This window comes from Mesorhizobium bavaricum (assembly GCF_056781655.1).
Genome location: NZ_CM165566.1, coordinates 5,035,073 through 5,090,856, shown reverse-complemented (window position 1 = coordinate 5,090,856; position 55,784 = coordinate 5,035,073). Strand labels below are relative to the sequence as shown.

Below are 55,784 nucleotides of genomic sequence, written 5' to 3'. Positions count from 1 at the left end.
TGCGCCAGGCCGACGCGAGGTCGCCCGGGCCGACATGGCGCTGCATCGGCGTGCGATGGATGCCGAGCGCCAGCATATCCTTCATCTGCTCGAACAGGCGTTCCTCGAACTCGCCGCCGGTCGTCGAATCGCAGACGATGCCGACGGAATGCCCGGCGGCGACCTGCGCCTCGGTCAGGTCGCGCACATGCCGGAAAATTCCTCCGACGGGTGAGCGAAAGCAGTGGACGATCCTGAGGTTGTCCGCCACGTGGTTCGTCAGAACAGGCGTTCGCGGACGTAGACGGTATCGCCGGGCAGCAGCGGGTCGGACGTGACCACGCGGCCGGTCATCACCTTGCCGTTGATGTCGCGGGTGATGTCGACGCTTTCCTGGTTGGCGCGCGGCGTGAAACCGCCGGCAATGGCGATCGCCTTCTGCACCGTCAGGCCGGGGACATAGGAATACTGACCGGCGGCGCCCACTTCGCCCATGACGAAGATCGGCCGGTAGCGGTCGATCTCGACCGAAACGTCGGGATCGCGCAGATAGCCTTGCCGCAATTTGTCGGCGATCTCCTTTTCCATCTGTTGCGCAGTGTGGCCACGCGCCGGAATGGCGCCGACGAGCGGGAAGGAGAGGTAGCCGGATTGGTCGACGCTGTAGGTGTTGGTCAGCCCATCCTGCTCGAACACTGTGACGCGGACGCGGTCGCCGGCGCCAAGACGATAGGGCTGATCGAGCACCTCGTGGAAAGCGGCTGGTGTCGGCCGGTAGCTGGAGCAGCCGGCGAGCATCGATACGGCAAGCAGCGCGCGAAACAGGGAAGCAGTGCTTTTCATGACCGGACAGGTACCTTCGACTGGTCGCTGCAGCGTCGCAGCAAACTCTAGGATCGAGGTCGTTATCATCCTGTTAGGGTTAATGGCCGGTAAAGGGAGCGGCCGGCGCATGGCGCATCGGCAAGAGTTTTACGATTTTTGGCGGTTTTGTTTGTCACTCGCCAGTAAACCCTAACGCGAACTTGCCGCCATCTTAACGGCTGAGTTACCATAGTTGTTTACGGTGTGTCCTGACCCAGTATCGGAGTAGGGATGCATGTCCGTTCAGTCCGCGGCCGCAGATGTCGACGTCGATCTCAGGCAGCTCTTCGCCAGCCTGGCGAGGAACTGGCTGCGTATCGTTATCGTGGCGCTGGCGGTGACCGGCGCGGCTTTCGCATTCGCCTCGCTAGCCACGCGTCACTACAAGGCCCAGACGCAGGTGGAGATTGCTCCGCGTGAATCGGTTTATACGCGGCCGGCAAGCAACAACGACACGGACAAGCCGATTCTCGATGAACAGGGCGTTGCCACTCAGGTCCAGATAATTTCCTCCAACGAAATCCTCAAGCAGGTCGCGCAAAAGCTCAATCTGGAAAAGCTGCCCGAGTTCGACGAGGCGCTCGACATGTCGCCGTTGAGCCGTGCTCTGGTCCTCGTCGGCTTGAAGAGCGACCCGATGGAAATTCCGACGGAAGAACGCGTCCTCAAGAAAATGCATGAGAAGCTCAACGTCTATGGTGTCGAGAAGACCCGCATCATTGCCATCGAGTTCTCATCGGAAGATCCCAAGCTCGCTGCCGCCGTACCAGACGCCATTGCTGCCGCCTATATCGCGGGGCAAGGGGCTGCCAAGCTCGAATCGAACAATGCCGCCGCTGACTTTCTTGCACCGGAGATCGCCGCCCTGCAGCAGCAGGTGAAGGATGCCGAGGCCAAGGTTGCCACCTACCGCGCGCAATCCGACCTTCTGATGGGCGGCAACAATTCGGTGCTAGCCACGCAGCAGCTTTCCGAACTGTCGAGCGAGCTGATGCGTGTGCGCGCCAACCGCGCCTCGGCGGAAGCGACGGCCGACAGCGTGCGCAAGGCGCTGCAGGGCGGCGGTTCGCTCGATGCCGTGCCTGAGGTCTTGTCTTCCGATCTGATCCAGCGCCTGCGCGAGCGGCAGGTTGAGCTCAGGGCCAACATTGCCGATCTCTCCACCACCTTGCTCGACAATCACCCGCGCATCCGGGCGTTGAAGTCTCAGCTTGTCGACCTCGACGGCCAGATCCGCAACGAGGCGCAAAAACTCATGAAGGGTCTGATGACCCAGGCGCAGACCGCGCAGGCTCGTGAGAACCAACTCGTCGCCGACGTCAACACACTGAAGGCCGCATCGGCGCGCGCCGGCGAACAGCAGGTCGAACTTGATGCCTTGCAGCGCGATGCGACCGCCAAGCGCCAGCAGCTCGAATCGTACCAGGCCAACTACCTCAGCGCGGCGTCGCGCAAGGACCGCAACTATCTGCCCGTCGATGCCCGGGTGGTGTCGCTGGCCCAGGTTCCGTCCGAGCCGTATTTCCCGAAGGTTATGCCAATCGTCGGTGCGGCTTTCGTCGCATCGTTGCTGGTCATGGCCATCGTGACGCTTCTGCGGGAGCTGTTTTCCGGCCGGGCGATGCGGCCGGCGACCGGTTCCCCCTTCGAGCGCATCGATGAGGTTGCGATGCCGGTTGTCCGCCAGGAGGCCACCGTCCTCCAGACCCCCGTCATTCGCCAGGACCCCGTTGCTCGCCAGGAGATGGGAGAACGTTCGGCAGAGGCAGAGGCGGATCCCTACGCAGCTTCGATGCCCTATAAGGCCGAGGTGCCTGACAGGGTCGTGATGCCCGATGCGGCGACAGCGCAGGAGACCGCTGTCGAGGCCGAGCCGGCTCGTTCCACCCTGGGCGAGATTGACGTTGAGAAGGCCGCCGAAAAGCTGATCGCCAGCGGTGCGGCGCGCGCCATATTCGTCTCGCCGGAGGGCGACGAGGCTGCCGCATCGGCGGTCCTGGTGGCACGCGAGGTCGCCGACGCCGGCCTGCGCGTCCTGTTGCTGGACCTTACCGCTTCGGGGGCCGCCTCGCGGCCGATGCTGGATAGCGGCCTTTTCCCCGGCATCACCAACCTGCTCGCTTCGGAAGCGCAGTTCAGCGACGTCATCCACGCCGATCTCTACTCGGACTGTCACGTCATTCCCGTCGGCACCGCCGATCCGGTCCGCGCCATGCGCGCCGCCGACCGGCTGCCGATCATTATGCAGTCGCTGACCACAGCCTATGATCTGGTCGTGGTCGAGTGCGGGCCGGCCGACGCGCAAGGCATCGGCCGTCTGGCCGGTGACGCCACCGAGGTGTTCCTGTCCATGCTGGAGCCGGATGATGAGGTGACCCAGGCCGCGGTCAAGCTCATCGAAAGCGGCTATCCCGACCTGACGCTGGTGACGCCGCTCGGCCACGAACCGCCCGGCAATCCGGTGCCGGGACGGCGCTCGGCGGCCTGAAAGAGCCGTAAACCTGCGGCGCAAGCCTCCCGGAAACTCCGCCTGGTTCTACCCTAATTCCAGGGTCGTCACGCCGAATAGCCGCTGCAGGCCAAGGCCCGGGGGCGGGCCCTTGTACATGCGGGTGGTGCTGAAGGTCGGCGCAAAGCCGGCCGCCTCGAGCGCCGCAATGAAGCCGGTATTCTCGGCGGGAACGTCGATGTGCAGCTCGCCGCCCTCGCAGGCACCCGCCAGTCCGTTCAGCAGCTGCAGCGCCGCGTCGGTGCTGTCGGCAAACAACGGGCCGATCTTGAAACCTGAACGGCACGGCCGAGCCACGGCATAGCCGGTGGTGCCGCGCGAGCTGATCGCCGCCAGCCCGTGATGCGGTGCCTGCAGCCATCGCTGCAGGAAGGCTCGTCGGGGTGCCGGAAAACAATACGCGTCATAAGCGATGATGTCGGGAACGAGCTGGGTCGTCACCGTCCGCAATCCGTCGACCCTGACCGCCGGGCCTGCCGCGCGGCCGCTGTAGCGGATGGTCTCGTAGGCCGGCCTGAAGCCCTTGCGCCGGTAATTGGCCTGCTGTTCGGCGACGCCGTCGAGGCCGATGGTCCTGCCCGCAAGCCTGTTCATGCCGGCGGTCCACACCGCCTTGCCGTAGCCTTTGCCGCGCTTGTCCGGCCGGCAGATGTAGAGGCCGATGAAGCCGAATTCGCGTCCATAGGCCACTGCCGAGATTGCCGCGACCATTTCGTTGCCGACAAAGGCACCGATGAAGCCCGAGGGGTCCGCAGCCTGGAACATCGCTGCGTCTTCGAGGCCGGGGTTCCAGCCTTCCCCCGCCGCCCAGTCAATGAGAACCGCCAGCTCGTGCAGCGACAGTGTGCGGATGGTTGGCTTCATTCCTCTCACTCCGCGGCGACGGCTCCGGGTGAGAAGGATTTCAGCATACCATGATAGGGCTTGGCCAGCGGGCTGGCATAGGCACCGCGCTTCGACGTCGAAAGGCCGAGCGCTATCAGCGCTTCCGCCTGTTTCAGCGCCGCGCCGACGCCGTCGATGACCGGCAGATCGAACTCCGCCTGCAGCCGGTGCGCAAGATCGGCCATGCCGGCGCAGCCGAGCACGATGGCCTCGGCGCGGTCTTCGTTGATCGCCCTGGCGATTTCGTCGCGCAGTTTACCGACTGCGCCGGATGCCGGGTCTTCAAGCGCAAGCACCGGAATGTCGGCGGCGCGCACGCGCGCCCGTTCCGCCATGCCGTAGCGCTGCACAAGCCCCTCCACCGGCACGCGCGAGCGCTCGGTGGTGGTCACCACGGTGAAGCGCTGCGCGATGAAGGACGCAATGGTGAGTGCCGCCTCGCAAATGCCGATGACCGGAATGGCGGCCATGGCACGCGCGGCGTCGAGGCCGGTATCGTCGAAGCAGGCGATGATCGCCGCCTGCGCGCCGCGGCGCTCGCCCGTAGCGATTTCCATCAGCAGGCCGGGCACGGCGAGCGCCTCGTCATAATAGCCTTCGATCGAAGCCGGTCCCATGGACGAGGTGACGGCAACGACCTCCGTCCAGGGGCCGGCGACGGCACGCGCCGCGGCACCTATGGTTACGGTCATGCTCGCAGTCGTGTTGGGGTTCACCACAAGAATCTGCACGTTCAAGCTCTCGCCCGGCGGCGGCCGACATAGAGGATGGCACCGAGTGTCGCCAGGATCACCAGGAAGGAGAATACCGTGGTCACCGTGCCCAGCGCGTAGAGGACCGGCGTCGTGACGTTGGTGGTCATGCCGTAGATCTCCAGCGGCAGCGTGTTGAACGTGCCTGACGTCATCAGCGTGCGGGCAAACTCGTCGTAGGACAGCGTGAAGCCGAACAGGCCGACGCCGATCAGGCTCGGCGCGATCATCGGCAGCACGACATGGGCGAAGGTCTGCCAGGACGAGGCGCCAAGATCGCGCGCGGCTTCTTCATAGGCAGGCGAGAAACGGTTGAAGACGGCGAACATGATCAGCACGCCGAAGGGCAGCGTCCAGGTCAGATGGGCGCCGAAAGCCGACGTGTACCAGGCCGGGCGAAAGCCGACCTGCTGGAAGACGACGCCGATGCCCAGTGAAATGATGATCGAGGGCACGACCAGGCTGGCGACCGCCAGGTAGAACAGCGCGGTGGCACCGCGGAACTTACGACGGAAAGCAAGGCCGGCGAGCAGCGACACCGCGACGGTGACGATCATCACCATGACGCCCAGCACCAGCGAGCGCTTGAAGCTGCCGCCGAAATCGCCAACCGCCTGGCGCTCGAACAAATTGGCGAACCAGTGCAGCGAAACGCCGTTGAGCGGGAAGGTGAGGCCACCGGTTTCGCCCTGGAAGGACAGGATCAGGATCGCCGACAGCGGACCGTAGAGGAACAGCACGAACAGCGTGAAGAAGGCCGCCAGCACGTAGAATTCGAGGGTGCGTTTTTCGTGGCTCACGTCACAGCTCTTTCCTGATGTCGACGATGCGCAGGATGCCGGCAACCATCAACAGCACCAGCACCAGAAGCACCACCGCATTGGCGGCGGCGGCCGGATACTGCAGCAGCGACATCTGGTTCTTCATCATCAGCGCCACCGACGCGCTCTGCCCCCCCGACATCACCTGGACCGTCGAGAAGTCGGCCATCACCAGGGTGACGACGAAGATGGTGCCGATCGCCATGCCGGGCTTGGCCAGCGGAATGATGACGTTCCACAGCACCTGCCAGCCGGACGCGCCGGCATCGCGCGCGGCCTCGACCAGCGATTTGTCGATGCGCATCAGCGTGTTGAAGATCGGCGTCACCATGAACAGCGTGTAGAGATGCACCATGGCCAGCACGACCGCGAATTCGGAATAGAGCAGCCATTCGATCGGCTTCGGCACCAGGCCCAGCTGCACCAGCGTCGAGTTGATCAGGCCGTTGCGGCCGAGCACGGGGATCCACGAGATCATGCGGATGATGTTGGAGGTCAGGAACGGCACGGTGCAGACCAGGAACAGCACCATCTGCATGGCCGTGGTGCGGATGTGGAAGGCGAGGAAATAGGCGACCCAGAAGCCGATGAACAAGGTCAGCGCCCAGACGATAACTGCGAATTTGATGGTGTTGAGATAGGTCTTCCAGGTGACCCAGGAGCCCAGCACGTCGGAATAATTGGTGGTCAGAAAATCCGGATACATGGCCGCGAAGTCGTAGTCCCAGAAGGAGACGACGACGATCATGGCAATGGGCAGAAGCAGGAACGCTCCAAGGATCAGCGCCAGCGGCGCCGATTGGAGGTAGGGCGTGACCGCGCCGAGGGAGAGCCGGCGGCGTCTCGCCGGTCTGGCGGCGGACATTGCGGGGCGTTCGAGAGCAACTGTCATCGCTACGCCCGGTGCAGGTTCGCGAAGCGGCGGAGCGGCCTTGCCTTCTCCCCTTGTGGGAGAAGGTGGATTGGCGCCAAGCGCCAAGATGGATGAGGGGTGCTGGAAGACATGGGGCTTGATAACTCCGCATCGTCTTGGTGCCGTTGGTGGTGACGTGTCGCCAAGCTGGAACACCCCTCATCCGACCTCGCTTCGCGAGGCCACCTTCGCCCACAAGGGGAGAAGGAGGGGCGCTGCCTCACGTTACGCCGCGATGAACTCGTTCCAGCGCTTCACCATGTAGCGGTCCTCGTCCATCACCGAGTTCCAGCAGGCTACATGGCCCATGCGCTCCTCGAACGAACCGCCATCGCGCAGCGCGCCGGCCTTTTCCATGACGGTGCCATCGGGCGCCTTGATGTCGCCCTTGGCCGGCTTGCCTTCGATCCAGTAGCCCCACTCGTCCTCGGTCATGAACTTCTTGGCCGAGACCATGTTGGCCGAGTAGTAGCCCTGGCGGTTGAGATAGCCGCCGACCCAGCCCGACGTGTACCAGTTGATGTATTCATAGGCCGCGTCGAGCTCGGCGCCCTTGAGATGGGCCGCGAGGCCGAGGCCGCCGCCCCACGAGCGGTAGCCTTCCTTGAGCGGCTGGAATCGGCAGGCGATGCCCTTGGAGCGCACGGCTGCCACGGCTGGCGACCACATCGACTGGATGATCACTTCGCCCGACGCCATCAGGTTGACGCTCTCGTCGAAGGATTTCCAGAAGGCGCGGAACTGACCGCCCTGCTTGGCCTTGATCAGGAAGTCGATCGTCTTGTCGATCTCCTCCTTGGTCATGTTGCCCTTGTCGGCATATTTGATGTTGCCCATGGCTTCCATGATCATCGCCGCATCCATGATGCCGATGGACGGGATGTTGAGGATCGCGGTCTTGCCCTTGAAGGCCGGGTCCATGATGTCGGCCCAGGTGGTGATGTCGCGGCCGACGAGGTCGGGGCGGATGCCCAACGTGTCGGCGTTGTAGATGGTCGGTACCATGGTGAACCAGTTGGTCGGCGCCTTGGCGAAGGTCTTTGAGTCCTGCGCTTCGACGTAGCCGACCGTGTGCGGAGCGGTGCCCTGGGCAATGACGCTGTCGGGGGTCAGCTTGCCGGTTTTGAACAGCGGCACCAGCTCATCGTAATATTTCAGCTTGCTGACATCCATCGGCTGCAGCACGCCGCTTGGGAAGACCTTCTTGCAGATCCAGTATTCGATGTCGGCGATGTCATAGCTGTCGGGCTGGGTCACGGCGCGCTGGGCGGCGGCGTCGGAATCGGTCGCTGTCATCTCCAGCGTGATGCCGAGGTCGGCCTTGCACTTGTCGGCGATGGCATTGAGGTTCGACACGCCGGTGCCGAACTGGCGCAGCGTGATGTTGGACTGCGCCCAGATGGTCGGGAAACCTGTTATGGCGCCCGAGCCGGCGGCAAGGCCGACGGCGGCCGCGCCCGTCTTGAGCAGCGAGCGGCGCGAAATGCCGGTCTTGGTTTCTATGGTGTTTGTCATGTTTTTTCCCCTGTTTTGGTTTGCTTCGTTGACGTCATGAGTGAAGGCGGCCGAGAGCGATCGCGTCCTCGGAATCCCAGGCGAGCGGCACGGCGTCGCCGATGGCGACGGGTTTGGCGAAGAAGTCGGAATCGTCGATGATGACAGTGAAATCGTCGATGCCGCCGCCGGTGACGGAGAGCTTCACCGTGGCGCCGCGATATTCGATGTTGGAGACGATGCCGGTGAAGCCGAGGCCGGGCGAGGGCGCGGCGCCGATGCGCACGTGGTCGGTGCGGATGGCGATGTCGATCGGCTGTCCCACCTCGTGTGGTTTTCCGCTGGCCGCCAGCGAGCCGCCGCCATTGACGTCGAAGACGACCATGCCATCCCGGCTGCCGGTGACGCGGCCGGAGATGACGTTATGGTCGCCCATGAAGCGTGCGACGAAAGCGGTGGCCGGCCGCTCGAACACGTCGCGCGGCCGGGCCGCCTGTTCGATGCGGCCGTCATTCATCACCACGATGAGGTCGGCAAGCGCCATCGCCTCCTCTTGGCTGTGGGTGACGTGGACGAAGGTGATGCCAAGCGACGTCTGCAGCTTCTTCAGTTCGGCGCGCATACGGATCTTCAGGAATGGATCGAGCGCCGACAGCGGCTCGTCGAGCAGCAGCGCCTCCGGGTCCGTGATCAGTGCGCGCGCCAGCGCCACGCGCTGCTGCTGGCCGCCGGAAAGCTGTGCCGGCCGCCGCGTCGCATAGGTCTCCATCTGCATCAGCTTGAGCATATCCAGCGCCTTGGCGCGGCGCTGTTGCTTGTCGACGCCCTTCATCTTGAGGCTGAAGGCGACATTGTCGATGAGGTCGAGATGCGGGAACAGCGCATAGGATTGGAACATCATCGCCGTGCCGCGTTTGGCCGGCGGCAGGTCGGTGACGACGGTGTTGCCGAGGCGCACGTCACCCGACGAGATGCTCTCATGGCCGGCGATCATGCGCAGCGTCGAAGTCTTGCCGCAGCCGGAAGGGCCAAGCAGGCAGCAATAGGTGCCGGCCGGAATCTTCAGGCTGATGTCCTCGACGGCGGTCGTCGTTCCATAGACTTTCGAAACGGACACAATGTCGATTTCGGTAGCTTTGGACATCAGGCTTCCCCGTTTGGTCGCATTAACCAATGCATCATGCATGCCAATCGCCGCGCGCACGTCCAAGCGATTGAATTGTCGGGAAAATCAGGTTTCTTGTCTGCTGCCCGCTGAACGAGCTTGTTTGTGCATTGCACAAATTATGGGCGATTGTCGGCGATGTGCACAAAAATCGTATGCAATCTTTTTTGACTTCGTGTTCACTTTGCCTCTCGTGCACGGATGACGAGTCGCGTTAGAAGGAGACAGGAAGACTTCCGCCATGAACATTGCCGACCAGATCTACTCCGCCACCGACAGCGCCACGCAGGATCGCGCCCAGGCGATCCGCGACCAGTTGCGCGACGCTATCGTCGACCGTCGGTTGGCGCCGGGCACCAAGCTGTCGGAGGGCGAGGTCGGTACCCTGTTCGACGTCTCCCGCACCGTGGCGCGCGCGGCGCTGCAGATGCTGTCCTTCGAGGGCCTGGTGCGCACGGAGCGCAACCGTGGCGCCTTCGTCGCCAATCCTTCGCCCGAGGAAGCGCGCCAGGTGTTCGCCTCGCGCCGGCTGATCGAACCGGGCATAGCCATCGCCGCCTGCGGGCGCGTCACCGCTGCCGACATCGCTGCCTTCAGGGTGCAACTCGACGAGGAGGGCCGCTTCATCGCCGAGCGCGGGCCCAATGCACGGCGCTCCGAGATCAAGGCGTCAGGCGATTTCCATCTGCTGCTGGCCTCGGTCGCCGGCAATGCCATCCTGCAGCGCTTCATGGAAGAACTTGTGGCGCGCTCTTCGCTGGTCATCGCGCTTTACGGCCGATCTGGCGTGTCGGCCTGCGGGCATAGCGAGCATACGGGGATTGTCGGCGCGTTGGAGAGCGGCGATTCCGGGTTGGCGAGCCGGCTGATGCTGCACCACATCGACCACATCGAGGCTGATCTGGATCTGCGCGTCAGGGCCGGCCCGGCGCTCCGGGAAGCGCTCAATTTCTGAAAGCTAACTAGCTCTCATCCTCCGCGCCCGAGGCTGCTGGCGCTGCCTGCCCTACGGCCTTGCGGCGCAGCATCTTCGTCAGCTTCCAGATCGTCGGGCTGTTCTTGATGAAGGCCTTGATCCCAGCGCCTTGCCGAAGCGTCAGCGCCAGCACGCGGCCCTTCAGCGTCAAGGGGATCAGCACCTCGAACTGCTGGGTTTCGATATCGCACCATAGCCGCTTGTAAGGCTCGTCGCCGACGGAGAAGTCGTAGACCTGGATGCCGGTCTCGCAGGCTTCCTGGATGTTGTCGAAGAACAGGAAGTCGCCGGGGCTGGTATGGCCGAGATCGTCCTCGGCGATGGCGCCGAACTCACAGATCAGGCGCTTGCCCGAGCGGCTTGACCCGGTGATGGCGCGGAGCTTGCCGGCCACTTCGAGCCCATGCAGCACGAAGGAGGGCTTGTCCTCGGCAAGCGCGTCCGTGAACAGCGCGCGGAAGAAGGCCCGCACCTGCTCGTCGCCGAAGACGTTGGCGATGCCCATCTTGCGAAAACGGAGTTCCTTCATCTCGAAAAAGGCATCGAGCAGCCTGTCCACCTCGTCCGCCGTGCGCGCTTCGATGCGGCTATGGCTGCCGACGGCATCGAACTTGCGCATCTGCGAGCGGTGCTTCTTGCGCTTTCGTTTGCCGCTGGCGCGGGAAAGCAGCGCGTCGAAGCCGCCGGCGAGGTCAACGGCCAGCGACAAATTGGGACTGGCAAAGTGGTCAAGCAAGGCGAAGGGATTGGCGACGCCATCGAGATCGGGCAGCAACCGCTCCAGCGCGATGAGATCGATGTCCGGACGTGCCTTGGCAATAGCCGCCAGCATCGACCGGATGGACGCAACATCCGCCTTGGCCAGCCAGTTCGGATCGGCGGCGACGAAGTTGCCATTGGCGTGGTGGCCACCCATGAAACGGGCGACACGGAACGGACCTTTCGCCGTGACCTCCAGGGCCAGCGCAAAAACCGGCCTGCCTTCCACGTTGAGCGTCGCGACAAGCAGATTTGGTTGGATCTGACCGGCCCAGTTCAGAATCCAGACAGCACTCTGGGCCGGCGCGAACAGGGCCGAGCGGCAGAACTCGCCGTAGGCTGACAGTCCTTCCGCGGATACCACCGAAATCGACAGGCCGGCCTGATGCCGTGGCAAGGCGCGCGACGACTCGGTCGCCGCAAGCCGATTGCCGTCAAATGACGCTGTTGCGTCAACCATACCTCAATCCTTAGGACGTATTGATCGCAATTTGGGGGTTCGCGTAGGCGCATTCCGTGCTTGGTTCAGCCTAGGCGCAAAAGGTGAATGAATGATCGACGGGGGCGAGGCAATCCGGAAACTGGCGCTGAACGTCGCCCGTTATACCGGTCTTGCACCGTTGGCCAAGCCGTTCATCGGCGGCATTGGCGCCATATTGATGCTGCACCGCGTTACCGCGACGCCGGAAAAGCCCGACAGCGTCAACCGGCATCTGAACATCGCGCCCGGCTTTCTCGACGCCGTGATCGCAGACATGAAGGCGAGCGGCTATGCTTTTGTCTCCATGGACGAAGCCGTCGAGCGCATCAAGGCAGGCGGCAAGGGCGGTGAGTTCGCCACCATCACGGCCGACGACGCCTATCGTGACAACATGACCGAGGCGCTGCCGGTGCTGGAGAAGCACGGCGCGCCGATCACCATCTATGTCGCGCCCGGGCTGATCAACGGCACCGCCGACCTGTGGTGGGATGTGGTCGAGGATGTTGTCAGCGCACGCGACAGCCTCACCCTGACGCGCCCGAATGGTCTGCTGACGATCGATTGCTCGACCCCTGCGAAGAAATTGCAGGCCAACGCACGCCTGCACGCCTATCTCACCTCCGAAGTCCGCGAGGAGGAGCTGCAGGCCGTGCTGCGCGACCTGGCTGGCTCGAATGGCGTCGACGCCGACGGCCCGCGCCTGCGGACCTTGATGAGCTGGAACGAAATCCGCAGCATCGCCGCGCATCCGTTGGTGACGATCGGCGCCCACACGATCAATCACAGCAATCTGAAGCGGCTCTCCGAAACCGATGCGCGACACGAGATCGGTGCCGTGAGCGACATGTTGCAGGCCGAACTGGGCGAAAAGCCCAGCCATTTCGCCTACCCCTATGGCTATGCCAGCGCGGTGGGCTGCCGGGAAGTGGGCTTTGTCCGCGACGCCGGCTACACCTCCGCCGTGACCACGCGCCACGGCGTGCTGCGCGCCGAACATGCCGGGTTCCTGCATGCCTTGCCGCGCATTTCAGTCAACGGCCGCTACCAGAGCCTCGCCCACATCCGCACCATGCTGTCGGGCGTGACCACGCCGCTCGCCAACGCCGGCAAGATGGTCGTCACCATCTGACGGCAGCAGGCCGGGTTCCGCTTCAGCGCTTCGCCGGTGGCTCCAGCATCAGCCACTTGATGATGCCCATCGCCGGCAGCACCCAGAGCAGGCCGCTGAACAGGAAGAACAGGAAATGCACCCACGGGCCCGACTCCGACAGCCGGGCGACCGCGAAGATCGATGCGAGCAGCGCATAGACGATGACCAGCGCCACCAGCAGAAACGCTCCGATCAGCTTTTTCAGGCGCAAGGGCATGGTTGGCCTCCTGGTCTAGGCTGTCGGGAATTCGGTCCCGGCAAGCTCAGGGTGTTGGCTTCGCATAGGCCTTGACGCGACCCTGTGCAACCGGTGAGACGCGGCGCGACGGCGTGCCGCGCCGCCTGGTCTTGCCAGCACGGGTGCGATGGTCCACCAATCCGCCAAACCAACCTGCCGGGACAAGACCATGGCTGCCATATCAGCTGCCGCGCCATTCGTGGCTCGCGACCGCGACCTGCACAACCGGGCACTGCTGCGCGGCTGGCTCTATGTCGTGGTTCTGGTGCTGTTTGCGCTGGTGCTGGTCGGCGGCGCCACCAGGCTCACCGGTTCCGGCCTGTCGATCACCGAGTGGAAGCCGATCCACGGCGTGATACCGCCGCTGAACGACGCCGAGTGGCAAGAGGAATTCCAGCTCTATCAGCAGATCCCGCAATATGCCGAACTCAACAAAGGCATGAGCATCGAGGCGTTCAAGTCGATCTTCTGGTGGGAATGGGCGCACCGCATTCTGGCGCGCAGCGTCGGCCTGGTCTTTGCCTTGCCGCTGCTGTTCTTCTGGGCGACGCGCCGCATCGAGCGCGGCCTGGGGCCGAAACTCGCCGGCATCCTTTTGCTTGGCGGCCTGCAGGGCGCCATCGGCTGGTGGATGGTGGCCTCGGGCCTGGTGGACCGGGTCTCGGTCAGCCAGTACCGGCTGGCGACCCATCTGACGCTGGCCGCGCTGATCTTTACCGCGACCATGATCGTGGCGCGGGGGCTGGCGCCGCATTCCGAACCCGCCGCCGATCGGTCGACGCAAAGGCTGGCCGGCTTCATCGTGCTTTTGGCGCTGATCCAGATCTATCTCGGCGGGCTGGTCGCAGGGCTCGACGCGGGCCTGAGCTACAACACCTGGCCGCTGATGGACGGCAAGATCGTCCCGGGTGATTTGCTGATCCTCGAGCCGGCGTGGCGCAATTTCTTCGAAAGCCCCAAGACGGTGCAGTTCGTGCACCGGCTCGGCGCCTACACGCTGTTCATCGTGGCCTTGTGGCACATGATCGCCACGCGCCGGCGGCTGCCGGGCTCAACGCATGCCCGCCGCGCGACGCTGCTGTTCCTGGCTGTGCTGGTGCAGGCCTCGATCGGCATCGGCACGCTGCTGATGCACGTGCCGCTGCATATGGCGCTGACCCATCAGGGGTTTGCGCTCATTGTGCTGGGCTTTGCCGCCGCGCATTGGCGCGGTACCAAGGGTGCCTATCCCTTGCCGACGGAAATAGCTCTTAGAAGCTGAGTTCAGCCAGCTACATCCAGAATTCGTTTGAAGATGTCGTCTTCTCGCCGTCGAACTCCGCCTGGCGCAAAGCTGCGGCGGATGGCGTTGATTGGCTCTGAGCGGCCTTGGCAGCCTTGTCGGCGTCGGCGGCCCTGAGTGCGTCAAGCTTGGCCTGGGCCACGGCGATGTCCTGCTGCACCTGGGCGGCCTGGACCTGATCCTTGATCGCCTTGGCCTGGTCTTCCAGATCCTGGATCTGCTTTTCGAGCGCGGCCTCCTGGGCCGCATTGCTCGATGAACTGGAAGAGGAATACTGGGTTGCCTGGGAGGAACCTGAAATCGCGCTGACCATGACAAATCCCTGATGGAGCCACGCCCACGTCAGTAGGCCATCATGGTGAACAAGCCGTTACCGCCGCCGGTCGAGTGGTCGGATCAGAAGCTTGCCCGCACCGCCTGGATCGCCGCCGCGATCGACAACTCGCGGTTCTCCTCGACCAGATTGTCGTCCTCGTGATGCCAGGACGCCGACAGGCAACCATAGGCGATGGCATGATCAAGGATCGCGGGCGGTGTCTGGGCCAATGTTCCGGCAAAGACTTCTGCCATATACGCGATGCGCTCAGGATCCAGGCAAAGCCCGTCCCGGTCGAGCGGGTTGTAGAACATGTTCGCGGCGTCGAAGCCGGGATCGCCGATTACGCCCTTCGGATCGATCGCCAGCCAGCCGCGCGGCCCATGCAGGACGTTGTCGTGGTGCAGGTCGCCATGCAGGGGCCTGATATCGTGCGGATTGGCCAGCAGCCGATCGGCGATGATGGCGGCCTTGACGTAGATGGTGCCATTGCCGGCGTCGCGGTCGGTTGCGGCTTTCCTGAACAGGCTTGAAAAACGCTCCCTGAGCGGCTGAAGCTCGGGCGGGAAGGGGTGCTTGGATGGCGAAAACAGTTTCGCCAAGAGATCCGCCGCGATTGCGGTCGCGGCGTTGTCGCCCTGTTCGTCGAGAACCTGCCGAAGCAGGGTTTCACCGGCATATTCGAGCAGCATGCTATGACCGTCGCGGCCGAGCAGGCGCACCGAGCCTTCACCGCGCCGCCAGGCGAGATAGTGCTCGCCGCGCAATTCATCAGCGACATCATCGAATGGCTTGAGCGCCTTGACGATTGCCGGCGAACCGTCCTCGCGCCGCACCTTCCAGATTCGGCTCGAAAAGGTCTCGACGATGAGTTCAGGCGCGCTGACCCTCCAGCGCGCCGGAAATGCTGGCGCGTCCATCAGAGGCCGAGCATCAGGTCCATGTTTTGGACGGCGGCACCCGAGGCGCCCTTGCCGAGATTGTCGTAGACCGCCAGCAGCAGAGCCTGCGCGCGTTTGTCGTTGGCAAAGACGTAGACCTTCATCCGGTTGGTGCCGTTGTAGATCTCCGGATCGATGTCCGGCACGCGCTCCAGATGCGCATAGGGTGCCACCTCGACCACACCGCCCTTGATGGCGGCGAAATGGTCGGCAATGGCCGCATGAAGCTCCGCACCCGTCGGTATATGGGCGAGACCACCGAGCTGCAGCGGCACCACGGTGATCATGCCTTGCGCGAAATTGCCGACCGCCGGCTGCATGATCGGATCATGCGATAGCCTGGCATAGGCCTTCAACTCCGGCACGTGCTTGTGCTGCAAGGTGAGGCCATAGGGCAGGAACTCCAAGGCGTCCTCGCCCTTGGCGACATAGTCCTCGATCATCGGCCGTCCACCGCCCGAATAGCCGGAAATGCCGTTGACCGTGATCGGGAAATCCGCCGGCAGCAGGCCGGCGGTGACCAGCGGCCGCAGCGTTGCGATCGGTCCCTGCGGCCAACAGCCGGGGTTGGCGACGCGCCTGGCCGAGGCGATCGTCTTTGCCTGTCCCTTGTCCATCTCGGCGAAGCCGTACGCCCAGCCTTCGGCGACGCGATGCGCGGTCGAGGCATCGATGACCTTGGTGGTGTCGTTGGCGATCAGCGAGACACTTTCCTTCGCCGCATCGTCGGGCAGGCACAGTATCGCGACATCGGCGGCATTGAGAAACTCCGCCCGCGCCGCCGTTTCCTTGCGGCGCTCGGTTGGAATGGAGATGATCTCCAGATCGCCGCGCTCGGCAAGCAGCGCCCGGATCTGCAAACCAGTGGTGCCGTGCTCGCCGTCGATGAAGATTTTCGGTTTCATTGCCTGATCAAATTCCCTGATATTTCAAGACTATATGCCCTGACCGTGATTCACCGCGGCACCGTTGTGGTTGCCGTTGTTCAGCTCTTCAAGCCGGGCCTTTCGTTCGGCCAGCAGGCCGAGATACTGCATGGCCACCATCGAGCCGGCGATCGCCGTTATATCGGCGTGATCATAGGCCGGCGCAACCTCGACGACATCGGCGCCGACAATATCGATCTGGTTGAGCTGGCGCAGGGTCGACAGGATTTTTGCCGAGGACGGTCCGCCGGCAACCGGCGTGCCGGTGCCCGGCGCATAGGCCGGATCGAGGCAGTCGATGTCGAAGGTGAGATAGGTCTTCCTGCCGCCGGTGCGGTCGACGATGGCATAGGCGATGTCGGACGCGCGCATCTCCTCGATCTCATGGCCGTAGAGGATCTTGATGCCGAACGTGTCGGGCGCATGGGTGCGGATGCCGATCTGGATGGACCGGTCGGGATCGATGACGCCTTCATTGACGGCGCGGCCGACGAAGGAACCATGATCGATGCGCTTGCCGTCATCAGGCCAGGTGTCCTGATGGGCATCGAACTGCACCAGAGCGAGCGGTCCGTGGATGGCGGCATGCGCCTTGAGCAGCGGCCAGGTGACGAAATGGTCGCCGCCAAGCGACAAAAGGAAGGCGCCGGATTTCAGGATTTTCGCCGCTTCGCGCTCGATGGTGCCGGGCGTTTTCTGGTGGTTGCCTGAGTCGAGCAGGCAGTCACCATAGTCGACCACCGCGAGATGCTCGAACAGATCGCGTGAAAACGGGTATTGCGGGTCGTTGTCGAGGATCGCCGAGGCGCGGCGGATCGCCTGCGGTCCGAATCGGGCGCCGGGCCGGTTGGTGACAGCGGCATCGAAGGGAATGCCCCACACCACCGCGTCCGCGCCCTTCTCACGTCCTTCGTGTATTTGCGCCGCATGAACGACAGCGCGCCGGAATAGGTCGGCTCGAGGGCCGCGCCCGTTTTGGAGCGGGCGGTGAAGGCATGGTCGATGTTGTTGGTCGCCATTACGGATCCTCGGTTTCATCGGGGTGCCACAACTACAGAACCGGCACGCAACATGCCAGTCACAGCTTGGGGAGACGAAATGGCGCCCCTCAAGTGCCATGGCAAAACAGGATTTGTATCATCATGACGCAGACCGCGTTCCTTAATCCTCCCCGCCCCGTTGTGTCGACCCACATAGGCACGATCGCCGGCGAACGCTTCCTGGTTCTCGATTCGTGGCGCGGCATCTGCGCGCTGCTGGTGGCGCTGTTTCACTTCCCGACCGGTTCGACGATTTCGCAAAGCGCCTTCATCGGTTCGTCCTACCTTTTCGTCGACTTCTTCTTCGTTCTTTCCGGTTTCGTCATCGCCAGCAGCTACGGCAACCGGCTGAGCCAGCCGGAAGAGGTGGCGCGCTTCGCCCTAGTCCGTTTCGGCCGCATCTACCCGCTGCACCTGCTCATGCTTGCCGCCTTTGTCGGCTTCGAGCTGTTGCGGCTGGTGCTGCCGCAACTGCATGGCACCGGGGCCGCTCCCTTCACCGGCGGTTTCGACCCTAGGAGTCTGCTTGCGAACCTTCTCTTGCTGCAAGGCGTCGGCTTCGAGGATCAATTGACCTGGAACGCGCCGAGCTGGAGCATTTCGGCCGAGTTCTTCGCCTACCTCCTGTTTGCGGGCGTGGTGTTCGTCGCCGGCGCGCGCGCCTGGGTATGGTTCGTCGGCGCTGCCGTCACCGCGCCGCTGTTCCTGCTCGGCTTCTCGACCCATCATATGGATGTGTCCTTCGATTTCGGCTTCATCCGCTGCCTGTACGGCTTCTCGCTCGGTGCCTTGCTGGCCTGGTTTCAGCATGATTCCATTGCAGGGGCGCGACAGGCGCTGGCCAAGGGCAGCCCGCACAGGGCCTGGACCCTTGCCGAAATCGTCATGGTGGCCGTCATCGTGCTTTTTGTCTCGCTGGCGGGCGACAATGATTTCGGCATCGCGGCACCCCTGGTGTTCGCGCTGGCGCTGTTTCTCTTCGCCCATGAAGGCGGCTGGATCAGCGCCTTGCTGAGGACGCCGTTCATGCTGACGCTCGGCGCGCTGTCCTATTCCATCTACATGGTCCACATCTTCGTCCAGGCGCGCATGATCAACGTCGCCGGGCTCGTCGAGCGCAAGCTTGGCCTGGGCCTGATCGACGACTTGGTGCTGCGCGGCCAGCCCGCAACGGGCTTTGGTTCCGGTTGGACAGGGGCCGTGGCGATCGTCGTCATGCTTGTCGCCACCATTGCAGCCTCCTGGATCACCTGGCGCTTCGTCGAAATGCCGGCCATGGCGTGGTTCCGCCGGCTCTCGAAACGCATCTGAACCCGAGCTGTTGGGGGAAGCCGCTAGCCGGCTTCGTTCACCGGCCTGTCACGGGCATCGCCTATCCGGGTTTGATCCGGCAAGGAGCGATTCTCGATGCGGACCATCTGGCTAAGCCTTCTGCTTTCCGCGGCACTTGCGGCCGCCTCTGGCCAGGCCCTGGCCGGCGAGACCCGCGCCAGGCAGATTCTCGACCGCTTCGAGCACGCCAACCAGTGGCGCGACCACGTCATGGTGGCCGCGCATCGCGCCGGCAGCATGCAGGCCGGCAAGACGCTCTATCCCGAGAATTCGATCGCGGCCGTGGAAGGCTCGATCGCCATGGGCGCCGAAATCGTCGAGGTCGACATCAGGCGCGCGAAGGATGGTGAGTTCGTCGTCATGCACGACAGCTGGCTCGACCGCACCACGACCTGCAAGGGTGAGGTGATCAAGTACACATTGGCCGAACTTAGGACCTGCCGGCTGGTGGTCGAAGGCACCGGTGCGGTATCGGGTGAAACGGTTTCGACGCTGCGCGAGATGTTGCTGGCAACCCGGGACAGGATCCTCATCAACCTCGACAACAAGCTCGATGTCGGCGACCTCTCTGGCATGATCGCGGTGGCTCGCGAACTCGGCATGGCAGAACAGGTCATCGTCAAGGAGAACCTGTGGAACTCCACCCGGATTGCCACGGTGAAGGCCGCCATGGATGCCATCGGCGGCGGCTTCCAGTTCATGCCGATCATTGCAGACGACGCGGTGCATGATGCCGGTTTCGTCGAGACAGTCGACCACGTCTTCTCGCCGCGCGCGACCGAGTTGATCAACTGGCGGGCCGGCGCCGAGACGTTGACCGAGACCGGCGGACCGCTGTTCAGCACGCGCATGCGCGCGGCTGCCGTGCGTGGCAACTGGCACATCTGGGCCGACACATACGCCATCGTCAACAAGCCGGGCGGCTTCCTGGCCGGCGGCCGCGGCGACGAACTGGCGGTGCGGGCCAGCCTGCCGCGCGAAGCCTGGGGCTTCTGGGCCGATCGCGGCGCCACCATCATCCAGACCGACGAGCCGAAAGCGGCCATCGATTGGCTGGCGGCCAACGGCTACCGCGTGCCTTATGCCGAGCCGCGCATCGAACCTGCCGCGACCGCCAGCATCAATTGACCTGCCGCGACTGAGGTTTCGGCACATTGTCGCGGGCCAGTGTCTGCTGACGGAACGGTGTCAGTGAAAAGCCGTTATCCATGGGCATGTCCGACACCATGCTCTTCAAGCGCCCCGCCCATCTCGCCTATGCCGCCACCGTCGCCGCCACCAGTCTCGGCTTCGTGGTGGTGCAGCTGGATGTCTCCATCGTCAATGTTGCGCTTAACAGGATCGGTTCGGCACTCTCGATGGGCATAGGCGGCCTGCAATGGGTCGTCGACGCCTATACGCTCGCGTTCGCTTCGCTGCTGCTGGCCGGCGGCGCGCTTGGCGACAGGATCGGCACCCGCCGCGTTTTCGTTGGTGGCATGGCGCTGTTCAGCATTGCGTCGCTGGCCTGTGGCCTGGCACAGAGTGCATGGATGCTGATCGCGGCGCGCGCCGTGCAAGGCGCCGGCGCTGCCTTGTTGATGCCGTGTTCGCTGGCGCTCCTCAATCGCGCCTACGCTTCCGACAAGGCACGCCGGGCGCGCGCCGTTGGCCTGTGGACAGCGGCGGGCGGCATCGCCCTGTCGGCTGGACCGGTGCTCGGCGGCTTCATGGTCGCGTCGCTTGGCTGGCAGAGCATTTTCCTGGTCAACCTGCCCATCGGCGCGCTCGCCATCTGGATGGCTTACCGGGTTCTCCAGGAAACGCCGCTCAAGGCCGAGAGGCCGCCGATCGACTGGGCCGGGCAGGGACTTGTCGTGCTGACGCTGTTTGCGCTGACCGGCGCCTTCATCGAAGCCGGCTCCTCGGGTTGGACTTCGGTGCCGGTGATTGGCGGACTGCTGCTGGCGGCCATTGCCGGAAGCGTCTTCCTGCTGGTCGAGAGCAGGACAAAGGCCCCGATGTTTCCCCTCGGCCTGTTTGCCAGCCGCGTGCCGGCGGTGACGAGCCTCGTCGGGCTCGCGGTGAACCTGACGCTTTACGGCACGATCTTCATGCTCAGCCTCTATTTCCAAAAGGAAAGGCATTTTTCGCCCGAGATGACCGGGCTCGCCTTCCTGCCGTTCATGGCCGCCGTCACCGTGTCGAACATCGCCGCCGGGCGCATTGCCGCAAACTATGGCCCACGATTGCCGATGGCGATCGGCCTGGCCATCGGCGCGGCCGGTTTCGGCCTGATGGCGTCGATCCAGGCAGACACATCGTATCTGTCGCTGCTGTGGCGCCTGCTGTTCCTGCCGGTGGGGATTGGTCTTGCCGTTCCCGCCATGACCACGGCGTTGCTGTCCGCGGTGCCGACAGAGATTTCGGGGACTGCGTCCGGAGTGCTCAACACCGTGCGCCAGTCGGGTGGCGCGATCGGCGTGGCGCTGTTTGGCTCCGCGTTGGCGCTGGGCACCATCGAGGGAATGCGGCTGGCATTCCTGGCCTCGGCGCTTGCGGTGGCCGGCTCGGCGCTCTGCGCGTTCCTTTTTATCCGCGATGCGGACCATGCCGCCGGATGAGAATGCTCAATGAAAAGGCCGCGCGCAGCCGGCCTTTTCAAGATCGTCAGTTGGACACTGCTATCGCAGCGCCACTGGTCAGGCCGCGGCGACGCTCGCCATACCATCCAATTCCCTGAGCACATCGTCCGAAAGGGCGAGTTCGGCAGCACTGAGGTTCTCCCGCAGATGCGCGACCGATGATGTGCCGGGGATCAGCAGGATGTTGGGTCCGCGACGCAGCAGCCAGGCGAGCGCGACCTGCATTGGGGTGGCGCCGAGGCGCTGCGCTACATCGGACAGCGTCGAAGACTGTAGCGGGTTGAAGCCGCCGAGCGGGAAGAACGGCACATAGGCGATGCCGTCACGGGCAAGGTCGTCGATCAGGGCGTCGTCGCCGCGATGCGCCAGATTGTACTGGTTCTGCACACAGACGATTTCGGCAATCCGGCGTCCTTCCTTGATCTGCGTCGATGTCACGTTGCTCAGTCCGATGTGCCTGACCAGGCCCTGCCGTTGCAGTTCGGCCAGCACGGTCAGCGGCGCTTCGATCGATCCTTCGGCGGGACCATGTGTATCGAACATGATCCGAAGGTTGACCACGTCGAGCACATCGAGCCCGAGATTGCGCAGATTGTCGTGCACCGCCTGGGTCAGCGCTTCGGCGGAGAAGGCCGGCAGCCATGATCCATCCGTGCCACGCTTGGCGCCGATCTTGGTCACGATGACCAGATTCCGGGGGTAGGGTGCCAGCGCCTCGCGGATCAGCCGGTTGGTCACGTGCGGGCCATAGAAGTCGCTGGTGTCGATGTGGTCGACCCCTTGCAGAACTGCCTCGCGCAGCACGGCCAGTGCCGCGTCATGGTCCCTGGGCGGCCCGAATACACCGGGTCCGGCGAGCTGCATGGCACCATAGCCGAGACGCTTAACGGTGTGGCTACCAAGGGTGAAGCTGCCGGACTGTTGAATAACAGACATGATTGATCTCCTTTGAGGAGACGAAGATAGGCGCTGCTCAACCTCGTGATAATCAGGTACAATCCACACAGGCCGTGCGGAATAGCGAACAATGATGGACCTCAGTGATCTGAACGCCTTCGTGGCGGTGGCGCGCGCCGGCGGCTTTCGCGACGGTGCGCGTGCCAGCGGCGGCAGCGCCTCGGGCCTGAGCGAGGCGGTGCGTCGCCTCGAGGCGCAACTCGGTGTCAGGCTGTTCAACCGCACGACGCGCAGCGTTGTCCCGACCGAAGCTGGCCTCAGCTTGCTGGAACGGCTTGGCCCGGCGCTGTCGGAGGTCGAGGCAGCCCTCGACGTGGTGAACGGCTTTCGCGACAGGCCGGCGGGCTCGTTGCGTCTTAATGTGCCGGTCAGCGCCGCGCGGCTGATATTGCCCGACATCGTTCCGGGTTTTCTCGCCGCCTTTCCCGGCATCCGGCTGGAGGTGATCGCCGATGAGAACTTTGTCGACGTGCTGGCGGCCGGCTGCGACGCCGGCATTCGCTACGACGAGCGGCTGGAACAGGACATGATCGCGGTGCCGATCGGACCGCGTGTGCAACGCTTCGCCACTGCCGCCAGCCCCGCCTATCTCGATCGCCATGGGCGGCCGCAACATCCGAGCGACCTGCTCGGCCACGCCTGTGTGCGCGGCCGCTTTGCCAGCGGCGCGATGCTGCCATGGGAATTCGAGCGCAACGGCGAGGTGGTCCGGGTCGACCCGACGGGGCCGCTGATTGTGCGGATCGGCGGCGCGACCGACCTGGCCGTCGATGCGGCCATCGCCGGCACCGGCATCATCGGCCTCTTCGAGGGCTGGCTTCGTCCTCACTTCGACAGCGGCGCGCTTGAGCCCATTCTCGAACCGTGGTGGCAGAACTTTTCCGGGCCGTTCCTCTATTATCCCGGCCGGCGCCTCGTGCCGGCCCCGCTGCGGGCGTTCATCGATTTCATCAAGGCCGGCAAGTCCTGACCTGCCGCTAGGCATGAGCTACGCCCGGCACCCCTACCTCCCATCGAGGGAAGGTAGGGCGCGCCGCGCTCAGTATTCCGAACATTGTTCTGCTACTGGAGTTCGCGGATTGCTCGGCCGGCGAAACTGCCGCGACCCCCTTGATGGGGGGGTCGTGCCGCAGGCGCGGGTGGGGTGACTGCCGAGCCCAAACAAAAAGGCCGCCCGGAGGCGGCCTTTTCGATTGTCTGAAGCTGCTTAGCGCTTCGAGAACTGGAACGAGCGGCGGGCCTTCGCCTTGCCGTACTTCTTGCGCTCGACGACGCGGCTGTCGCGGGTCAGGAAGCCACCCTTCTTGAGCACGGCGCGCAGCGTCGGCTCGTAGTAGGTCAGCGCCTTGGAGATGCCGTGACGAACAGCGCCGGCCTGGCCCGAGAGGCCGCCGCCGATGACGGTGGCTACGATGTCGTACTGGCCCGAGCGGTTGGCGGCGATGATCGGCTGGTTGAGGATCATCTGCAGGACCGGACGCGCGAAATAGGTCGCGAATTCCTTGTCGTTGACGACGATCTTGCCCGAGCCGGGCTTCACCCAGACGCGCGCAATGGCGTTCTTGCGCTTGCCGGTGGCATAGGCGCGGCCCGACTTGTCGAGCTTCTGGACGTGGACGGGGGCTGCTGGCTGGGTGTTGGTGTTGCCGGTGGCGGCGCCCAGTTCTGCGAGCGAGGAAAGCTCAGCCATCTTATGCGACCTTCTTGTTCTTGGCGTTCAGCTTGGCCACGTCGAGCACGACGGGCTGCTGGGCGACATGCGGATGCTCGGCACCTGCATAGACACGCAGGTTCTTCATCTGACGACGGCCGAGCGGGCCACGCGGCACCATGCGCTCGACGGCCTTCTCGACGACACGCTCGGGGAAACGACCCTCGAGCAGCTGGCGCGCGGTGCGCTCCTTGATGCCGCCGGGGTGGCCGGTGTGCCAGTAATAGACCTTGTCGGTGAACTTCTTGCCGGTGAACACCACCTTGTCGGCATTGATGACGATGACGTTGTCGCCGTCGTCGACATGCGGGGTGAAGGTCGGCTTGTGCTTGCCGCGAAGATGATTGGCGATGACAGTGGCGAGACGGCCGACGACGAGACCCTCGGCGTCGATCAGGATCCACTTCTTCACCACATCCGCAGGCTTCTGCGAAAAGGTTGTCATGGTTTCTGCTTTCGGTTCGGACCTTCACAACGGAAGGCGTTTCTTGTTGCTTGGATTGGCGAAAAGCGCTTGCCCGCCGCCAATAACAAAACGGCGGCCTTTGCGGGCCGCTGCTTCGTGAGGGCTTATAGGCGAGGGCAGTTGCTGCGTCAAGGCGCTTGAAAAGGCCGATAGCGGGTAAAGTGTAGCAAAAACAGTACTTTGGATAAAAGGTATTATTTTACCACATCGCCATTTCGCTTCGGTGGGATCGAATAGGTGCCGGTGGCATGCGCGATCGTGTGTCCGTCGGGACCGGCGACGATGTCGATGTCGAAGACCATCAGGCTCTTGCCAAGCTTCAGGATGCGGCAATGGCCGTCGATCGGCCCGGCCTCGGCCTTGCGGACGAAGTTGATGTCGAGGTTGACGGTAACGGAAAGCGCGTCCGGACCGGCATGCGAAAGCACGCAGACGTAGCCGCCAATGTCGGCCAGCGTGAACAGCGACGGGCCGGACACGGTGCCGCCGGGACGCAGGTGCTGCTCTCCGGCATTGAGCCGCACGGTGCAACCGCCCGGAAATACCTCGATCGCCTCATAGAAGGTGAACTGCTCGTTGAGTTGCGGATAGACGGTCTTCATTAGGGTATTGACTTGCGCTGCGGTCAGCACGGGCTTGAGATTGGTCTGGGCGGGCATGTCGGCCTCTCGTTTTGCGCCAGCCTGTATGAACGCAGCGCGGCATTTCTGGCAACACTTTCGTCCCCTGGCGCAAGCGATGGATGTTGGATGAAAGCTGATCCGATATTAGATACTCTCCCAGCCCGAGCGGAATCGCGGAGACCTTATCCATGGCTGAAATCCTTGCCATCAAGCCTGCCGCCATTGACGGCCCGGTTGTCGCACAACTGAACAAGGGCGTGCTGCGCCTCACGCTCGCCAATCCACCCGCCAACGCCTTGTCGCTGGCGGTGATGGCGGCGCTGACGGCGGAACTCGAGCGCGCCAAAGCCGACAAGGCCGTTCGCGTCATCGTGCTGTCGGCAGCCGGCAAGGTGTTCTGCGCCGGTCACGATCTCAAGGAAATGACTGCGCGGCGCGCCGACGCCGATCGTGGCAAGGCCTTCTTCGCAGAGACGTTCGCCGCTTGCGCCGAACTGATGCAGGCGATCGTGCGTCACCCCGTGCCGGTGATTGCCGAAGTCGACGGCCTCGCCACCGCCGCCGGGCTGCAACTGGTCGCCAGTTGCGACCTGGCGATCGCCTCGCATGAGGCGACCTTCTGCACGCCGGGCGTCAACATCGGCCTGTTCTGCTCGACGCCGATGGTGGCGCTGTCGCGTAACGTCTCGCGCAAGCATGCGATGGAGATGCTGTTGACCGGCGAGACGATCGATGCGGCAACCGCCAAGGAATTCGGCCTGGTCAATCGCGTCGTGCCGCGCGAATATCTGAATCAGATCGTCACCAAATACGCGCAAACCATTGCTTCCAAATCATCTTTGGTGATCAAGACCGGCAAGGAAGCCTTTTACGACCAGGCCGAGATGGGGCTCGCCGACGCCTATGCCTACACCGGCCGGGTCATGGTCGAGAACATGCTGGCGCGTGACGCCGAGGAGGGCATCGGCGCCTTCATCGGCAAGCGCAAGCCGGAATGGACGGACGAGTAATCGTGGAACCGCGCATCTCCATCATTACCATCGCGACTGACGATCTCGACCGCGCTGTGCGTTTCTACGAGGCGATGGGCCTTACCCGTCATGCCGGCATCACCGACGGTGTCGCCTTCTTCCAGATGGGCGGCGCCATTCTCGGCCTGTTCCCGCGCGCCAGCGCCGAGGGGGATTCCGGCATCGCCTTCGCCGGGGCGCCGTCGGCGGTTTATCTCGCCTACAACACCCGCTCCGACGCCGAAGTCGACGAGGTGCTCGCCATGGCGGAAAAAGCCGGCGGCCGTATCGTCAAGCCGGCCGGCCGCGCCTTTTGGGGCGGTTGGTATGGTTACTTCGCCGATGCCGATGGGCATGTCTGGGAAGTGGCGCACAATCCGGCCTTTCCGATCGCGGAAGACGGCACGATTTCCCTGCCTGACTGATGGCTTACCGCAAGCAGCTGACGCGGCTCAAGGCACCCTATCTCAAGCGCATCCTGGTCGATCCCGCGCGGGTCGAGGATTGGGAAAAATATCCCTGGAACCTGCCGCTGTTTCGCGGCCACGATTTCGAGCTCGAATTCACCACGCCGATCACGATCATCGTCGGCGAGAACGGCACCGGCAAATCGACCCTGCTGGAGGCGATCGGCGCGCTTGCCGGCTACGACGAAGCGGGCGGCGGCAAAGGTTACAGGCCGGTCGACCATTCCGGCGCCATCGACAAGAGCGGTGCCGCACTGGCCGACACGCTGCGTGGCCACTGGCTGCCGAAGGTCACCGCCGGCTGGTTCTTTCGCGCCGAATCCTTCTACGCCGTCGCGCGTTATCTCGACCAGGCGGCGCTGGAGTCTGGTGGGGCGCCTCCTGATTTCTTGTCCTGGTCGCATGGCGAGGGTTTTATCCGCTTTTTCGAGGAACGCTGCCGCAAGCAAGGCATCTACATCCTCGACGAGCCCGAAAGCGCGCTTTCGCCGTCACGCCAGATCGAACTGCTCAAGATGCTGCGGCGCATGGACCAGTCGGGCACCGCGCAAGTCATCATGGCCACGCATTCGCCGCTGCTGATGGCTTGTCCCGGCGCGCGGCTGTTCCGCATCAGCCGCTTCGGGCTCGACCCGACCGATTTCAGCGATACCGACCATTTTCGCATGATGCGCGACTTCTGCTCCGATCCGCAGGCCTTTATGGAAGAAGCGCTGAGGGAGGATGACGCGTGACTGACGAGGAACTCAATTGGCGCATCGAACAGGCCTGCCGCGAAGGTCCGGCCGTTTCACTACCGCAGGAAGCCGCATGAACCACGACAGTTACGACAACACTTACATCGCCGGGATCCTCAATTCGGTGAAGACGATCGCCATGGTCGGCGCGTCCGCCAATGACGTGCGGCCGAGTTACTTCGTGCTGAAATATCTGCTGGCCAAGGGATTTTTGGTGTTCCCGATCAACCCTGGCCAGGCCGGCAAGGAGATCCTCGGCCGGATGACCTATGCCAGGATCGCTGACGTTCCCGGACCGATCGACATGGTCGACGTTTTTCGCGGGGCGACAGCAGTGCCTGGCATTGTCGAGGAGGTGTTGCGGCTCGATCCCTTGCCGAAAGTCCTCTGGATGCAGCTTGGCGTACGCCATGACGAGGCAGCCGCGCGCGCCGAAGCTGCCGGCATGAAGGTGGTGATGAACCGCTGCCCCAAGATCGAATATGGCAAGCTGTCCGGCGAGATCGGCTGGACCGGCGTCAATTCCGGCGTGCTGTCGTCGAAGAAGCCGCTGATGCGCTCCGGATATCAGAGTTTCGGCGTTCGCCAGAAGTAGACGCAAAAATTATTCCGTAAGGCAGTGCATTTTCTCGCGCCTTGGCCGCGGATCGTTCGCTGAAGGGTATTTTCTTCTTTGCATTCGCGCCCGGGCTTCGCCAAGAATGCCCCGCCATTTCAAGAGTTTCAAAAAGGGAGGTTTCGATGACCCGCACGCCCGGTTTCAATACGCTCGCCGTCCATGCTGGCGCCAAGCCCGACCCGGCCACCGGCGCCCGCGCCACGCCGATCTACCAGACGACCTCCTTCGTCTTCGACGATGCCGATCATGCCGCCTCGCTGTTCGGGCTCAAGGCCTTCGGCAACATCTACACCCGCATCATGAACCCGACGCAGGCGGTGCTCGAAGAGCGCATCGCGGCGCTCGAAGGCGGCACGGCGGCGCTTGCGGTCGCTTCCGGCCATGCCGCGCAAGTGATTGTGTTCCACAATCTGATGCAGCCGGGCGACAATTTCGTCGCCGCCAACAAGCTCTATGGCGGTTCGATCAACCAGTTCGGCCATGCCTTCAAGAATTATGGCTGGGAGGTGCGTTGGGCCGACACCAATGACATCTCGACCTTCGAGAGCCAGATCGACGACCGGACCAAGGCGATCTTCATCGAGAGCCTGGCCAATCCGGCCGGCACCTTTGTCGACATCGAAAAGATCGGCGATATCGCCCGCAAGCACGGCCTGCCGCTGATCGTCGACAACACGCTGGCGTCGCCGTACCTCATTCGGCCGATCGAGCACGGCGCCGACATCGTCGTCCATTCGCTGACCAAATTCATCGGCGGCCACGGCAATTCGATTGGCGGCGCCATCGTCGACGGCGGCACGTTCGACTGGTCGAAGTCGGGCAAATACCCGATGCTGTCGGAACCGCGCCCCGAATATGGCGGCCTCATCCTGCACGAAACCTTCGGCAACTTCGCTTTCGCCATCGCCGCGCGCGTGCTTGGCCTGCGCGACCTCGGCCCGGCGATTTCGCCGTTCAACGCCTTCCTTATCCTGACCGGCCTGGAGACCTTGCCGCTGCGCATGCAGCGCCACTGCGACAATGCGGTGACGGTCGCCGCCTGGCTGTCCAACCACCCCAAGGTCGCCTCGGTGAACTATCCCGGCCTGCCGAGCGACAAGAACAACGCGCTGCAGAAGAGATACTCGCCGCAAGGCGCCGGCGCCGTGTTCACCTTCGGCCTCAAGGGCGGCTACGACGCAGGCGTCAAGTTCGTCGAGGCGCTCGAACTGTTCTCGCACCTCGCCAATGTCGGCGATACCAAGTCGCTGGTCATCCACCCGGCCTCGACCACCCACCGCCAGCTTTCCGACGAGCAGAAGGTCAAGGCTGGCGCCGGTCCGGACACAGTCCGGCTTTCCATCGGCATCGAGGACGTCAACGACATCATCGCCGACCTCGAACAGGCGCTTGCCAAGGTCTGATCGATCATGACCGTGTTTCTTTCCGTCGACACCAAAACCGTCGAACCCGAATCTGGCGCGCCGGCGCAAGACCGTCTGATCTCGGGCGATCCGACATTCCGCACCTGGAATGTCGAGGAGCGGGACGGCGGCCTCTATGCCGGCATCTGGGAATCGACCCCGGGCAAGTGGCGCATCGTCTACGACGAATGGGAATTCTGCCACATCCTGTCCGGTGTTTCGGTGATCGCGGAGGATGGTGGCGAAGCGCGCACGGTGCGGGCCGGCGACAGTTTTGTGCTCAGGCCCGGGTTTAAGGGAAGCTGGGAAGTGCTTGAGACGACTCGCAAGGAGTATGTGATCAAGCTCTAATGCATGTCGCCCAAAAGTGGCCCCGGTTTTGGGAGAACGACATGCATAAAAACAGGCATCCAACCCGGATCAGACGACGCGATCGATGTCGCTGTCCGAAAACCCGTATCGGGCCATCATTTCGCGATGCCATCGGCTTCCAAGCAACCCATCGAGGCGCAAAGCCATGCCACTGCGAACGCCGTCGCCGATCTCGAAAACAACCTCATTCGCCGCCCCGGGCCCGCGATCGTCAGAAGCCGACGGCGAGCGTTTCCAGCCCACGGAAGTGGTAAGTGTCGCGGAAGCGCGGCTGTTCGGCAAGATGGAGCTTTGGGTGCCGGTCGAACAAGGTTTTCAGCGACACTTGCAATTCGAGCCGGGCGAGCGGCGCACCGATGCAGAAATGGATGCCGGCGCCGAAAGACACGTTCTTCTGGTCCGCACGATCCGGGCTGAAGGCGAGCGGGTCGGCGAAGGCGCGCGGGTCATGATTGGCCATGCCAAGCAGCAATCCGATCGTCTGGCCCGGCTGCACGACGATGCCGGGGACGATTTCGATTTCCTGATAGGCGTAGCGCATGAACATGTGCAGCGGCGCATTGAAGCGCAGGCATTCCTCGACTGTTGCCGCGGTCGCTTCCGGTGAGCCGAAGAAGCGGCTGACATCGCCGCCTTGCGCCAGGATCGAGCGGACGGCGTTGCCGGTCTGATGCACGGTCGCCTCGTGGCCGGCATTGAGCAGCAGGATCGCCGAGGACACCATCTCGTCCTCCGACAGTTTCTGGCCGTCCTCCTGTGCCGAAATCAGCAGCGACAGAAGGTCGTCGCCGGGCTTCCTGCGCCGCTCAGCGATATAGCCACGCAGAAAATCGGCAAATTCGCCAGCCGCGCGGTTCGCCGTCTCCTCGGTTTCGCGGGTGCGGCCATGCAGGTACATGGCAACCATCTGGTGCGACCAGTCGAGCAGTTGCGGCCCCATCTCGACCGGCACGCCGAGCATTTCGGCAATGATGGTGATCGGCAGCGGCGCTGCGAAGGCGGGCAGGAGGTCGACGGCTTGGCCCGGTTCGAAACGGTCGATCAGGTCGTTGGCGAGCGCTTCGACACGCGGCCGCAGCCGCTCGACCTGACGCGAGACGAAGGCACGGTTGACCAGCGTTCTGAGCCGCGTGTGCACCGGCGGCTCCAGTTCCAGCATCGAATTGGCTTCGATTCCGTCGAATGCCTTCAGATGGCTACGGTCCTTGCCAACGCCGCGGCTGTCGGGAATGCCGGCCGGGTTCTGGCGTCCGAAGCGGCGGTCGCGCAGCAGCCGGCTGACGTCGTCAAAGCCGCCAAAGCACCAGAAGCCGAATTCTTCCCAGAAGAACGCATTCGATGCGCCGTGCAGAAAGGCATAGGCCTCGTACGGATCCTGGAAGAAGGCAGGCTCGTGCGGGTCAAGCCTAAGGCGGCGGGTGGCTGGATCAAAGGCTGGGGTGAGTGGCGTCAATTTGGTCATGCCAGACCAATAGCGCGGCTTGCCAGCCCGGTTCCAGACCGTATGTTGCGGCCAGTGAGCAAAACGTTGGCAGCCCAATGCGTTGAGCCAGCCGATGCGGCTGCGGAAAGACTGACCTGATGAATGTGATCGTTGTCGGCGCGGGCATTGCCGGTCTTTCCACGGCGTGGTCGCTGGTCAAGGCCGGCCACAGCGTTTCCATCGTCGAGCAGGGCCCGATCCCCAACCCGTTGGCGGCATCCGGCGACCATCACCGTATCATCCGCCGCGCCTACCGGGCCGGAACCGGCTATGGCCGGCTGATCACCGAGGCCTATCAGGCCTGGGACGAGATGTGGGCCGATCTCGGCGAAAGCCACCTTGATGCGCGCGGCTTTGTCTGCATTTCGCGCGAGCCGGACGACGAGGCCGAGGAATACCGCGAGGGCCTTGAGGAGGGGAATTTTCCGTTCGAATTGCGGGAGCCGGATGCCGCTGTTGAACGCTGGCCGTTCCTTGAGCCAGGCTCGTTCCGCTACGCCTATTTTTCGACCGAAGGCGGCGTGCTGCATTGCCGCAAGATCGCGTCCGGCCTCGCCAGATGGCTGCGGGCCACGGGCGCCAATGTCTACGAAAACAGCAAGGTCGTCGAAGTTGATGCCGAGGCTGGTCACATCGTGCTCGAAAGCGGCGAAACCATGCAGGCCGATCGCATCGTCGTCGCCGCCGGCGCCTGGGTGCTGAAACTGTTTCCGGAACTGGATGGCGAGTTGAAAACCTATCGAACAGCACTTGCCTATGTCGAACCGCCGGCCGACCTCAAGGCGGCTTGGGAGGTGGCGCCGGTTGTCCTCGATATCGGCGGCCCGGTCGACGGTCACGCGATCCCGCCCTCCGGCGGCGCCGGCATGAAGTTCGGTTCCGGGCTGCATAGGGTGCCGACCAGCGACGCCGACTGGAACCGTGACCCGGTGGCGGGCGAGGGCGAGGCGATCCGCAACCTGTTTTCGCCGCCGATCGCGCGCATCGATGAATACCGGGTGACCGAGGTCGTCACTTGCGCCTACACCTTCACCGCCGACGAGAAATTCATGGCGCACGAAAAGGGCAAGTGCCTGATCGTCTCGGCCTGCTCGGGCCATGGCTACAAGTTCGGCGCCGCCGTCGGCAGGCGCGTGGCGGCCGCCATTGGTGATGGCGACATCGCCGGCCTGAAGCGTTGGCTGCGGGCGGAGATGGCCTGAACGCCGCTGGAGCTAGGGTCCGGACTCATAACCAGTAGGAGACAGCGGCTGCGATGCAGACCGCAGCGAGAGAGATAGGATCCCATGACGGATAGAATCACCATCGCCGAGTCATTGCCGACAACCGCCGTCGTGCGGGTCTCGCGCGCCAGCTACGACCCGAGCCGGTTCGCCGAGGTCGACGCCGCGAGCAAGAAGACCTCGGAGTACATCATCCCGGCCATCAGACGGTTGCCGGGGCTCCTTCACTTTTATGCGGGCGTCTCGCCGACGGGCTCGATCGTGCAAGTTAGTGTCTGGGACACCGACGAGCATGCGGCGCAGTTGGACCTGCTGAAGGAGATGGTTGTCGACGGCCGTAGGGATATGGAGGCGGTCGGCGTGACGTTCACCCCCATTGTCAACTACCCCATCGACTGGACCTGGACCGTCTGACCCGGGGTCTGAACTCAGAACCAGTAGGACACAGCGGCCGCGACAGATCGGAACGTCACGGCGTTGCGGTCATGGCGGGTTGCGATCACAACCCGCTCCTCATGCCAACACTTTTGTGGGTCCAGACCCTAACCTAATCCTGGCAGTGCCTGGGAAGATGCACGCGCCGCCAGCCGGATGAGCCTTCGCGGACCAGCACGCGCCGCGCCACCGTCTGATAGGATGCGGGAACATTGATGATGCGCCTTTGTTCCGGCTGCACCAGCACCTCCTCTGCGATCCTGTCGTACTGCGCCGGGATGACGACGCGCCGTGTACGCTCCGGCTGGATCACCACGGTCTCGGCGACACGCCCGTAGCGCGCCTTGTGCCAGATCTTGCACAGCACCTTGCGGCCACGGATGACGCGCCATTCCCAGGAATAGCCGCCATCATCGATCTGGACCGTGTGGTATACGGTGCGGGTGATGGCGGGCACGACCTCGTAGGTCACTTGTGCCGGAACGGTCATCACCACGCGTTCGCGGGTGCCGTAGATGGCGGGAACATAGTCGACCTGCTGGCCGGGCGGGCTGACCAGCACGTCTTCGTAGACCGTGTCGTAGACATCAGGCGTGCGGACGGGCTCATAGCATTCGACGGCGCGGCCGCCGGCCGCTGTCTCGGAAATCGAGCCGAGCATGGTCAGCCCGGCAATGGTGAAGCATGCGGTTTTCCTGAACATGACACTCCCCCTGTTGAACGGTACGATGACGGTTCAACGTTGGATTGTAGGGGATCAGGCGTCTGGTAAAAGGGAATTTGCCGTATTTCGTTAAGCGATGCGGTTAAGAAATTGCTACGGATGGTGACGACGTCGCCGATCGATCACGGTACGGGTCGATGAATCCCGAGAATGTAACCTTGATTCGACTTACCCAGATGGCTAGGAGGGGGCGGCCTTGCACAAGGATGAGCCGGCATCCTATTTACGGAATAACGATCCAGAACCGATTCTGCCCGATCTGCCAGCATTCCCGGCGTCGGAATCCCACCGCGAGATAGAGATAACTAATGAAGAACCCCATCGAAACCTACATGAACCTCGTTCCGATGGTGGTCGAACAGACCAATCGCGGCGAGCGGGCCTACGACATTTTCTCGCGCCTCCTCAAGGAGCGCATCATTTTCATCACCGGTCCGGTCGAGGACGGCATGGCGACGCTGGTCTGCGCGCAGCTGCTGTTCCTCGAAGCCGAGAATCCGAAGAAGGAAATCAACCTCTATATCAATTCGCCGGGCGGGGTCGTCACCTCGGGCATGGCCATCTACGACACCATGCAGTTCATCAAGCCGGCCGTGTCGACGCTCTGTATTGGCCAGGCGGCCTCGATGGGCTCGCTGCTGCTGACCGCCGGCCACAAGGACATGCGCTTCGCCACGCCGAACGCCCGCATCATGGTTCACCAGCCGTCCGGCGGCTTCCAGGGCCAGGCATCCGACATCGAACGCCATGCCCAGGACATCATCAAGCTGAAGCGTCGCCTCAACGAGGTCTACGTCAAGCACACCGGCAAGAGCTACGAAGAGATCGAGAAGACGCTCGATCGCGACCATTTCATGACCGCCGACGAAGCCAGGGATTTCGGCCTCATCGACAAGGTCATTTCGTCGCGCGAGCCGGCTGAAGGCGCTGTGGCATAAGGGCTAGATGGCAGTTGGATGGCGACATCACGCGCTTTTGGCGTGTCTTGCGGCATTTCGGCCACAATTGGCTGTTCCCTCGGCGGTCAGGATTGCCTACGTTAAGGCTATGTTGAGTTTCGGCGGCTTAGCTTTATGCGGGGCTGTCGCGAATCATTGCCACGTTTTCTGATTTGTGTTTCGTACGGAATGCGTTGCGGGGAGCCGGATTATACTGGCGGCGGCGGATTCCCGCGATAGATTGAGTATGCGCCCTTTCAGCCAGACCATCGGCGGGCGGCCATGAAAGGACATGAAAATGAGCAAGGTCGGCAACAACGGCGGCGATACCAAGAACACGCTTTACTGCTCGTTTTGCGGCAAAAGCCAGCACGAAGTGCGCAAGCTGATCGCCGGTCCGACGGTCTTCATCTGCGACGAATGCGTCGAGCTGTGCATGGACATCATCCGCGAGGAGAACAAGACCTCGATGGTGAAGTCGCGCGAGGGCGTGCCGACACCGCAGGAAATCCTCAAGGTTCTCGACGACTATGTCATCGGCCAGCCCTACGCCAAGCGCGTGCTGTCGGTGGCGGTCCACAACCACTACAAGCGCCTCGCGCATGCCGGCAAGAACAACGATGTCGAACTGGCGAAGTCGAACATCCTGCTGATCGGCCCGACCGGTTGCGGCAAGACGCTGCTGGCGCAGACGCTCGCCCGCATCATCGACGTGCCCTTCACCATGGCCGACGCCACGACGCTGACCGAAGCCGGCTATGTCGGCGAGGACGTCGAAAACATCATCCTGAAGCTGTTGCAGTCGGCCGACTACAATGTCGAGCGGGCCCAGCGCGGCATCGTCTACATCGACGAGATCGACAAGATTTCGCGCAAGTCCGACAATCCCTCGATCACTCGCGACGTGTCGGGCGAGGGCGTGCAGCAGGCACTGCTGAAGATCATGGAAGGCACTGTCGCCTCCGTGCCGCCGCAGGGCGGCAGGAAGCATCCGCAGCAGGAGTTCCTGCAGGTCGACACCGCCAACATCCTGTTCATTTGCGGCGGCGCCTTCGCCGGGCTGGACAAGATCATCTCGGATCGCGGCAGGAAAACCTCGATCGGCTTTGGTGCCATCGTCGCTTCGCCCGAGGATCGCCGCACTGGCGATGTCTTCCGGCTGGTCGAGCCCGAGGATTTGCTGAAATTCGGTCTTATCCCCGAATTTGTCGGCCGTCTGCCGGTCCTGGCGACGCTGGAGGACCTCGACGAGCCGGCGCTTATCCAGATCCTGACCGAGCCGAAGAACGCGCTGGTCAAGCAGTATCAGCGGCTGTTCGAGATGGAGAATGTCGACCTGACCTTCCACGAGAACGCCCTGTCGGCGATCGCCAAGCGCGCCATCGAGCGCAAGACCGGCGCGCGCGGCCTGCGCTCGATCATGGAAGCGATCCTGCTCGACACGATGTTCGAACTTCCCGCGCTCGAAGGCGTGCGCGAAGTGGTGATTTCGGAAGAGGTGGTGACCGGCAGTGCCCGACCGCTCTACATCTATTCCGAACAGAAGGAAAAGAAGGGCAATGTCAGCGCCTGACATGAGCCCGCAACGGAGTTTTGAAACGGCGCCGCAAGGCGCCGTTTTGCTGTCACGCAGGGTTTTGCGGCTGCGCCCGGCGTTGGCGTCGCAAATGTGTCACTTGCGGGCAAGTTGGAGGAGCGGATTTGTACGGGCCCCTTGATCTTTGTGGATCGTGCATCCAACTAATTGGAGAAGGCCGAGGTGCCCGATTTCTGTGCTGTAAAACTCCCGTCACAAACGGTGGTAGGCGGAACGATCCCCGGTCGTTAATATAAGATTCGCGGTTGGCTGATTGGCGGCCGCGACATGAAAGGTTGGACAATGGCCAAAATATCCAAGGCTCCCAGCGACGGCGTCTTCGCAGTCCTCCCACTGCGCGACATCGTGGTGTTCCCGCACATGATCGTTCCGCTCTTTGTCGGGCGTGAAAAGTCGATCAAGGCGCTGGAAGAGGTGATGGGGCAGGAAAAGCAGATCCTGCTTGCCACCCAGATGAATGCCGCCGATGACGATCCCGAGCCCGATGCCATCTTCGACATCGGCACGCTCGCCAATGTGCTGCAATTGCTGAAGCTGCCCGACGGCACCGTCAAGGTTCTGGTCGAAGGCGCTTCGCGCGCGAAAATCGTCTCGTTCACCGACCGTCCCGACTTCCACGAGGCCCGCGCCGCGGCGCTTGTCGAGCCGGAAGAGGAAGAGGTCGAGGTCGAGGCGCTGGCTCGTTCGGTCGTCACCGACTTCGAGAACTACGTTAAGCTGAACAAGAAGATCTCGCCGGAAGTGGTGGGTGCCGCCAGCCAGATCGACGACTATTCCAAGCTCGCCGACACGGTCGCTTCGCATCTCGCCATCAAGATCCCTGAAAAGCAGGAGATGCTGGCCACGCTCTCGGTCAAGGAGCGGCTGGAAAAGGCGATGGGCTTCATGGAAGCCGAAATCTCCGTCCTGCAGGTGGAGAAGCGCATCCGTTCGCGTGTCAAGCGCCAGATGGAGAAGACGCAGCGCGAATACTACCTCAACGAGCAGATGAAGGCGATCCAAAAGGAGCTTGGCGAGGGCGAGGACGGCCGCGACGAAGCTGCGGAGATCGAGGCGCGCATCAAGAAGACCAAGCTTTCCAAGGAGGCCCGCGAAAAGGCGGAAGCCGAGTTGAAGAAGCTCAGGACGATGTCGCCGATGTCGGCGGAATCGACCGTTGTGCGCAACTATCTCGATTGGATCCTGTCGATCCCGTGGGGCAAGAACTCCAAGGTCAAGCAGGATCTGGCCTTCGCGCAGAACGTGCTCGACACCGACCATTTCGGCCTCGACAAGGTCAAGGACCGCATCGTCGAGTACCTTGCCGTGCAAAGCCGCCAGAAGAAGCTGAAGGGGCCGATCCTGTGCCTCGTCGGCCCTCCCGGCGTCGGCAAGACCTCGCTCGGCAAGTCGATCGCCAAGGCGACCGGTCGCGAATTCATCCGCATGGCGCTGGGCGGCGTGCGTGACGAAGCCGAGATCCGTGGCCATCGGCGCACCTATATCGGCTCGATGCCCGGCAAGGTCATCCAGTCGATGAAAAAGGCGAAGAAGTCCAACCCGCTCTTCCTGCTCGACGAGATCGACAAGATGGGCCAGGACTTCCGCGGCGATCCGTCGTCGGCGCTGCTTGAGGTGCTCGATCCTGAACAGAACTCGACGTTCATGGACCATTACCTCGAGGTCGAATATGACCTGTCGAGCGTGATGTTTGTGACGACGGCGAACACGCTGAACATCCCTGCGCCGTTGATGGACCGCATGGAGATCATCCGCATTGCCGGCTACACCGAGGATGAGAAGATCGAAATCGCCAAGCGGCACCTGATGCCGAAGGTGGTGCGCGACCATGCTCTGCAGCCGAAGGAATTCTCCGTCGGCGAGGACGCAATCCGCGCCATCATCCAGACCTACACCCGTGAAGCGGGCGTCAGAAGCCTGGAGCGCGAGCTGATGAAGCTCGGGCGCAAGGCGGTGACCGAGATCCTGAAGACGAAGAAGAAGACGGTGAACATCACGGCGGCGAACCTCGCCGACTATCTCGGTGTTCCGCGCTTCCGCTTCGGTCAGGTCGAGGCTGACGATCAGGTCGGTGTCGTTACCGGGCTTGCCTGGACGGAGGTCGGCGGTGAGCTGCTGACGGTCGAAGGTGTCATGATGCCCGGCAAGGGCCGCATGACGGTGACCGGCAACCTGCGCGACGTGATGAAGGAATCGATTTCGGCGGCGGCCTCCTATGTCCGCTCGCGCGCCATCGATTTCGGCATCGAGCCGCCGCTGTTCGACAAGCGTGACATCCACGTGCACGTGCCGGAAGGCGCGACGCCCAAGGATGGACCGTCGGCTGGCGTGGCGATGGCCACAGCGATCGTTTCCGTGCTGACCGGCATTCCGGTCAAGGCGGATGTCGCCATGACCGGCGAGATCACGCTGCGCGGCAGGGTGCTGCCGATCGGCGGCCTGAAGGAGAAGCTGCTGGTCGCACTGCGCGGCGGCATCAAGAAGGTGCTGATCCCGGAAGACAACGCCAAGGACCTGGCGGAGATTCCGGACAACGTGAAGAACGGCATGGAGATCATTCCGGTCGGACGGGTCGGAGAGGTGTTGCGCCATGCACTGGTGCGTATGCCGGAGCCGATTGAATGGGTCGAACCGGTCAATCCTCCGGCCGCGACCGACAGCGCGGACGATGCCGGCAAGACGCTGGCGCATTAGAGCGGCGCGCGTCCACTTGGACGCGCAGAGGACGCTCTAACGCTTGGACTTGCGCATGGTCCTTTCTGAAAACCGACTACGGTTTTCAGGGCCATGCGTTAGCTTTCGCTAACGTTGCAGTGCAAAAACAGAGAGCCGGGCTTCGCGCCCGGCTTTTTCATGTGAAAAACCCCGGAATTCCGGGCTTTTTCCGATTTTTTCCTGCCTTTTCGACTTGGTTGCGGGAACGCTTCTTTCTAAAGTCCGTTTCCTGCCGGATGAGTCGTAAGTTCCGGTGTTCTCATGGAAGGGAATTTTTATGAACAAGAACGAACTGGTGTCCGCTGTCGCCGACGCCGCGAGCATTTCGAAGGGTGACGCGCAGTCGGCGGTCGATGCGGTATTTTCCGTGATCACCGGCGAACTGAAGAAGGGCGGCGATGTCCGGCTTGTCGGCTTTGGCAATTTCACCGTGTCAAAGCGTGCGGCCTCGACCGGCCGCAACCCGCAGACCGGCGCCGAAGTGAAGATCCCGGCGCGCACCGTGCCGAAGTTTTCGGCCGGCAAGGGCCTCAAGGACGCAGTCAACTAAGCGCCTTTTTCTTTCAGAGACCAGAAAAGCCGGGCTTGCCCGGCTTTTCATTTTTACGCCCTACGCGGGTACATCCGACCAGAAAAGCCGGGCTTGCCCGGCTTTTCATTTTTACGCCCGACGCCGACGCGCGTGGTCGCCCGGGTTGCGAGTGGATTACGCGGTCGGCGCTTCAGTTCGCATCAGGCCTTCCTTCTTGAGATCGGCCCAAAGCGCTGCCGGCAGCTTCGCATCGAGCAGCGACCGGTTGCTCTCGACTTCGCTCGGCCGCTGGCCACCCGGGATTACCGACACCACCGATGGATGCTGCAGCGGAAACTGCAACGCGGCCTCGATCAGCCGCACGCCATGGCGCTTGCAGACCGCCTCGATGCGCGCCACGCAGTCGAGCACGTCCTGTGGCGCCTCGGTGTAATTGTAATAGGCGCCAGGCTTCGGCCCCGTCGCCAGGATGCCGGAATTGTAGGGTCCGCCGAGAACGATGCCGATGCCGCGCTTCTGGCAGAGCGGCAGGAAGGATGCCAGCGCCTCCTGCTCCAGCAGCGTGTAGCGGCCGGCAAGCAGGAAGAGATCGAAGTCGCCGCGCTCGGCCAGCGCCTGGCAGACCTGCCACTCATTGATGCCGCCGCCGAACGCCTTGATCACCCCCTGGTCGCGCAGGGACAGCAGCGCGTAATAACCCGAGCGCATGAACTCCTCGATGCGTTGGTCGGACGCCTGCTTGCTGCCATGGGTGAAGATGTCGACATCGTGCACGAAGAGGATGTCGATCCGATCGACGCCAAGCCGCTCCAATGAGGCCTCGAACGAGCGCATGACGCCGTCATAGCTGTAGTCGTAAACCTCGCGCCGCGACGGCGTGTCGAAGAACTTGCCGATGCCGGTGCGCTCTTCCGGCGGGCAGGCGCGCATGATGCGGCCAACCTTGCTCGACAGCACGTAGTCGTCGCGCTTCTTGCCGCGTAGGAACGGGTTGAGCCGCGTTTCCGACAGGCCAAGCCCGTAGAGCGGCGCGGTGTCGTAGTAGCGGCAGCCGGTCGCCCAGGCGGCCTCCAGTGTGGCATTGGCGTCCTCGTCCGAGACGGCACGGTAGAGATTGCCGAGCGGCGCCGTGCCGAAGCCAAGCTCCGTAAAGTCGATGCCGCCATTGCCGATGCGGTCGAAATGCCGTGTCTTCATATTCTGCTGTTTGCCTCACTTGATTTGTCTGACATGACACTATCATGCCTGTGGCCCGGCAAAAGCGTCGCGGACCGTTGGACACGCATTTTCGCGGTTGATAGCATGAGCAAAATCAAGCTGTTCGTGGCAGTAAGGGCGGCAATCCCCAAGGTGGTTTCGATGGCAGGTTTGCGGTGAGCGGCGACAACGAAAACCTGTTCAAGACCGCACTGGACGAACTCGGCAGCGTGCTGGCGGGCATCGACGAGAGCCGGATCGACGCCGCCTGCAAGATGCTGGCCAGCGCCAAGCAGATCATCGTCTACGGCTGCGGCCGCGAGGCCTTGCAGGTCAAGGGTCTCGCCATGCGGCTCTATCATCTGGGCCTGCCGGTCTCTGTGGTTGGCGACATGACCACGCCGCCCTTGGGGCCTGGCGATGTCTTCCTCGTCAGCTCCGGACCCGGCGAAACCTCAACCGTGCTGACCTTGATGCAGGTCGCGCATGGTGCAGGCGCGACCAATCTCCTGCTGACCGCCCAGGCCGAAAGCAGCGCGGCAGAGCACGCCGATTTCACGCTGCTCATCCCGGCGCAAACCATGGCCAACGACGAGGGAGCGCGGAAGACATCGGTCCTGCCGATGGGCTCCGTGTTCGAAGGCGCGTTGTTCCTGCTGTTCGAGGTGATGGTGCTGAAGCTCAGGGATTTGATCGGCGCGTCGCCTGAAGCGATGCGCGCCCGCCACACCAACATGGAATAGATCATGCGCTACGAATTGATGCTGCCACACCAGATCCGCAAGGCGATCGCCGAGAACTGGCCGGTCGCACTGCCGCTCGGCGTGCTCGAATACCATGGCGAGCACATGGCCGTCGGCATGGACACGCTGGCCGTCATCAAGACGCTGGAACTGTTCGAAAAGGAGGCCGACATCGTCATCCTGCCGCCCTTCTACTATGGCGCGGCGAGCTACGCGGTGGCTGCGCCGGAGGGCAGCGGCTCGGTGCAGGTCGGTGGCAATGCGCTGGCGCCGTTCGCGCAGGAGCTGTTCTACAGCCTGCTGCGCATCGGCTTTCGCAACATCCACGCCATCATCCACCACCAGACCGAGAACTTCGCCGCCGGCATGCCGACAGATCTCGCCTTCAAGACCGCCGGCCGCCAGGCAATCTTCCGCTTCCTCGAAAAGGAGCGTGGCGAGGGCTGGTGGGGCTCGGAGGCGATGGCCGACTACTATTCCGGACATGCCGCGGGTGAGAACTTCTTCAACTGGGTGCAGGTGCATCCGCTGATGTCGGCGACGATGAAGTACCCGTTCGACCATGCCGGCATCGGCGAGACATCTCTGATGATGGCGCTATGCCCGGAGGCGGTCGACGCCGCTCACTTCGAAGACAACAAGAGCTGGTATACGGCGACCGCCAGGGACGCTTCGGCCGAGCTCGGGCAAAAGGGTGTGGCCATGATCCTCGATCATCTGCGCGCGACGCTTCTTGGCTGACCGGTCAAGAATTATGCGCCACTCGATCTGGCGCGCTGCCGCTCGGCCCGGTATTCGGCCATAGACTTGTTCGGGTCGCTCTTGGTGGCCACGGCCCAGATGAAGGTGCCGCCCCCGCATAGGGCGAGGATGACGTAGAGCGCTATGCCAAGCGCAAGGTGGTTGCCGTAGAAGCCCACCAGGGCCATCAGCAGGGCACCGAACAGCATGGCCATGACGAAACCGGCGATGACGGCGCGGCCTTGCCAGCCGAGGGGCATGGCGCCCCTGCCGTAGCGGCCGCGGCCGACATCATCGACACGGATGTTGCGCGCGAACCAGTACTCGGCACCCATCGCCTATTTAACCGCTCCGGCAGTCATACCCATGATGAGGTAACGTTCGAGCGCGATGCCGATGACGGCCAATGGCGCAATTGCCGCGGTGGCCAGTGCTGCCATCGACCACCAGTTGATGCCTTGCGAGCCGGTCTGACTTGCCACCATGACCGGAATTGTCTTGGCATCGGTCGAGGTCAAAAGGGCTGCGAAGAAATACTCGTTCCAGCACAGCACCATCGCCAGGATGAAGGCGGCGACCATGCCCGGCAATGCGATCGGCATGACGATGCGGAAGAACGCCCCCCAGATCGACAGCCCGTCGACGAGCGCTGCTTCCTCGAGCTCGACCGGAATCGAGTTGAACTGGTCGCGCATGATCCAGATGACGATCGGCAGCACCATCAGCGTGTAGAGCAGGATCAGCCCGATGCGCGTGTCGAGCAGCCCGACTTCCCGGTAGAGCACCAGGAAAGGCAGCGCCAGCACCACCGGCGGCAAGATCAGCTGCGACAGGAAGAAGAATGAGATGTCCTCGTTCTTGAACCAGGCGAAGTGGTAGCGATAGCGGGTGAGCCCATAGGCCGCCAGGCTGCCGATGACAATTGCAAGGCTCGACGCGCCGACGGAGGTGATGACCGAGTTCATGAAGCGCTTGAAGAACTCATCGCGCACCGTGGAGGTCTGGAAGATCGAATCCGGCGACAGGCCAAGCGATCGCCAGCCCTTCCAGTCCGGCTGGAAGTCGACGAACGGGATCAGGTGGCCCTGGGTGACATCGACCGCCGATTTGAACGAGGTGGTTAGCGTCCAGTAGATCGGGAACAGGCAGATGAAGGCCCAGAACACCAGCGCGCCATAGATGAAGACGCGGCTGGTGATGAAACTCGCCGGAGAGCGGATTTCGGAAACGGTGTATTCGGTGGTTTGAACGCTCATGATCCCCGCCGCTCAGTTGACGTTGCGCACGAAGCGGTTAGCGAATTTCAGCAGCCAGGTCACGAACACGATGACGATGACGAGATAGGCCATCGCCAGCATGGTGCCGTAGCCGACATTCGAGCGGTCGCGGTATTCGCGGTAGATGAAGCTGGAAACGGAATCGGTGGCGCCACCAGGCCCGCCCGAGGTCACCGTGATGATAATGTCGGCCAGCTTCAGCTTGAAGATGATGCGCAGGATGACCGCCGTCACCGACACCGGCAGCATCAGCGGAAAGGTGACCTGCCAGAAGGTCTGCCACGCATTGGCGCCGTCGACCCGCGCCGCTTCGAGGATCTCACGTGACATCGCCTGCAGGCCGGCGAGCAGCATGATCATCATGAACGGGATGAAGGTCCAGGCATCCAGCACCATGATCGAGATACGGGCGATGATCGGATCCGAGAAGAAGGCCGGGTTTTCCCAGCCGAGATGGCGCGCCAGTGTGGCCGCCGGCCCGAAGCGGTATTCCATCAGCGACTTGCCGACCATCCACGACACCGCGACCGGCGACAGCATCAGCGGCATCAGGAAGACGACGCGGAAAAACTTGCGCGCCCGGATCTGCGCGTTGAGCAACAGCGCCAGGCCGAAGGCAATGACATATTCGACCAGCACGGCGAGCACATAGAGCACCATGTTGAACAGCGCATTGCGATAGTAGGGGTCGCGCAGCATCTGCCAGAAATTGTCGAGCCCGTTGAACCTGCGGCCGCTGAAAGAGCTGAGGTTCCAGTCGGTGAGCGCGATGTAGAAACCGAACAGCGTCGGGAAGATCACCATGGCGATGGTGAACAGCAGCGCCGGCAGCAGGAACAGCGCTCGCTGGCCATCCTCGCCGCGCGTCAGCACCTGGCCAATGCCGATTGCCACGCCCCACAGCACATAGGCGTAGACGACAGGGCGCCAGGTTTCGAAACCGACAGTGCTGGTTTCGGTCTTGTACAGGATCTCAAGCGCGATAACCGCCAGCAGGCCAATTGTCGCAACGGCCATCAACACCCAGCCGAGCCGCTTGCGGCCTGGTGAAATCAGATCGGAAGGGGCGGCATCTGCCGGCCACTGGTTTGCGGTCGAAGTCTGGTCAGCCACAAATTTCGCCCGTTTGAAGGCTCATCGAGGAGCCGGAGCCGATCGGCTGTGGTCCGGCGTTGCCGCCGGACCACGGTTTCACATAGCTTACATGCCGAGGGAGGCCTTGTAGAGCTTGATCTGCTTTTCGCGGCCGATCTGGTCGGTCAGCTTCTCCCAGGCCGCGGCAATGGCGTCGGCGCCCTCTTGTGCCTTCATCTTGCCGGCGAAGGTGTTGGCCAGGATGTCCTCAGCGGCGCTGTAGTACTGGAAGATGCCGGGGATGCGTGGCTCGATCGCCGCGTTCGGATGGTTGTAGGAGTCGCCTTCCGACTTGAGGTACGAGGTGATGAACGCCTCGTCGTAGCCGGCCGCCACCCATTCCGGAATGTCGAAATGGGAGTTGCGGTAGGGCTGGAAGCCGGACGGATACATGGCCGTCCATATCGACAGGTCCTTGCCGCCGAGATGGGCGGCGGCGGACCATGCCGCCTTCTTCTTCTTTTCGTCGGCATCGACGCGCGCCATGACGTAGACGCCCCAGCCGAGATAGGCGCAGTTCGGCGAGTAGTTCGGCCCGCTGGCGAGCTTCTCCCAGGCGCCTGTCTTGGAATTGTAGACGTCGTCCGAACCCGGCAGGATCGAGAAGCCGGTGACGTCGCCGACCACCGAGGAATCGTTGGTCTTCACGTTGGAACCGATGTCGCCCCACCAGGGGATCATCGAACCGGTTCCGGCCAGGAACTGCTGGAAGCCAGTGGTGTTCGGGTCGGCGTTGATCTGGTCGGCCGGTTCCGAAGGCAAGGCATCGATGACGTCCTGGATGGCGCGTACCCAGGCCGGATTGTTGATGCGCGGCTTCATCGTGTCGGCATCGAACAGCCAGGCCTTGTCATCGGGATGCTTGGCGTAGGCGGTGGCGCGGCTGCCAAGGAAGTAGAAGCCGAACCCGCCCCAGGGCTTGGGCGCATCGAGATAGCCGTAGACGTCCTGGCCCTTGAATTTCTTGCCCTTGAGGAACTTGGTCACGGCCTGGACCTCTTGCCAGGTCTTCGGCACGCCCCATTCTCCGGCCCCGCCGCCGTCCTTCCAGGCCTTGGCGAGGTCGGCATCGGCGAACACGTCGGTGCGGTAGTTGAAATTGTGCGTGTCACCATCGATGGTCACGCGATACTGCTTGCCATCCCAGGTGCCGACCGGAGGCTTCAGGTAGTTGACCAGATCGTCGAAATCGATCTGCGTCTTGACCCAGTCGGGCATCTCGGAGGTGAGACCTTTGCCGCAGACATCGCCTTCGAACGGCGCGCCCATCTCGATGATGTCGAAATCGACGGTGCCGGTAGCGATCGACTGCTGCAGGCGAGCGTTGTAGTCGGCCTGCGCCAGGTCGATCCAGCTGATCTTGGCGCCGGTGTAGGCTTCCCATGGCTTCAGGAAGCCGCGGAACAGCACATTGTGCAGGTTCTGGTTGTTGAGACCCATGAAGGTCAGTTCGACGCCGGCGAATTCGCCTTCCTTGACGTTGGCTTTGGTCGCCTCGAGGCAGAGTTCACCGACCTTCTGGAAGTCGGCGTCGGTCGGCTGACCCTTGCCGACGCCTGGGATCTGCAGGATTTTGGAACGCAGCTCGCTGGCCGCGGAAGCAGGGCGCGTGAAAGCGCCCAGCCCGGCACCGGATGCGGCCGCTATCGCAGCCATGCTGGCCGCGCCCTTCAATATGTCGCGCCTCGTGGCGCCGGCACGGACCAGTTTATCGTAAAGACCTGTTCTCATCGACTATTCCTCCCAGAACATTCAGCGTGAATGGATATGGCCAACCTTGTCGGACGCTGGAGCGCCAACGATTCTCCCGGCTCGGAAACGAACTACGCAGGACCCCACCTGCTTGATTGAAGCTCCGATAGCGGTACCGATTTTGGACCAGCGCCCGCCACTATTCTCACAACCAAACGCCGTGTCAACGAGAACAGGTTTTTATCTATAAGAGACCGACTTGCCCTGACCGTTCGCGTTGGTTAGCTTCTGCGTCTACGGCCGATGGAGCCGATGGGGGAGATATGGCTCAAGTCGCAATCAGCAAGGTGGCCAAAGCGTTTGGAACCGTCAAGGTCCTGCACGAAGTCAGCGTCGACATTGCCGACGGACAGTTCGTGGTGCTGGTTGGCCCTTCGGGTTGCGGCAAGTCCACGCTGCTCCGAATGGTGGCCGGGCTGGAGACCGTCTCCGGCGGTACGATCGCCATCGGCGACCGCATCGTCAACCATTTGCCGCCGGCCAAGCGCGACATCGCCATGGTGTTCCAGAACTATGCGCTCTATCCGCACAAGACGGTCGAGCAGAACATGGCCTTTGCGCTCAAGCTGCGGAAAACCGATCCGGCCGTGGTCGCCGAGCGGGTCAAGCGCGCCGCCGACATCCTCGACCTCAATCCCTACCTGAAACGCTATCCAAGGCAGCTCTCCGGCGGCCAGCGCCAGCGTGTGGCGATGGGCCGCGCCATTGTGCGCAATCCGCAGGTGTTCTTGTTCGACGAGCCGCTGTCCAACCTCGACGCCAAGCTGCGCGTGCAGATGCGCACCGAGATCAAGGAACTGCACCAGCGGCTGAAGACCACCACCATCTACGTCACCCACGACCAGATCGAGGCCATGACCATGGCCGACAAGATCGTCGTCATGCGCGATGGCCGCATCGAGCAGGTCGGTGCGCCGCTGGAGTTGTTCGACCGGCCGGCCAACCTGTTCGTCGCCGGCTTCATCGGCTCGCCTTCGATGAACCTGCTCAAGGGCGTCATGCGCAAGGGCGGCAAGCCTGGTGTCGAAATCGCAGGCACGCTGTTCCCGATTGCATCGAACAATGCCGCGCAGGACGGACAGGCCGTCGTCTATGGCGTGCGCCCGGAACATCTCGAGATCCATCCCGACGGCGTCGCGGCGAAGATTTCGGTGGTCGAGCCGACCGGCTCGGAAACGCTGGTGTTCCTGCGCTTCGGCGAAGGCGAGATGGTGGCGCTGTTTCGCGAGCGCCACGACTTCAAGCCCGGCGACACGCTCACCTTGAAGCCGAGGCTGGACCAGATCCATCTTTTCGACGCCGAGACCGGCAAGCGTCTCTGATCTCAAACGACTTCACGAGGAAGACCATGCTCAAAGGCATCAATCCGCTGCTCAATGCCGACGTGCTGCAGGCATTGCGGGCGATGGGTCATGGCGACGATCTGATCATCGCCGACACCAACTTCCCGTCCGATTCGGTGGCGCGCCAGACCGCGCTCGGCCGCCTGCTGCGCATCGATGCGCCGGCCGCCGAGGTGGTCAAGGCCGTGCTGTCGCTTTACCCGCTGGATACATTCGTCGATGACTCCGCCGCGCGCATGGAGATCGTCGGCAAGCCGGACGAGATTCCGCCCGTGCAAAAGGAAGTGCAGAAGGAAATCGACAAAGCCGAAGGCAAGTCGTGGCCGATGATGGCGGTCGAGCGCTACGCCTTCTACGAGCGCGCCAAGCAGGCCTACTGCGTCATCCAGACCGGTGAGCGCCGCTTTTATGGCTGCTTCGCCTTCCGCAAGGGTGTCGTGCCCCCGGATGCGGAGTAACGGCATGGCCTCGGGCAAGCCTGTCGTCATCCTTGGTGTGTTCGTCGCCGACACCGCCTATCGCGCCGATCGCCAGCCGCGCATGGGCGAGACGATCCTCGGCAACTCGTTCAAGCTGGGGCCGGGCGGCAAGGGGTCGAACCAGGCGGTTGCCGCCGGCAAGCTCGGCGCCGACGTCACGTTCCTCACCCGCCTCGGCGTCGACCCCTTCGCTGATATGGCCAGGCAAACCTGGGCCCAGGCGGGTGTCAAGAATGCCGTCATCGACACGCCGGAGAGCTATACCGGTGCCGCCTACATCTTCGTTGAGGAGACGACCGGCAACAACGCCATCATCGTCAGCCCCGGCGCGGCGACGCTGATCTCGTCAGCCGATATCGAAGCCAATGCCGCGCTGATCAGCGGTGCCGGCGTCTTTGTCACCCAGCTCGAACAGCCGATCGATGCCGCCATGCGGGCGCTGGAGATCGCGCGCGGGGCAGGGGTGACGACCATCCTCAACCCGGCCCCTGCGGCAAAGCTTCCCGACCGCATCTACACGCTGTGCGACTACCTCACCCCCAACGAGACCGAGACGGAGGAACTGACCGGGATGAAGGTCTCCTCGGTCGACGATGCACGCGCCGCCGCCGGAAAGCTGCTGGAAAAGGGCGTCGGCACCGTCATCGTCACGCTCGGCGACAAGGGTGCGCTTTTGCACGCGAAGGATCGCTCCGAGCACATTCCCGTCATCAATGCCGGCCCGGTCGTCGAGACCACGGGGGCAGGGGATGCTTTCAATGGTGGTCTGGCCGCCGCGCTGTCGCGAGGTGTCGAGCCGTTGCAGGCGGTGCGCTTCGCCTGCGCCGTTGCCGGAATTTCGGTGACCCGGCCCGGTACGGCGCCATCCATGCCGACGCTGCAGGAGGTCGAGGCGCTGCTGGCAAGAGTGTGAGATCGGCTTGGCGGACCGATCGCCGACGCCGCCTCCGGTCTGTTGTTAAAAGTTTTGAGCCCTATGATTTTTTCGAACGCAAGCTCGTGGAGATCCTGCGCAGGGGAGCGGTGAAGCGCCAGCTTCTGGACTGATGCAACGCAGCGATCTGCATCTGGCACACATGCAGCGTTTGTTCGATCCAGTCCTTCTCTTTCCTTGCATTCGAAGCGGCGCTCCGTAGCTCGGCGTTGCTTTGGTGAGCCAGATCGAGCTCGTTGCGCAACCTCGAGATTTCCGGCAGCAACGCAGCTTCCTCGTTGCTCGCGTCCGAAGCGGCCCTCTGTAGCTCGGCATTGCCTTGCTGAGCCAACTGCAGCTCGTTGCGCAGCCTTGAGATTTCAGACTGCAACGTCGCTTTCTCGGCCTCAGCGCTTGCAAGCATCGGTCGCGTCGTTTGCACATCCTCCCAGGCAAGCCGCGCCACCAGATCACCGATGGCACGGCGCATCTGCTCGCTCCAGGCTGCGGGGTCGGCGCGCATCAGCCGCGCATACTCACATTGTTCGTTGCTGCCGTTCGGTACCCAGACGCGCAAGGCTGAAGGCCACCAGCCTGCTCCGTCCGCGATATCGAGAAAACTAGCCAGTTGTCCCGCCTGGGAGTGGCGCGAATTCTTCCATTTGGCGCTGAAATGCAGGACGGTTGGAACGCGGCAATAGGTGAGAGGATTGCGCGGGTTCTCGCGCATGATGCGCCGCCATATCTGCCAGTCCCCGGCCGATGCGACATCTTCCGGCCAGACATCCCGCGACGGCAGGCTATCAGCCCGGTACAGGAAGCAACTGGCGGGTATCGTGTTGCCGACCTCGGTGAACATCCTGAATTCGTCGGCCAGCTCCAGATTGGTCAGGAAGGGTGCTGCGATGCCATCGGTGGAAACCCACAGCGCCTGACTGTACGCGATGGCAGCCCCGCCTTTCAGGCCTTCCGTCAGGACTTCAAAATGATCCGGAAACAGGAGATCGTCGTCGGCTGTAAAGCCGATCAGCTCGCCCCTCGCTTCGCGCAGGGCGATATTGCGGTTGGCGTAGCCAAAGTTCGGCGCCTTGGGCAGATCGAAGAAGCGGATGCGGGCGTCCTGAAAGGTTTCGACCACCTCGGCCGTGCCGGGCGCACAGCCGTCGCCGACGACCAGGAGCTCAAAATCCTCGACGGTCTGATCCAGCACCGACTGGATGGCCATGCCGATGACATCCACGCGCGAATGCGTCGGCATCAGGATGGAAATGCGGGGTTTGCTCACCATCCCTTGGCGCTGCCGAAATCATAGGGAATGAGATCGGTGTCGATGGGCAGGCGATACTTGTCGGGATTTGAGTGGTCGTACTGTATCGTTGGGAAATTGATGACGACCACTTCGGACGTTCCGATGTTTCGGTCGGCATGCCAGACAAATTTCGGAACATTGACCAGGCGTGGACGATCGCCGGAGAGGTAAACCTTCGAAATCATGCCGTATGTGCTGGATTCGGGGCGAGGATCATAAAGGACCAGCTCCAACTCGCCGCTGACCACAAAATAGCGATCCTCATGCAGCTTGTGCAGGCCCCAACCCTTCACCATGCCGGGGCGAATTGTGAAGATGTAGGAAAAGACGAGCGGATCGGCATGCCAGCCCCAGCGCGGGTCATAGACCTCCGTGACGCTGCCGCGGTCATCATTGTGTCGGATGCTGTCGAAAAACGACATGCCGTCCACCAGAGGCGCAATGTTTTGCCGCTGCTCGTCGAGAGTCCGTTGATCCTGCTGAGCCGCGGCAAGCGTGGATTCAAGAATATTTGGGCGGATCCCGGGATGGTCGCTCATGAACAAAGTCCTCGTTATTTTTGACCGAGTCGGATCGAACTAACTCCCACAATTTTCGCTGGATGTCCTGACTGGGCCACTAGGTTCGCATCGCCACGACGACTTTTTTCGGGCACAGTGCGAATGTCTGGCCGCGTGGAACGGCCAGACTTGCCTTTTGCAAGCGTGTCAGTTTGATCCGTATTTGGATCGGTTGTCGTCTGCCCCGGTATTTCGAATATCCGGCCAAGCCCGCGCCGTCGGTGCGACCCACGCGCTAAAGACCGCCGGGCGGCATATGGTTGACCGTCACTCCGGCAGCCCCGCGATGCCGTCGTGGCCGGCGATGCCGCGAAGGCGAAACAGGCGCGCGACAGTTTTCAGCCAGAGCTTGGGATCAGAACGTCTTGCCCAGATTGACCAGGAACCCGTTGTCGGTGTCGCCATCGCTGCCGAGCAGGCCGCGATATTCCAGCCGTACGGCAAAGTCCTGGACCGTCTGCACATTCACTCCAAGGCCGAGCACGAAACGGTCCTTCCCCATGCCATCAATGCTGGTGTGATAGAAAGGTCCGCCGAACAAGTCCGCATAATTCATGGTTATGGAGCTGTCGCCCTGGAAGTCGTGCTGGTACTCCAGTCTCAATTGCGGCGAAACCAGGCCAAAGTCGGTGGCGAACTTGTAGTTGAGCGTCAGGCCGAGATTGCCGGTGGTGGTGCTGATATCCTGCTCGCCATAGTGCAGGGCCGACGACGGATCGCCACTTTCGGTGAAGGCATCCAGCGTCGCCCGTGCCACGTCGAGGCGCGCATAGGGCGAAATCTGCCACTGTTCGATCTCGAACTTCTTGCCGGCTGACACCGAGGCCAAAAACTGGCCACCGTCCCGCTCGCCGGTGGCAAAGCCGCCACCGGATGTCAGATAACGCTGCGAGTCGAATGACAGCCACTGATATCCGACCAGACCGTCGATGAAGTAGTCCTGGCCAGGATGATAGCTGGCATAGAGTCCCGCCGTGTAGGCCTTGCCGGTGCTGCGGCTGCCATTGTCACCAATGTCGCTGACATCGCGGCCGTAACCCATGCCCAGACCGATTGCGAACGCGCGGCTGAAGCGATAGTCGACGCCGGCGCTGAGGCCCGTGGTCTCGAACTTGTAGCCGTCGTCGCCGTCACGCTCGCCGATATTGATCGAGCCGCCGGTCCAGATGGTCACTTTGCTGTGGCCGAAGCTGCCGGTGCCGAAGCCGCCGGGAGTGCCCGATGTGGTCGTGTCGTCGAGGGACGATTTAAACGGCCAGTCCGGGTCGGAAGCCTTGCTGCGACCGCAGTCTGGTCCTTTTGCCGCTTGCTCGGCTTCGCCGCAGGTGCTGTCGAAGGAGAGCACGATGCCCTGGACGAAGGCCAGACCATCCGTGGGTTCCTGGCCATTGTCGCTGTCATGTAGGCCTTCCAGGCGCTGCTGGAAGTTGCCGATCTGCGAGGTGGCGAAACGGCGCGTTGCGGCGGTCTCGGCGTTGAGGATGCCCATGACCTCGCTGTCCAGCGTCGGATCTGGACGCTCCACGACCTCGATGGTGATCACCGTCACCGCCGATGTTGCATAGGCATTGCTCAAGGTGAAGGTCACCGTGGCCGTGCCCTGGTAAGTTGCCGTCGGTGTAAAGGTGAGCTGGTACCCGCTCAGCGATGTCGTGCCTGACGAAGGGGGAGGCACCGAAACCAGGGTCGCACTGGTAAACGGACCGCCGGCCGCATCCTTGGTCAGGTCAACCACCACTGCCTTGCCCGACACTGTCGTGACGTGCTGCGCGGCAGGAACAGGACGAGGCCTGACCTCGATCGTGACCGATGCTGCCGATGTTCCACCCGGCCCGGTCGCCGTGTACTGCAGCGTATCCTGTCCGGTGAACGACGCTCCGGGCGTGTAGACGATTGCGGTGCCGCTGACTGTCGCGGTGCCGTGTGCCGGTGCGGTCGAGATCGCTATGGAGGTGAAGTCGCCGGTATCGTTGTCCGTGACGTTGATGGTCACGGCCTGCCCGTCAAGCGTCTCGGCCGTATCCGCATTGGCGACCGGTGGGTTGTTGCCGATCACCAGTGTATAGCTCGCCGTGCCGGTGAAACCGAGATTGTCTGTCGCCGTGACGGTAACGTTGAACGAGCCGACAACCGTCGGGGTGCCCGAAAGCGTACCTGTCGAAGACAGCGTTATCCCGGCCGGCAGCGTTCCCGTGGTCACCGTGTAGCTGTAAGGGCTGGTGCCTCCGCTGGCCGTAAGCGTCTGGCTGTAGGCAACGCCGTACTGGCCTGCAGGGAGGCTGGCTGGTGCCAGCGCTATGGTCGGCGTGGCGATCACCAGAGAGTAGGCCACAGACCCGTTCGCCGCGGTGCCCGTCGTGCTGTCTGTCGCCGTTACGGTGAAGTTGAAGGTTCCGGCAACGGTCGGCGTGCCCGAGAGCGTGCCGGCCGCAAGGGTCATTCCCGCCGGCAGCACGCCCGCGGTCACCGCAAAGGTGTAGGGGGCGGTGCCGCCGCTTGCCGACAGCGCCTGGCTGTAGGCGGATCCGGCCGTGCCGCCTGGCAGGCTGGCAGGCGCCAGGGTCAGGCTGGGCACGCCAACCATCAGGGTGTATGGGTGCGTACCTGTCTGGCCATGCGCATCTGTCGCCTGGACCGTGACCGAGAACGTGCCGGATTCCGTCGGTGTGCCCGACAAGGTGCCGGCCGCGTTGAGCGACAGGCCGGGCGGCAGCGTACCGGCCGACAACGAGAAACTGTATGGCGCAACACCTCCGGATGCGGTGACGGTGGCCGAATAGGCCGAAGCCGCCGTCGCATTCGGCAGCGTTGCCGGAGCAACCGCGATGGAGGGCGCGCCGACCTGTAGGACGTAGTTTTGCGTTCTGGCGAACGGTGCGCCAGCACCGGTGCTGCTATCCGCTGCCCGCACCGAGAAGGTGAACAGGCCGCTCGCAGCGGGTGTTCCCGAGAGCAGCCCGGTCGCAGGATCAAGGGAGAGTCCTGCCGGAATCGCCCCGGCGCTGACGATGTAGTTGTAGGGCGCTGTGCCGCCCGAGGCCGAGAACTGCTGGCTGTAGGCCGTGCCATAGGTCGCGACAAGGGTTCCTGCGGCGGGCGTAAGAGAAAGCGTTGGCGCACTGACGGTGAGCGTGAAGGGTTGTGAAATCGGGAATGGGCCATTTCCGGTGCTGCTGTCTGACCCCGTGACACTGAGGCCGAAACTGCCCCCCGCGGTCGGTGTCCCGGAGACGATCACACTGTTAGCTGTCGTCCCCGTTGCGGAAAGACCTGCCGGCAAGCCGCTCACCGACAGCGTGTACGGCGCAGCGCCACCAGATGCGGTGAAGGTCTGTGTGTAGGCCACGCCAACCTGCGCGGTCAAAGTCCCGGATGCAACGACTGTGATCGTCGGATTGCTGACCGTGACGGTGACTGTCGCTGGTGCGGACGTTCCGGCTGTATTCGTCGCCGTGTAGGTGAACGAGTCGGGGCCGGCGTAACCGGCAGTAGGCGTGTAGCTTATCGATGTGCCGCTGGCTATCGCCGTGCCGTGGGCAGCCGGAGTGGCGACCGCAACCGATGTCGGGGTGCCGGCGGTGATGTTGAGCGTGATCGGATTGGCGCTGCTGTTGTAGGCGACCGTGGCCGACACTGCGTTGGCGACCGGCGGAATGTTGACGATCTGGATGCTGTAGGCGCGGGGCGCACTCGAATAGGGGCCGGTCCCCGTGCTGCTGTCTGTCGCGGTGACAGAGAAGTTGTAGGTTCCCTCTGCGGTCGGCGTTCCTGACAACGCACCCGCGCCGGACAGCGATACGCCTGGCGGGAGGACTCCAGCCGTTAATGCATATGTATAGGGCGCGGTGCCGCCGGTCGCAGCATTGAGCGCGTCCGAATAAGCCGTGCCCACGGTACCGTTTCCAAGTGCCGTCGCAGGTAAGGTGATGGTCGGCGCGGCAACCGTCAGGGCGTAGGCGCGGGTGCCGCTTTGGGGCGTCCCGCTGCTGTCGGTAGCCTCGACCGTGAAATTGAACGTTCCGCCGGCGGTCGGCGTGCCGGAAAGCACGCCCGCCGTCGACAGCGTCATTCCGGCGGGAAGCGCACCCGCGCTGATGGTGAAAGTATAGGGGGATACTGCGCCGCTGGCGGTGATGGTCGTGCTGTAGGCGGAACCGACAGTCGCGCCACCAGGAAGGCTCGTTGGGGCAACGACGACGGTCGGGGCGGCGGCAATGACGACCGTGATGCTCGGAGCAACGAACCATTGGCCGCCGGTCGAGATCGTGGTGCTGTCTTGCGACTTCATCGTGAATGTAAAGCTGCCCTGGGCCGACGGCGTTCCGGAAAGCAGGCCGCTTGGGGACAATGTCAGCCCGCCCGGCAGGCTGCCACTATCGAGACTGTAGGTGTAGGGCGCGGTGCCGCCGCTCGTGCTGAATTGCTGGCTGTAGGCGAGGCCCACGGCGCCGGCAGGCGGGTTGGTTGGAGAAACAACCAAGGTGGGTCCGGGGATATTGAAGCTGTAGCTTTTATCGGCCGTCAAAGGCGTCGTCGGCGTCGAATCCGTCACGTGCACGGTGTAATTGTAAGGGCCCGAGCCCGTTGGCGTGCCGGAAATACTGCCGTTGGACGCAAGGCTAAGACCCGGCGGCAAGCTGCCGCCGCCCGGCGTAAAGGTATACGGCGCCACGCCACCGGCAGAGGAAAGTGTCTGGTCGTAGAAAGTGCCGACTGCCGGCGTCGCCAGGCTTGCGGGGGTGACGGTGATGGGCGAGCTGGCAGGGGAGACTGTCACATTGACCGTGACGACGCCTGCGGAGGCATCTTCAAAGGTGAAGCTGTCCGACAGGGCGCCGTCGCCATTGTTGACATAGGTCAGGAGCCCGGCAGACGGG

The 55,784-nt window shown here is 63.1% G+C and carries 52 protein-coding genes and 1 pseudogene (2 of these 53 running past the window's edge); 25 read left to right on the top strand and 28 right to left on the bottom strand.

Annotated features, from left to right (window positions below; translation table 11 throughout):
* Nucleotides 1-250 carry the 5' portion of a glycosyltransferase family 4 protein gene (locus AC1RZR_RS24990; protein ID WP_477275549.1) on the bottom strand. The gene continues 881 nt to the left of window position 1, outside the view, so 250 of the gene's 1,131 nt are visible here — the first part of the coding sequence; the start codon lies at nt 248-250; its stop codon lies off the left edge, out of view.
* A gap of 8 nt (nt 251-258) precedes the next feature.
* Nucleotides 259-822 carry a polysaccharide biosynthesis/export family protein gene (locus AC1RZR_RS24985; protein ID WP_013532220.1) on the bottom strand — a complete coding sequence of 188 codons (564 nt, stop codon included), beginning with the start codon at nt 820-822 and terminating at the stop codon, nt 259-261.
* A gap of 256 nt (nt 823-1,078) precedes the next feature.
* Between AC1RZR_RS24985 and AC1RZR_RS24980 the strand changes: the two genes are divergently transcribed.
* A complete protein-coding gene (locus tag AC1RZR_RS24980; protein WP_481826303.1) occupies nt 1,079-3,331 on the top strand; it encodes a GumC family protein in 2,253 nt (750 codons plus the stop codon).
* A 48-nt stretch (nt 3,332-3,379) separates the two neighbouring features.
* On the opposite strand, the gene AC1RZR_RS24975 is transcribed toward AC1RZR_RS24980, so the two are convergent.
* From AC1RZR_RS24975 to AC1RZR_RS24950, 6 genes are all read right to left on the bottom strand, one after another.
* Entirely contained in the window at nt 3,380-4,216 is an 837-nt protein-coding gene (locus tag AC1RZR_RS24975) for a GNAT family N-acetyltransferase (RefSeq protein ID WP_481826302.1), read from the bottom strand.
* A 5-nt stretch (nt 4,217-4,221) separates the two neighbouring features.
* Nucleotides 4,222-4,968 (bottom strand): aspartate/glutamate racemase family protein, encoded by a 747-nt coding sequence (locus AC1RZR_RS24970; RefSeq protein WP_481829113.1) that lies wholly within the window; start codon nt 4,966-4,968, stop codon nt 4,222-4,224.
* 2 nt (nt 4,969-4,970) lie between these two features.
* Nucleotides 4,971-5,789, bottom strand: a complete 819-nt coding sequence (locus AC1RZR_RS24965) for an ABC transporter permease (RefSeq protein ID WP_477275542.1) — start codon at nt 5,787-5,789, stop codon at nt 4,971-4,973.
* A gap of 1 nt (nt 5,790) precedes the next feature.
* On the bottom strand, nt 5,791-6,702 hold the full coding sequence (locus tag AC1RZR_RS24960) for an ABC transporter permease (protein WP_481826301.1): 912 nt from the start codon (nt 6,700-6,702) through the stop codon (nt 5,791-5,793).
* 246 nt (nt 6,703-6,948) lie between these two features.
* The gene (locus tag AC1RZR_RS24955) at nt 6,949-8,238 is read right to left on the bottom strand and encodes an ABC transporter substrate-binding protein (RefSeq protein WP_481826300.1); all 1,290 of its coding nucleotides are present in this window, start codon (nt 8,236-8,238) and stop codon (nt 6,949-6,951) included.
* Between the two features lie 34 nt (nt 8,239-8,272).
* Nucleotides 8,273-9,361, bottom strand: a complete 1,089-nt coding sequence (locus AC1RZR_RS24950; protein WP_481826299.1) for an ABC transporter ATP-binding protein — start codon at nt 9,359-9,361, stop codon at nt 8,273-8,275.
* A 262-nt stretch (nt 9,362-9,623) separates the two neighbouring features.
* On the opposite strand from AC1RZR_RS24950, the gene AC1RZR_RS24945 reads away from it, so the two are divergent.
* Nucleotides 9,624-10,337 carry a GntR family transcriptional regulator gene (locus AC1RZR_RS24945; RefSeq protein WP_477275534.1) on the top strand — a complete coding sequence of 238 codons (714 nt, stop codon included), beginning with the start codon at nt 9,624-9,626 and terminating at the stop codon, nt 10,335-10,337.
* Nucleotides 10,338-10,344: 7 nt separating this feature from the next.
* Here the strand turns inward: AC1RZR_RS24945 and AC1RZR_RS24940 are convergent, their stop codons facing one another.
* Entirely contained in the window at nt 10,345-11,577 is a 1,233-nt protein-coding gene (locus tag AC1RZR_RS24940; protein WP_477275532.1) for a GNAT family N-acetyltransferase, read from the bottom strand.
* 91 nt (nt 11,578-11,668) lie between these two features.
* Between AC1RZR_RS24940 and AC1RZR_RS24935 the strand changes: the two genes are divergently transcribed.
* Nucleotides 11,669-12,727, top strand: a complete 1,059-nt coding sequence (locus tag AC1RZR_RS24935) for a polysaccharide deacetylase family protein (protein WP_477275530.1) — start codon at nt 11,669-11,671, stop codon at nt 12,725-12,727.
* Between the two features lie 22 nt (nt 12,728-12,749).
* On the opposite strand, the gene AC1RZR_RS24930 is transcribed toward AC1RZR_RS24935, so the two are convergent.
* On the bottom strand, nt 12,750-12,965 hold the full coding sequence (locus AC1RZR_RS24930) for a DUF2842 domain-containing protein (protein WP_477275528.1): 216 nt from the start codon (nt 12,963-12,965) through the stop codon (nt 12,750-12,752).
* Nucleotides 12,966-13,155: 190 nt separating this feature from the next.
* Here AC1RZR_RS24930 and AC1RZR_RS24925 point away from each other — a divergent pair, with 190 nt between their 5' ends.
* Nucleotides 13,156-14,247, top strand: a complete 1,092-nt coding sequence (locus tag AC1RZR_RS24925) for a COX15/CtaA family protein (protein ID WP_477275526.1) — start codon at nt 13,156-13,158, stop codon at nt 14,245-14,247.
* 10 nt (nt 14,248-14,257) lie between these two features.
* Here the strand turns inward: AC1RZR_RS24925 and AC1RZR_RS24920 are convergent, their stop codons facing one another.
* From AC1RZR_RS24920 to speB, 4 genes and pseudogenes are all read right to left on the bottom strand, one after another.
* A complete protein-coding gene (locus tag AC1RZR_RS24920; protein ID WP_378925484.1) occupies nt 14,258-14,581 on the bottom strand; it encodes a hypothetical protein in 324 nt (107 codons plus the stop codon).
* An 83-nt stretch (nt 14,582-14,664) separates the two neighbouring features.
* Nucleotides 14,665-15,504: an aminoglycoside phosphotransferase family protein gene (locus tag AC1RZR_RS24915; protein ID WP_477275524.1), complete on the bottom strand. Its 840-nt coding sequence runs from the start codon at nt 15,502-15,504 to the stop codon at nt 14,665-14,667.
* The gene (argC, locus tag AC1RZR_RS24910; protein ID WP_477275522.1) at nt 15,504-16,430 is read right to left on the bottom strand and encodes an N-acetyl-gamma-glutamyl-phosphate reductase; all 927 of its coding nucleotides are present in this window, start codon (nt 16,428-16,430) and stop codon (nt 15,504-15,506) included. The genes AC1RZR_RS24915 and argC overlap by 1 nt, the downstream gene beginning before the upstream one ends.
* Before the next feature lie 30 nt (nt 16,431-16,460).
* Nucleotides 16,461-17,470: pseudogene (gene speB, locus AC1RZR_RS24905) on the bottom strand (agmatinase).
* 123 nt (nt 17,471-17,593) lie between these two features.
* Here speB and AC1RZR_RS24900 point away from each other — a divergent pair.
* The 3 genes from AC1RZR_RS24900 (at nt 17,594) to AC1RZR_RS24890 (ending at nt 21,426) form a co-directional block, all read left to right on the top strand.
* Nucleotides 17,594-18,802 (top strand): acyltransferase family protein, encoded by a 1,209-nt coding sequence (locus tag AC1RZR_RS24900; protein WP_477275518.1) that lies wholly within the window; start codon nt 17,594-17,596, stop codon nt 18,800-18,802.
* A 96-nt stretch (nt 18,803-18,898) separates the two neighbouring features.
* Entirely contained in the window at nt 18,899-19,951 is a 1,053-nt protein-coding gene (locus tag AC1RZR_RS24895; protein WP_481826298.1) for a glycerophosphodiester phosphodiesterase family protein, read from the top strand.
* Between the two features lie 80 nt (nt 19,952-20,031).
* The gene (locus tag AC1RZR_RS24890) at nt 20,032-21,426 is read left to right on the top strand and encodes an MFS transporter (protein WP_481826297.1); all 1,395 of its coding nucleotides are present in this window, start codon (nt 20,032-20,034) and stop codon (nt 21,424-21,426) included.
* 78 nt (nt 21,427-21,504) lie between these two features.
* Here the strand turns inward: AC1RZR_RS24890 and AC1RZR_RS24885 are convergent, their stop codons facing one another.
* Nucleotides 21,505-22,383, bottom strand: coding sequence for an aldo/keto reductase family oxidoreductase (locus tag AC1RZR_RS24885; protein WP_481826296.1), 879 nt, complete (start codon nt 22,381-22,383; stop codon nt 21,505-21,507).
* A 91-nt stretch (nt 22,384-22,474) separates the two neighbouring features.
* Between AC1RZR_RS24885 and AC1RZR_RS24880 the strand changes: the two genes are divergently transcribed.
* Nucleotides 22,475-23,374, top strand: coding sequence for a LysR family transcriptional regulator (locus tag AC1RZR_RS24880; protein ID WP_481826295.1), 900 nt, complete (start codon nt 22,475-22,477; stop codon nt 23,372-23,374).
* 237 nt (nt 23,375-23,611) lie between these two features.
* Here AC1RZR_RS24880 and rpsI read toward each other — a convergent pair whose 3' ends face one another.
* The 3 genes from rpsI to AC1RZR_RS24865 all read right to left on the bottom strand — a co-directional run bounded on the left by rpsI (nt 23,612) and on the right by AC1RZR_RS24865 (nt 25,240).
* Nucleotides 23,612-24,094, bottom strand: a complete 483-nt coding sequence (gene rpsI / locus AC1RZR_RS24875) for a 30S ribosomal protein S9 (RefSeq protein ID WP_111545698.1) — start codon at nt 24,092-24,094, stop codon at nt 23,612-23,614.
* A 1-nt stretch (nt 24,095) separates the two neighbouring features.
* Nucleotides 24,096-24,560: a 50S ribosomal protein L13 gene (gene rplM, locus AC1RZR_RS24870; protein ID WP_013532205.1), complete on the bottom strand. Its 465-nt coding sequence runs from the start codon at nt 24,558-24,560 to the stop codon at nt 24,096-24,098.
* 215 nt (nt 24,561-24,775) lie between these two features.
* The gene (locus AC1RZR_RS24865; RefSeq protein ID WP_481826294.1) at nt 24,776-25,240 is read right to left on the bottom strand and encodes a PaaI family thioesterase; all 465 of its coding nucleotides are present in this window, start codon (nt 25,238-25,240) and stop codon (nt 24,776-24,778) included.
* 152 nt (nt 25,241-25,392) lie between these two features.
* Between AC1RZR_RS24865 and AC1RZR_RS24860 the strand changes: the two genes are divergently transcribed.
* The 6 genes from AC1RZR_RS24860 to AC1RZR_RS24835 all read left to right on the top strand — a co-directional run bounded on the left by AC1RZR_RS24860 (nt 25,393) and on the right by AC1RZR_RS24835 (nt 29,791).
* On the top strand, nt 25,393-26,214 hold the full coding sequence (locus AC1RZR_RS24860; RefSeq protein ID WP_481826293.1) for an enoyl-CoA hydratase: 822 nt from the start codon (nt 25,393-25,395) through the stop codon (nt 26,212-26,214).
* 2 nt (nt 26,215-26,216) lie between these two features.
* A complete protein-coding gene (locus AC1RZR_RS24855) occupies nt 26,217-26,639 on the top strand; it encodes a VOC family protein (RefSeq protein ID WP_477275503.1) in 423 nt (140 codons plus the stop codon).
* The gene (locus AC1RZR_RS24850; RefSeq protein ID WP_477275501.1) at nt 26,639-27,415 is read left to right on the top strand and encodes an AAA family ATPase; all 777 of its coding nucleotides are present in this window, start codon (nt 26,639-26,641) and stop codon (nt 27,413-27,415) included. The genes AC1RZR_RS24855 and AC1RZR_RS24850 overlap by 1 nt, the downstream gene beginning before the upstream one ends.
* 76 nt (nt 27,416-27,491) lie before the next feature.
* Complete coding sequence (locus AC1RZR_RS24845) at nt 27,492-28,013, top strand: CoA-binding protein (protein WP_481826292.1); 522 nt, start codon at nt 27,492-27,494, stop codon at nt 28,011-28,013.
* Between the two features lie 146 nt (nt 28,014-28,159).
* Nucleotides 28,160-29,440: an O-acetylhomoserine aminocarboxypropyltransferase gene (locus AC1RZR_RS24840; protein WP_379095038.1), complete on the top strand. Its 1,281-nt coding sequence runs from the start codon at nt 28,160-28,162 to the stop codon at nt 29,438-29,440.
* A 6-nt stretch (nt 29,441-29,446) separates the two neighbouring features.
* Nucleotides 29,447-29,791, top strand: a complete 345-nt coding sequence (locus AC1RZR_RS24835; RefSeq protein WP_481826291.1) for a cupin domain-containing protein — start codon at nt 29,447-29,449, stop codon at nt 29,789-29,791.
* 232 nt (nt 29,792-30,023) lie between these two features.
* Here AC1RZR_RS24835 and AC1RZR_RS24830 read toward each other — a convergent pair whose 3' ends face one another.
* A complete protein-coding gene (locus AC1RZR_RS24830) occupies nt 30,024-31,274 on the bottom strand; it encodes a cytochrome P450 (RefSeq protein ID WP_481826290.1) in 1,251 nt (416 codons plus the stop codon).
* Nucleotides 31,275-31,393: 119 nt separating this feature from the next.
* Here AC1RZR_RS24830 and AC1RZR_RS24825 point away from each other — a divergent pair, with 119 nt between their 5' ends.
* Nucleotides 31,394-32,497 carry an NAD(P)/FAD-dependent oxidoreductase gene (locus tag AC1RZR_RS24825; RefSeq protein WP_481826289.1) on the top strand — a complete coding sequence of 368 codons (1,104 nt, stop codon included), beginning with the start codon at nt 31,394-31,396 and terminating at the stop codon, nt 32,495-32,497.
* Nucleotides 32,498-32,581: 84 nt separating this feature from the next.
* Nucleotides 32,582-32,932 (top strand): hypothetical protein, encoded by a 351-nt coding sequence (locus AC1RZR_RS24820; RefSeq protein ID WP_477275490.1) that lies wholly within the window; start codon nt 32,582-32,584, stop codon nt 32,930-32,932.
* 133 nt (nt 32,933-33,065) lie between these two features.
* Here the strand turns inward: AC1RZR_RS24820 and AC1RZR_RS24815 are convergent, their stop codons facing one another.
* Nucleotides 33,066-33,656 carry a hypothetical protein gene (locus AC1RZR_RS24815; protein ID WP_481826288.1) on the bottom strand — a complete coding sequence of 197 codons (591 nt, stop codon included), beginning with the start codon at nt 33,654-33,656 and terminating at the stop codon, nt 33,066-33,068.
* Nucleotides 33,657-33,985: 329 nt separating this feature from the next.
* On the opposite strand from AC1RZR_RS24815, the gene clpP reads away from it, so the two are divergent.
* The 4 genes from clpP (at nt 33,986) to AC1RZR_RS24795 (ending at nt 39,477) form a co-directional block, all read left to right on the top strand.
* Nucleotides 33,986-34,615 carry an ATP-dependent Clp endopeptidase proteolytic subunit ClpP gene (clpP, locus tag AC1RZR_RS24810; protein WP_481826287.1) on the top strand — a complete coding sequence of 210 codons (630 nt, stop codon included), beginning with the start codon at nt 33,986-33,988 and terminating at the stop codon, nt 34,613-34,615.
* A 298-nt stretch (nt 34,616-34,913) separates the two neighbouring features.
* Complete coding sequence (gene clpX, locus AC1RZR_RS24805; protein WP_477275485.1) at nt 34,914-36,188, top strand: ATP-dependent Clp protease ATP-binding subunit ClpX; 1,275 nt, start codon at nt 34,914-34,916, stop codon at nt 36,186-36,188.
* 306 nt (nt 36,189-36,494) lie between these two features.
* The gene (lon, locus tag AC1RZR_RS24800; protein WP_481826286.1) at nt 36,495-38,906 is read left to right on the top strand and encodes an endopeptidase La; all 2,412 of its coding nucleotides are present in this window, start codon (nt 36,495-36,497) and stop codon (nt 38,904-38,906) included.
* 298 nt (nt 38,907-39,204) lie between these two features.
* The gene (locus AC1RZR_RS24795) at nt 39,205-39,477 is read left to right on the top strand and encodes an HU family DNA-binding protein (RefSeq protein ID WP_006201846.1); all 273 of its coding nucleotides are present in this window, start codon (nt 39,205-39,207) and stop codon (nt 39,475-39,477) included.
* A gap of 156 nt (nt 39,478-39,633) precedes the next feature.
* On the opposite strand, the gene AC1RZR_RS24790 is transcribed toward AC1RZR_RS24795, so the two are convergent.
* Nucleotides 39,634-40,656, bottom strand: a complete 1,023-nt coding sequence (locus AC1RZR_RS24790) for an aldo/keto reductase (RefSeq protein WP_481826285.1) — start codon at nt 40,654-40,656, stop codon at nt 39,634-39,636.
* A 176-nt stretch (nt 40,657-40,832) separates the two neighbouring features.
* On the opposite strand from AC1RZR_RS24790, the gene AC1RZR_RS24785 reads away from it, so the two are divergent.
* Nucleotides 40,833-41,399: an SIS domain-containing protein gene (locus AC1RZR_RS24785; RefSeq protein ID WP_481826284.1), complete on the top strand. Its 567-nt coding sequence runs from the start codon at nt 40,833-40,835 to the stop codon at nt 41,397-41,399.
* A gap of 3 nt (nt 41,400-41,402) precedes the next feature.
* On the top strand, nt 41,403-42,140 hold the full coding sequence (locus AC1RZR_RS24780; RefSeq protein WP_481826283.1) for a creatininase family protein: 738 nt from the start codon (nt 41,403-41,405) through the stop codon (nt 42,138-42,140).
* Between the two features lie 11 nt (nt 42,141-42,151).
* Here AC1RZR_RS24780 and AC1RZR_RS24775 read toward each other — a convergent pair whose 3' ends face one another.
* The 4 genes from AC1RZR_RS24775 to AC1RZR_RS24760 all read right to left on the bottom strand — a co-directional run bounded on the left by AC1RZR_RS24775 (nt 42,152) and on the right by AC1RZR_RS24760 (nt 46,282).
* Nucleotides 42,152-42,475: a hypothetical protein gene (locus AC1RZR_RS24775; protein WP_481826282.1), complete on the bottom strand. Its 324-nt coding sequence runs from the start codon at nt 42,473-42,475 to the stop codon at nt 42,152-42,154.
* A 3-nt stretch (nt 42,476-42,478) separates the two neighbouring features.
* Nucleotides 42,479-43,396: a carbohydrate ABC transporter permease gene (locus AC1RZR_RS24770; RefSeq protein WP_379095070.1), complete on the bottom strand. Its 918-nt coding sequence runs from the start codon at nt 43,394-43,396 to the stop codon at nt 42,479-42,481.
* 12 nt (nt 43,397-43,408) lie between these two features.
* Nucleotides 43,409-44,530 (bottom strand): carbohydrate ABC transporter permease, encoded by a 1,122-nt coding sequence (locus AC1RZR_RS24765; protein WP_481826281.1) that lies wholly within the window; start codon nt 44,528-44,530, stop codon nt 43,409-43,411.
* A gap of 87 nt (nt 44,531-44,617) precedes the next feature.
* Nucleotides 44,618-46,282 (bottom strand): ABC transporter substrate-binding protein, encoded by a 1,665-nt coding sequence (locus tag AC1RZR_RS24760; protein WP_477275471.1) that lies wholly within the window; start codon nt 46,280-46,282, stop codon nt 44,618-44,620.
* Between the two features lie 284 nt (nt 46,283-46,566).
* On the opposite strand from AC1RZR_RS24760, the gene AC1RZR_RS24755 reads away from it, so the two are divergent.
* Genes AC1RZR_RS24755 through rbsK form a run of 3 tightly spaced genes read left to right on the top strand, consistent with a single transcriptional unit; the run spans nt 46,567 to nt 49,038 of the window.
* Nucleotides 46,567-47,625, top strand: coding sequence for an ABC transporter ATP-binding protein (locus AC1RZR_RS24755; RefSeq protein WP_481826280.1), 1,059 nt, complete (start codon nt 46,567-46,569; stop codon nt 47,623-47,625).
* 26 nt (nt 47,626-47,651) lie between these two features.
* Nucleotides 47,652-48,104 (top strand): RbsD/FucU family protein, encoded by a 453-nt coding sequence (locus AC1RZR_RS24750; RefSeq protein ID WP_477275468.1) that lies wholly within the window; start codon nt 47,652-47,654, stop codon nt 48,102-48,104.
* A gap of 4 nt (nt 48,105-48,108) precedes the next feature.
* A complete protein-coding gene (gene rbsK, locus AC1RZR_RS24745; RefSeq protein ID WP_481826279.1) occupies nt 48,109-49,038 on the top strand; it encodes a ribokinase in 930 nt (309 codons plus the stop codon).
* Between the two features lie 61 nt (nt 49,039-49,099).
* On the opposite strand, the gene AC1RZR_RS24740 is transcribed toward rbsK, so the two are convergent.
* From AC1RZR_RS24740 to AC1RZR_RS24730, 3 genes are all read right to left on the bottom strand, one after another.
* Nucleotides 49,100-50,326, bottom strand: coding sequence for a glycosyltransferase (locus tag AC1RZR_RS24740; RefSeq protein WP_481826278.1), 1,227 nt, complete (start codon nt 50,324-50,326; stop codon nt 49,100-49,102).
* The gene (locus tag AC1RZR_RS24735; protein ID WP_481826277.1) at nt 50,320-50,886 is read right to left on the bottom strand and encodes a polysaccharide biosynthesis C-terminal domain-containing protein; all 567 of its coding nucleotides are present in this window, start codon (nt 50,884-50,886) and stop codon (nt 50,320-50,322) included. Before AC1RZR_RS24735 ends, AC1RZR_RS24740 begins: the two co-directional genes overlap by 7 nt.
* Nucleotides 50,887-51,262: 376 nt before the next feature.
* Nucleotides 51,263-55,784, bottom strand: the 3' portion of a protein-coding gene (locus AC1RZR_RS24730) for a putative Ig domain-containing protein (RefSeq protein ID WP_481826276.1). Its footprint extends 38 nt past the window's final position; only the last 4,522 of its 4,560 coding nucleotides appear in the window; its start codon lies beyond the right edge, outside the window; it ends in the stop codon at nt 51,263-51,265.

Bases quoted from the DNA above. Each gene is read 5' to 3' on its own strand.
- AC1RZR_RS24985 (WP_013532220.1), bottom strand. From the start codon at position 822: ATGAAAAGCACTGCTTCCCTGTTTCGCGCGCTGCTTGCCGTATCGATG.
- AC1RZR_RS24980 (WP_481826303.1), top strand. From the start codon at position 1,079: ATGTCCGTTCAGTCCGCGGCCGCAGATGTCGACGTCGATCTCAGGCAG.
- AC1RZR_RS24975 (WP_481826302.1), bottom strand. From the start codon at position 4,216: ATGAAGCCAACCATCCGCACACTGTCGCTGCACGAGCTGGCGGTTCTC.
- AC1RZR_RS24960 (WP_481826301.1), bottom strand. From the start codon at position 6,702: ATGACAGTTGCTCTCGAACGCCCCGCAATGTCCGCCGCCAGACCGGCG.
- AC1RZR_RS24955 (WP_481826300.1), bottom strand. From the start codon at position 8,238: ATGACAAACACCATAGAAACCAAGACCGGCATTTCGCGCCGCTCGCTG.
- AC1RZR_RS24950 (WP_481826299.1), bottom strand. From the start codon at position 9,361: ATGTCCAAAGCTACCGAAATCGACATTGTGTCCGTTTCGAAAGTCTAT.
- AC1RZR_RS24945 (WP_477275534.1), top strand. From the start codon at position 9,624: ATGAACATTGCCGACCAGATCTACTCCGCCACCGACAGCGCCACGCAG.
- AC1RZR_RS24940 (WP_477275532.1), bottom strand. From the start codon at position 11,577: ATGGTTGACGCAACAGCGTCATTTGACGGCAATCGGCTTGCGGCGACC.
- AC1RZR_RS24935 (WP_477275530.1), top strand. From the start codon at position 11,669: ATGATCGACGGGGGCGAGGCAATCCGGAAACTGGCGCTGAACGTCGCC.
- AC1RZR_RS24930 (WP_477275528.1), bottom strand. From the start codon at position 12,965: ATGCCCTTGCGCCTGAAAAAGCTGATCGGAGCGTTTCTGCTGGTGGCG.
- AC1RZR_RS24925 (WP_477275526.1), top strand. From the start codon at position 13,156: ATGGCTGCCATATCAGCTGCCGCGCCATTCGTGGCTCGCGACCGCGAC.
- AC1RZR_RS24920 (WP_378925484.1), bottom strand. From the start codon at position 14,581: ATGGTCAGCGCGATTTCAGGTTCCTCCCAGGCAACCCAGTATTCCTCT.
- AC1RZR_RS24915 (WP_477275524.1), bottom strand. From the start codon at position 15,504: ATGGACGCGCCAGCATTTCCGGCGCGCTGGAGGGTCAGCGCGCCTGAA.
- argC (WP_477275522.1), bottom strand. From the start codon at position 16,430: ATGAAACCGAAAATCTTCATCGACGGCGAGCACGGCACCACTGGTTTG.
- AC1RZR_RS24900 (WP_477275518.1), top strand. From the start codon at position 17,594: ATGACGCAGACCGCGTTCCTTAATCCTCCCCGCCCCGTTGTGTCGACC.
- AC1RZR_RS24895 (WP_481826298.1), top strand. From the start codon at position 18,899: ATGCGGACCATCTGGCTAAGCCTTCTGCTTTCCGCGGCACTTGCGGCC.
- AC1RZR_RS24890 (WP_481826297.1), top strand. From the start codon at position 20,032: ATGGGCATGTCCGACACCATGCTCTTCAAGCGCCCCGCCCATCTCGCC.
- AC1RZR_RS24885 (WP_481826296.1), bottom strand. From the start codon at position 22,383: ATGTCTGTTATTCAACAGTCCGGCAGCTTCACCCTTGGTAGCCACACC.
- AC1RZR_RS24880 (WP_481826295.1), top strand. From the start codon at position 22,475: ATGATGGACCTCAGTGATCTGAACGCCTTCGTGGCGGTGGCGCGCGCC.
- rpsI (WP_111545698.1), bottom strand. From the start codon at position 24,094: ATGGCTGAGCTTTCCTCGCTCGCAGAACTGGGCGCCGCCACCGGCAAC.
- rplM (WP_013532205.1), bottom strand. From the start codon at position 24,560: ATGACAACCTTTTCGCAGAAGCCTGCGGATGTGGTGAAGAAGTGGATC.
- AC1RZR_RS24865 (WP_481826294.1), bottom strand. From the start codon at position 25,240: ATGCCCGCCCAGACCAATCTCAAGCCCGTGCTGACCGCAGCGCAAGTC.
- AC1RZR_RS24860 (WP_481826293.1), top strand. From the start codon at position 25,393: ATGGCTGAAATCCTTGCCATCAAGCCTGCCGCCATTGACGGCCCGGTT.
- AC1RZR_RS24850 (WP_477275501.1), top strand. From the start codon at position 26,639: ATGGCTTACCGCAAGCAGCTGACGCGGCTCAAGGCACCCTATCTCAAG.
- AC1RZR_RS24845 (WP_481826292.1), top strand. From the start codon at position 27,492: ATGAACCACGACAGTTACGACAACACTTACATCGCCGGGATCCTCAAT.
- AC1RZR_RS24840 (WP_379095038.1), top strand. From the start codon at position 28,160: ATGACCCGCACGCCCGGTTTCAATACGCTCGCCGTCCATGCTGGCGCC.
- AC1RZR_RS24835 (WP_481826291.1), top strand. From the start codon at position 29,447: ATGACCGTGTTTCTTTCCGTCGACACCAAAACCGTCGAACCCGAATCT.
- AC1RZR_RS24830 (WP_481826290.1), bottom strand. From the start codon at position 31,274: ATGACCAAATTGACGCCACTCACCCCAGCCTTTGATCCAGCCACCCGC.
- AC1RZR_RS24825 (WP_481826289.1), top strand. From the start codon at position 31,394: ATGAATGTGATCGTTGTCGGCGCGGGCATTGCCGGTCTTTCCACGGCG.
- AC1RZR_RS24820 (WP_477275490.1), top strand. From the start codon at position 32,582: ATGACGGATAGAATCACCATCGCCGAGTCATTGCCGACAACCGCCGTC.
- AC1RZR_RS24815 (WP_481826288.1), bottom strand. From the start codon at position 33,656: ATGTTCAGGAAAACCGCATGCTTCACCATTGCCGGGCTGACCATGCTC.
- clpP (WP_481826287.1), top strand. From the start codon at position 33,986: ATGAAGAACCCCATCGAAACCTACATGAACCTCGTTCCGATGGTGGTC.
- clpX (WP_477275485.1), top strand. From the start codon at position 34,914: ATGAGCAAGGTCGGCAACAACGGCGGCGATACCAAGAACACGCTTTAC.
- lon (WP_481826286.1), top strand. From the start codon at position 36,495: ATGGCCAAAATATCCAAGGCTCCCAGCGACGGCGTCTTCGCAGTCCTC.
- AC1RZR_RS24795 (WP_006201846.1), top strand. From the start codon at position 39,205: ATGAACAAGAACGAACTGGTGTCCGCTGTCGCCGACGCCGCGAGCATT.
- AC1RZR_RS24790 (WP_481826285.1), bottom strand. From the start codon at position 40,656: ATGAAGACACGGCATTTCGACCGCATCGGCAATGGCGGCATCGACTTT.
- AC1RZR_RS24780 (WP_481826283.1), top strand. From the start codon at position 41,403: ATGCGCTACGAATTGATGCTGCCACACCAGATCCGCAAGGCGATCGCC.
- AC1RZR_RS24775 (WP_481826282.1), bottom strand. From the start codon at position 42,475: ATGGGTGCCGAGTACTGGTTCGCGCGCAACATCCGTGTCGATGATGTC.
- AC1RZR_RS24770 (WP_379095070.1), bottom strand. From the start codon at position 43,396: ATGAGCGTTCAAACCACCGAATACACCGTTTCCGAAATCCGCTCTCCG.
- AC1RZR_RS24760 (WP_477275471.1), bottom strand. From the start codon at position 46,282: ATGAGAACAGGTCTTTACGATAAACTGGTCCGTGCCGGCGCCACGAGG.
- AC1RZR_RS24755 (WP_481826280.1), top strand. From the start codon at position 46,567: ATGGCTCAAGTCGCAATCAGCAAGGTGGCCAAAGCGTTTGGAACCGTC.
- AC1RZR_RS24750 (WP_477275468.1), top strand. From the start codon at position 47,652: ATGCTCAAAGGCATCAATCCGCTGCTCAATGCCGACGTGCTGCAGGCA.
- rbsK (WP_481826279.1), top strand. From the start codon at position 48,109: ATGGCCTCGGGCAAGCCTGTCGTCATCCTTGGTGTGTTCGTCGCCGAC.
- AC1RZR_RS24740 (WP_481826278.1), bottom strand. From the start codon at position 50,326: ATGGTGAGCAAACCCCGCATTTCCATCCTGATGCCGACGCATTCGCGC.
- AC1RZR_RS24735 (WP_481826277.1), bottom strand. From the start codon at position 50,886: ATGAGCGACCATCCCGGGATCCGCCCAAATATTCTTGAATCCACGCTT.